Here is a 57,671-nt window from a genome sequence, read left to right on the forward strand (position 1 = left end):
CACATTAATGTTGTTTTCTTTTAATCTTCCAACAAAATGTTTATCTTTCTTAAGGTAAACCACAAAATCGTATTGCACTTCATTGGTAAAATTAATCCATTCATCGATTGTCGCTGATGATAAATTATAGGGCATTAATAAATGCAACCCCATAGCACTAGCCGCAGCTAAAAAGAAAATACCTAATTCATCATGTTCAAATATGACAATGACTTTACTACCTTTTTGAACACCTCGACTAAGTAAATCATCAATTAAATGGGAAACAGAAGATATTACCTCTTTTCTTGTATAGTGATAATCCTTAGTGATAATACAATCATGATGTAAGTTATCACGCCCTGAATGTAACAACATAGAGATTAGTTTCATTTCTGTTTCCCTTTAATTAGCAGTTAATTTTTATCGTTTAAACTTGATGAGACGAAATCAAGGACTGCTCTTCCTGTTTCCCAATGACTGAATTGACTTTTCGTCACGGAAATACCGAACTCTTTCTCAATCTCTTTTGCCAAGTCAGCTAATTCCGTAGAATCCATATCATAGGCATCAGCAAGGTTTGCATCCATATTGAAATCATCAATATTAATGTTAAGAAAAAGAGACAAAATCGTTTTTATTTTTACTTCTGGATGATTATTCATATATTTTTCCTCGCGTACTTACATATTTTAGAGATTAAATAGCTGAAAAACTCAACGCACACACATGACCTTGATTACTAAAGCGCTGAATGATTATTTGGTTAGTATTTGAAAACTCATTGATTTTTTTAGATTGTTGTTCCTCATCCCCATGACTTTCTGACAAGAATGATGACGCCAGGACTGAATCAATCACGCCACTGACTGAAAATTGATTATCCAAATAGGGCCTCAGATTTATAAATGATGTTTTTATCTCTTTATTTGAGAAAGCCTTACTCGTTATTTCTTTTTCATCATCATATATTCCATCCATAATAAATACAGCATTTTCATTATGGTTGAACAGTTCAGCGGTATATTCTAAGGTGTTATTTCTAGTATTTTTATCCGGTGCAAAATAATCAACAAAGCCGGTTAATTCACACAATATCGAAGCACCACGTTCTAAAGCATGTTGTCTCTCTTCCAGCACCAGAAATGCCGCGCCTTCGGAAAAGTCTCCTGGCTGTTTTTCGCCAAAAACCTCAGAGTGTTTCTGGCTTGACGTTTTCTCCAGTAAATTTTTAACTAATGGGCTGGAAAGATGTTCTGACGCACCACATAACATCACTTCCGCAACACCATTAGAAATTGCTTCCGCCGCATAGCCTATTGCTTGCATCCCTGCCACATCGGAGGTGGAAAACGTTTTAGATTGCGCACTAAAACCATAAAGCAGTGACAATTGCCCTTGAAGTGCCGCAGGGAACCATGCCGTGGCAACATAAGGCCCCATTCCCTTTATGCCTTCAATATGGAGCGCTTTAACTTCATCCTCAATATGTTGCCATCCACCAAAACAGTTTCCGACATATATGCCAACGCGATTAGGATCAAGCTTATCGACATCCAATCTACTCGCTTTTAATGCCATTTCAACGGCAACGATACCATAAACCGAAAATTCATCAATTTTACGTCTTAAGCGGTTATTGATATATTTCGCGCCATCGAAATCACTCAATGTCCTTATTATAGAACTTGCGGTGGTATTGTTTTTCGATTCTTGTCCCAATAACTTCTGAATGACTTTTGATTTTATGGCAGTGACATCATTGCCATCAGGATGTATTGCACCAACACCGGTAACGACAACTCTTTTACGCATTGTCTACTGCCCTCATAACAATAACACTGTGAATACCAGAAAAACCACTTGATAATTTTAACGCGGTCTTAATTGGATATGAGCAACCTTGATTAGGAATATAATCTAAATCGCAATCAGGATCCGGCGTTTGATAATTAATTGTTGGGTGAACATACTGCTTTTCTATTTCAAGACATAATGCTACAGACTCGATCGCATTAGCGGCGGCTAAAGCATGACCTGTCATTGACTTTAATGAGTTAATTGGAATACCAAATGCACTTTCACCCAAAACAAATTTAATCGCATTTGATTCGTTAATATCATTTTGCGCTGTAGAACTGCCATGAGCACTAATATAATTTACCGTTGATGGCGATATCTGGGCATCCTTCAATGCCATATCAATGCATCGTGCCATTGCCATGCCATCCGCGGGCAAGTCAGTCATATGATAAGCATTATTGACGGATGCGTACCCTGCTAATTCAGCATAGATATGTGCTCCACGCTGCTTAGCGTGTTCATAAGACTCTAAAATTAATATTCCACACCCTTCTGCAATCACAAATCCATCCCGCTCAAGGGAAAAAGGACAAGTTGCTGCTTGCTGATTTTCCAACTCTCTTGATGATAGCGCCCCTAAAGCTTCAAAAGAGCCGATAGAGAGTGGACAAAGTGGCGCTTCACTTGCACCAGCCAGCATAATATCCGCTCTGCCATAACGGATATGCTCCATCGCAATGCCTAATGCATCAAGCCCTGCCGCACATCCGGTTGATATGTTACTGACGGACATAGATGCACCATATTTTTTCGCAACAGAGGTTGCGGCAGAGCTGAAATCAAAGCTGTCGTAATCTTCTGATTTAATTAAATCAGGGTGAATATTCTCTTTGCCCCCTTTGGTGATTCTGAGTAAACACTCTTCCATTCCCGCAGCATCGGCAATCGCTGTCGCTATCGCAACACCAAAACGTCGACCATCAATGTCTGAGGGTCTTAAATTTGCATCTTGCATCGCCATCTCAGCGGCATCTAGCGCAAACTGGAGATATTTACGCTCACTTTTCAGAACAAACTCTTTGTTATTGCCATCACTACCGTAAACTTGTCCTATTGCTCCGCTTTTAAAGCCAAATCTTTCTCTTCCCCACTCATATTTACTCACTCCCGATTTCCCGTTATGAATATTGTTCCAAAATTCATTAACGCCAACACCTGTCGGTGCAACAACACCTAGCCCTGTCACCACAACTCTACGTGGTTGAGATTCATTTCTGTTATTTATTATCACAATAATTATCTCGATAGAAATAGAATAAACATTTACTCAGGCAAATTTTATTAATATAAAACTTACCCATTTTCATTTAAGAAAATCGTTATCTGCAAGTAGTGATATTAAACTACTTTATCTATAAAATTATATTTGTCATATATATTTGATTTTTATCTCCTAACCAAATTTCTTGAAAATAAGCACCAAACCATAATTCCACTTTAATATCCATTTGGTTATTTCACTGATTTTTCATCTATTTAAACTGCAAGAATAATATGAATGTTTCAGGTTAAACCAAACTAAGTTAACTCCCTTCGATCTACATATGGATAGAGTAACTAAGCGTTTTCTTAATGACTCAATTTACTCTTAAAAATCATCCAGAAAGGAGATGACAAATTTATTATTATAGAACTGATATATTCACTCACAGTACAATATAGCCAAACAACATAGCAAAGATAATATATCTTTTTCTAGCTTATACCCGTTATCCTTCAAGTTGCCTCTTTGTTAGCTGCACTCGCTCACCCCGGTCACATCGTTATCTATGCTCCCGGGGATTCACTCCCTTGCCGTCGCGATCCATCTTGAAATCCATTGGGTATATGAAATCTCTTTTCTGCTCATATTCTCCCCGTCTGACCCTATAATGACATATTATTATAATATTGCGACCACTCGACTCCATGAAGCATCTGCTTTCTCTAATTTTATTGGAAAACAGCACACTTTAAATCCATAAGGTTTAGGAATACTGGTTAAATTACAAAGCCGTTCTATCTGTAAATAAGGGTGATCCCGCCCGATAAAATGAGATGGCCATAAGCAATCTTTATTCCCCGTTTTTTTATAATCGTTAATCATCTCTATGAATGGCCGATCAAAGCTAAATGCATCTGTCCCAATAATCTTTACCCCTTGCTCTACTAACCATTGAACAGCACTGCTTTCAATCGCTTTATAGTGAGTAAAATAGGATTTTTCCCCCAGGAGTTTATCCGCTCCAGTATTGATCAGGACAATATCATTTTCTTTTATTTTATAATTAATTTTCTTTAATTGGTTTTCTACCGCCTGTTTATCAATTGATTGATTATCATGACTAAAATCAAGTAATACACCGTGGCTATAAAACCAATCCAAAGGAATATCAGTAATTGTTGCTGGCTGATCTTGCCCTTTATGCCACCCATAGTGATAGGGAGCATCAATATGCGTTCCAGTATGCGTGGTCAATCGATAATACATCAGTGATAATCCCATACCATCAGGAAAATCATTGTGATCAATGATCCACTTTTTGCGTTTAAACAGTTTTACAAAGGCTCTTTTCCACCATGAATTGGTATGGAAATATAAATAACTTTCACCTAATTTATTAGCGCCCTCTTTATGATCAACGACTCCTCTAGTTACTTTCTCAGGTTCCCAAAAATCACAATCTATAGGAACACTTAAGTCAATAATATTACTCATCTTTGTTCCTTATAATCTCGAAATAGTTTATTTCCTTGATATTTGGTGTAGAAATTACCTTCTTTTGAGATAATGCACAAACAAATTGCTGATGATGAATCAATAATGTGCTCGCCTCTAATTCTTTCATATCTTTAACAGAATCAGAGTTATTAGCCAATAATTTCTCATGTAAAGTCGAAGCAAATAATTTAATATATGCTTCAAGTCTAACCCAACAGTATAATGACATTAAGTGATAATAGTTTTTAAATCCGGGACTCACTCCTGATAGTTGTTTTAACATTATACCTTTTATATATTCCAACTCCTTATCCTTAATAAAACGTTCAATAATTTCAGAAAATTTTATCTTAGAAGGAGTGACTTCAATATCAACACCTATTTCTCTTGAGCTAAACCCGATGGCGCAATAGTTTCCTGATGCACTCAGAGAAAAATAATATTTGAAGTCTTGCTCCGTGGATATATAAGGTTTACCGTTATCATTCGTTATGATTTCATAATCAGATAAATATTGATTTAAAACATAACGTAACGCAGCCCGTCTAAATATAAATTTTTTTCTTCTATCCGCTAAACAAATTTGGTTATGGCGAACGATATCAGACCGGTGAATTAACTGTTCAATAGAAGATAAATCAATATCGTCGATTTTTATAATCCAAAGATCAGAAAAATCAGATGATAAAGAAATATCGTCCATGATTAGTAATTACCTAATCCACCACACACATTAAGTGCTTGAGCGGTTACAGCCCCGGCAAGAGGAGATGCAAGATAAGCAACCATTTCTGCCACTTCATTAGGTTCAACATATCTTCCAATAGGAACACGCTCTTCTACTCTTCTTTTCGCTTCTGCTATATCAGTGCCCCAAATTTTGGCGTAATGTTCTCTGACACGCTCCGCCATCTCACTCTCAACAAACCCTGGACAAACTGCGTTAACCGTAACACCTGAACCATTACGTGCTAATTCAAGCCCCAAGGATTTAGTCAGGCCAACAACACCATGCTTAGAAGCAGAATAAGGCGTACCATGAATAACACCTTGTTTCCCGCCGGTGGAGGCAATATTGATAATTCTGCCGCCAGATGACATTAATTTTCTTTTCAAAACTTCATATATAACAAAATAAGTGCCATTTAAATTAACGTTTATGACATTTTGCCAAGTTCGTGGGCTTATTTCAGCAGTAATACCGCCACCAGAAATGCCAGCGCAATTCACAAGCACCGCCAGCTTATTATCTTCAAGCTCTAGTTGGTCAAACGCTTTTTTAACATTTTCATGATTAGAAACATCACAAACTATTTTCTTTGCAAATTGACTACCATATTTATTGCGTAACTTGTCAATTGCGCTATCAAGACGCTCAGGAGTACGCGATAATAATATTGGTTCAAAGCCATCATCAGATAATCTTTCTGTAATTGCGAAACCAATATCTCCTGTCGCGCCGGTAATAAAGGCATATTTCATCTGAACTATTCCTATCGTTATTTATACCCGTCATCTTTCAAGTTGCCTCTTTGTTGGCCGCACTCGGTCACATCGTTATCTATGCTACCGGGGATTCACTCCCTTGCCGTCATGATACATCTTGAAATCTATAGGGTATATATTATTGCTATTCACGGAAAAACACGATTACCCCTAACAAGCATTATTCATAAATTAGTGACAGTTTTTGTCAGCATTTACGAAAAATATTAACCTTTTCACGTAAAGAACAATAATATATCGGTGTTACATTTACAATAACTTATAATACCAAAACACTTTATCATGTCACTATACAAATTCATACTTTCTGACTAATCAGAAAATAAAATAAAGGGTCAGCAATAATTTCTGCATTAAAAAATACTAAAAAAAACAATATGTTATGAATTAATCATTGGGTTATTTTTTCATGGAGTAACAATTGATAGATGAGACAAAATACAATATAGGAAAACCTGAAAGCTTCTATTACCTATTTCTTAAACAGGCTGATACGCCCAATTAACCCTATTGTTGGCATAGAGTGATGACGAGACATATTCCAAACACGTACTCTTACCTTCAGTAGGTCAGACCGTTTAAAACCGGCGATCTACCAACATTAATCACCGGCTGGCTTATGTGACAATTTAATGTATGCCTGATTTCCCTACAGAATATAACTTTTGGTTATATTAAATATAACCAAGAAATATATTCCAACAGCGTTATTAAAAGGAATTAAATATAAATATCATAATTTCTCAATATTCTTTATAATAATAGTTTAGATATTAATTTTATAACAAATAATTCGCTTGTTAATACAAGCCTTGCCTATACCCGTCATCTTTCAAGTTGCCTCTTTGTTGGCTGCACTCACTCACCCCGGTCACATCGTTCTCTATGCTCCCGGGGATTCGCTCCTTTGCTGTCGCGATGCATCTTGAAATCCATAAGGTATATAATGTTTACGCGATTTTTATTATTTTATCTACCGCGACGGTCACCATACCTTCCTGATAACTAAATTCGAAATTCCAACCGAGCCGATTTAGCATATTGAATAATTTATCAATCGTGTGGTTTTCCAGCTTCCCATTAATGATCTCGCTAATTCTTGCCTGAGTCGTTCCCAAAAGCTCCGCCGCTTTTACCTGACTTAAACCGCGCTCCTGAATCATCTTGCGGATGATCACCATTAATTGAGCGCGAATATGTTTATCATTTGCTTCGTTAGGATTATTGCTGGATGAAGCATAAGGGTTTTTCGTCACTGTGAATTCCATCATCTCTACCTTAAAATCAGTACCAAAACCGATAAGAAAACGATATCAAACAGGAATAATATATCAAATTTGATATATACGCAAGTTATTCTACGTTTTTTTACGATACTCTTCGAGCTGTTTATAACGTCCAGCAGCCGTTTTGTAATCCTTTCTAGCCACTCCCTCTGTCTTCTTCTTGAATGTATGCAATACATAAATCGCTTCTTCAAACTTAGTGACATAAATCATGCGGTATGAGTCAGTACTTTTAATTGTCAACTGCATAGCATAGCGACCAATCGTTTCTCTCATGGATTTCTTTTGAGCTGGAGGATACTCCATTTTTCGCTCTTTAAGTAAATCGCCATCAGATAAAACCTCATAAAAATCAAAATTATCGAAAGAATGAGGATAGTCACACTGTAAGGCTACGAGTTCAAAGTTAATTCGATCACGTACTGCATCAGGGTAATTATCTATTTCTTCCTGAACTTTAGCATTCCAATAAATTATATCTTTCATAACAACCACTCATTAATTAACATATAGTCATTCACCAAGTTTATTAAAAAACATCGAATCCACTTCTAATGAAAAAAATAATTCCAGATTTAAAAATAAAACAAATCACTACATCTTACTTATAGATCTTAAAAATACATTTCTCTCTATAAATTCATAAAAAACATCTTAATCCATTTATTTAAAACAATAAGTCATTCAATTGAATTAAACGTTCAAATTAATTACCCAATTCAAAAAATCCCCCACCGAACTGAATTGTATTTAATAATAGCATCCAACTTCCATCACGGACAACAACTGATATAAAAACCTATTCACTGGTCAGTAATTATCTGTCAAGTTAGAAAGATTGAAATGATCTCTATGCGTTAAACAAGTAAAAAACTATCATTTGATAAAACTCTTTATTCTAATAAGTTATTTACCAAATATTTATTAATTTATGAGATTTTTATTATTTGATTTACAACAACTACCACCAAGTTTATCCGATTTAAACCGTACTCTTGAATCATTTTATAGGTCACCATCTCTCCTTTGGAATATCCTCCCCCAACATAAAACGGGAAGGATATTTTCGATGACGCAATGAATCCCACGAATGCAGTCAGGCTTATCTGGGTTATACAGCACAATACTCGCATGACAAAACTGATGCATAGTCTGACGGCGAAATGCCTCGCGGGTATTCGGCGCATATTCTTTGTTATAGAACTCTCGCACCCAGTTCATGATGGGTGTGATGCCCAAAAGCGGGTTTTCCGCGGCGGACTCAAAATCAAAACCGCCGGTCACCCATCGATCAAGGAAAGCACACGATAATGTCCCCACCCCTGCGCCCGCATCTAACAGGCGGCAGGTACGCAGAGTACTAGGTGGAAAAAGGGATGTCATAAAACGGGCTACGTTAGCAGGGGTCATGAATTGACCGAACTCAGCCTTGCGTTTCTTAGTAATCCGGGGAGCAATCTTGCGGCGCACACGGTCTGCGGTGTCGAGTTGTTGGAGCATTATCGTATCTGGATAGTGAATTTCGTTCAGTGTAAATGATACGCCACTGAGCAACAACGAAATCTGATTTTACCTCATGTCCTCTGCACTGACTGTTTTAAACCTATAAAAATAGATAAAACACTCCCTCCCCTTCATGATCAGCATGTCAACCCGATTTTGTTAATTTCTTACTTTCCACAAAACTACTCTCCTACTTTCAGCAACAAATAATAGCGATTCAGCAATTGATTAAAACGGGTGTTAATTTGCATCAGTAATGCCAGCGATACGGTACCACTCTTTTTTTGTTCCGCCAGTTGACGCAGCAACTCCTCTAATGGCGGAGTATTCGCCAACGGCTGCCGAATGCCAAACACCATAGACTTCAATTCAGAACCGGTGAGATAACGACCGCGTTTTTCATCCAATGCATCAAGTCGTTCTGTCAGATGTTGCAGGCGTAATTGAGCTAGATGGTAATTTTCCAATGACTGCATCGGCAGTGCCGCCGCCTCACGCTGGTGTAACCATTGATTTTGCATATCCTGTACTGCTTGGCTGGCCGGCCACAATGTACGTAGCTGTTGTAATAACTGAGAACCATAACTCAAAGGCCAAAAGGCTGGCAAAGTGGTTAAATTTGTCAGTTGCGCACGACTCGCATCCAACGTTTTATCCTGTAACTGGCTCAGTAGCGTCGCATTGTCCGATTGGTGTAATTCGGCAAGTTGAGCCGGAAGCAGTGTCTGCGGTAATGGATAGGTCGTTGCCAACAAAGCCTCAGCTAATGGAGACGGTTGTCGCATCTTGTCCACCAGCCAACCGCCTGTCACCACCAACGCACAAAATACAATCCCCGCCACAAAACCTCGCCAAACTTTCCAGCGCGAAGTCGTCAAAACCTGAGCAACTTTGACTTGCGGTTGCACCGACGAGATTGTCTCCTGCACCACATAGATCAGTTGCGGCGGAGGGGGTTCTTCAGGCAGCAAAATAGCATTGCCCCCAACAGACTGCGCCGAAGCGAGAGATACCGGTACCGCGCCCTTTTCCTGCTCCAGACACTCTAATCGCCGGGCGCTGTTGTGAAGCTGTACACGTAGGCTGTCAAGTTTACTCACATGTTTCAGCTCCAGACGTTGAAGCACCTCGCACAGTTGCTCAAGCACCTTTTCCACCCGGTAAATGAGCGGCAAGTCAATATAAGAGAAGACGCAAGTACGCAATACCTGCTGTAAGCGTGCAACCAGCCAAGCGAAAATTTCAATCCGTGCATGCGTCGGCTGAGGCCAGAACTGCGCCCATTGATGGCTCACTAATCCATCAATCAATGCGAATCCTTCATCAATACCGGCTAATCCGGTGCGCTGAGCTCGGGCTAACGTGTACCAAGCGGCACTTTGTAGCTCTACGCCATTTAATCGAAACAACGACAGACAAAGTTGTTCAACTCTGGCCCAATTAACATCAGGTCGAGCCGGATGGTTCAATTTACCGATTTCTTCTTTCAGTGCACTGAATTCCGGCAGTGCACGTGGATCATCCCCGGTATGTATCGTGTTGCCGGATGATATTGTAGTCATAACAGTTATCCTTATCAGGCTATTTCAGAGTTAGCCTGATGAAACAGAGGGTTACTCTATATGGCCTTGTTGACGTAAATGGCGGATTAATACCTTCCCTTCCGGGATAAATTCCGTACTAAACCGCACTAATCCTATGTCTTTTAGCTCAGCGTTAATGTCATACCGCAGATGCCCCGGTTCAATTTGCGGTAGTAGCGTGATATAGACTCGTTTCAAACGCGGTTCATAGGTCAACAACGTGTGTTCGATTGTGGCAATCAGACTCTGTGACGACGCGGGCAGCCCTTGCAAAATGACGTTGAAATCGGGCAGACCATAATCCGGTAAATGAGCCAGCGAACCCGCTCGACTGCTCAGGATACGTTGCATATTATCCATCACGGATAAAATCACTTGATTTCGTTCATCGATCTGATTGAGATCCAGCCCACCGTTAAAGTTAAACATCAACATTTCGTAAAGCGAAGGTCTTAGCTGTTTCATTGATCACTCCTTCACCGCATTCAGTGTCAGTGTGCCACTACCCAACTCGATCGTGCGCGGTTTATCTGCATCCAACTCATCACGTCGGATCACTAACCGCCAACTATTATTGGTGGCATCCGGTGTATGAAACAGCCCCACAACCCCAACAAACCGTGCCGCTTTCTCCATCGGCATATCCAGCGACACACTCCCCTTCGGTGCCACTCTGATATCCCGCTGTGTCAGCCGATCCGCCTTCAGCGCTTCACTATCACCTTTCAACAGGTCCGCATAACTGGCACGCTTAAATGCTTTATTGTCTTTAAGCTGATAAACACGCACTACCGTGCTCAACGGGGTTTGCGCGTCGGTGGTGTTAAGCGCACTGCGGGCACTGAAATCCAAACGCAGCGTTTTCACCTGCTTATGGAAAATGGATTGCGTCACGGCTACCGTGCCGTCAGTTACGGTCTGCGTCAGACCACATCCGACTAATCCCTGCAACATCAGACAAACGATGCCGCCCATCATGACGGATTTAACATTGATAGCTGCCATTCTCGGCCTCCCTATATTGATAACTCGGTAAGAGCCCTTGATAGTGCCCCAGATTAATTTTCACCATGCCTGAAACCGTTTGTGAGCCCGGTTTCAATCCCAATATGCCTGTTCGACCTAACCGAACGCGTTGTTTCCCTAGTTGCGCCGATGGCAATACCCATTTGGGTAAAGTGAGCTGTAATCGCACGCTGCAACGCCAACCCAGATAAACGCGTAGCAACACCAACAGGTCGGTATGCAGTTCCCCCTGTGGTAACCACCCTTGAGCTTCATCAGTATCTTCGGTATAGAGATCCAGCACCATTTGGCTGTTAACATCCGTCCCGACTTTGCCCAGTACTGGACGTTGAGAAAGCTGAACCGGATGGTGACGAGTTAAGCGAGCCGGTTGGGTCAACCGTACTCGTCTGCAATCATGGGGAACCACCTGTACTTGCGTGAGAGGGGCCAATAGCTTAACCAGCGCCATCACCCCTTCGGCTATCCGGGTTGGCAGCCGCATGATACTGAGCAGCGCCAGAAAGCGAGAAGCCGGCGTAGCAATATGTTGCTGGCTACCGGCGATCCCCAAACCAATCAGCCCAAGCAGGCATTGCGAGGTTTGATCTTGACCACTCGGTTCATAAGTCGCGGGATAGGAATATTTACGCCAGATACGGTAATACTGGGTCATCATTCGATGGTTAAAAATATCCAGAAAGTCTGCTACGCCTTCATAGCCTTCACTCAGCTGAACGATATCATTCAGATAAGCCGTCGGCAGCGGTGAATCCACACCATACAAGCCGAGAAACGTCGTGCGTACTGTCGGTGGCTGTTCAGGCTGTTGCTCATCCCACTCCACATTTTTCAGTTCACCGGCAGGAAAACCCATACCGGGATCAGGCCGGAAACGGATCGGATCATCACCGGGCGACATCGTACTGCCCAACGGCGGGCACCCATCCCGCATACTCTCCAGCAACTGACAGAAGCGATAAAAGTTAAAATCGTAAATATTCGGTGCCAGTTGCTGCATTAACCGGGAATACGCTGATTGTGATTTTCTTGCCATCGCAAACATCTCCCAGAAGGTTGAAGGATCAGTGTCAATTGGTTAAACAGATGAATATCGGTATACAGCGAGAAGAAGCGGTTAAGCAGCTCACCGAACAGGAAAATATCGCCTTCGCCGGCAAAGCCATTGCTGTTCAGCGTAATCTCAATATCAACGCCCCGGAGTAGGAAGCCCTTTTCAAAACGTTCGATCAAAGCGTGTTTCACCCCAACAATGGCATCCAGACAGCGGCAGTTCATCTCATCATTTGTCCAGTTATAAAGCCCTAACGTGCCGCGCAGCACCTCCGGGTTATCCATCATGCTAAGAAAATTAGAACCGAGATGGCTTAATATCCGCCAGTGGAAACGGTCGTTCGCTGGGGGATAACAGGGCAACGTCGGCGAACAGAGATTGCTTACGCGCAGCGTGCCCGCGGCGGAGTGTAGTGTCTGTTCAAGTTGGGTATTACGTAATGCCTGACGAGGTAACTGGCCGTTGGTTCCGGTGATACGCAGTGAAAGGGTTTCATCATCAAGCTCTGGGTCAGTTTCAAACGATTCTCCACCGAGGATCAGCCAGGTATCGTGCAAACCCGAAGGACCTCGACAGACGCGCGTATGAAAATAACGCTCCGGTGCGGAACTACGCATGATGCCGCCCCGATGACGAAAGCTGCTAAACGGTACAAAACGCTGAGCATCACCTCGGCGGGAAGAGGAGACTTCATCCACCGAATAGATTTCGGTATGACCATCCTGAATGCGCATCGGGCGCAGTAGATACTCATTTTGCAGCCGCGAAATGTGCATCGGATCAGCTTCAACACGGAATAAATTGATTACCGGCACGCAATGCAATCGGATATTTTCCGCTGAAAACTTCAATTCATAGGGCCACAATTCACTGAGTACGATATCCAACTCAAACCAAGGCGTACCGGTAGGAATCTCTAACGAATCCAAGCCATTGAGCGCCACAAACATAAATTTTTCACGGAAAGTAAAATATTCCAGTAACAACTGATAACCACTGAACGCGCTCTCCTGTTTCGGCCACAGAACATCATCATTGTCGAACCCCATCGGGGAAAAACAGCCATTCTTAAGGCGAGAGCGCTCTTCCTGACTGGATAAGCGCGCGTAAATCTGTTGAGTCTGTCGGGTCAACGCCAGATGTAAGGCAGAACTCACCGGACGGCCCGCTTTGAGATACAGAGGCAGACGTGCCAAATCCACTTTATCCCACTCGGTCAACTGACCGCAGTCAAAACGCAAACGGATCACTGAACGGCCGTCGGCTTCATTTTGCAACGTCGCAGAGGTGATATGCAGCGGTGTAATCTGTATATCACGGGTAGTCCGGTAATAGCAGCGGGTCTGGCTTGGTCCTACGGGCTGAGATATCACTTCAAACCCTTTGGCGATCACTTCACTTTTTGGCAAGGTCTGATAATCAGGTGCCAATTCAACAATGGAGAGTGAAGGAATAGTGCGTAGATAATGCGGCCACAGCAAACTCACCAACCCTTCCGTCAGTTCCGGCAAATCATCATCAAGTTTCTGACGCATCCGCCCTATCAGGAAAGCGAAGCCTTCAAGCAATCGCTCCACATAAGGATCAAGATCCCGATCGTCACTCAGATTCAGCATAGCTGCCCGGTCCGGGTGCGCCTGCGCAAACTCTTTGCCAGCTTCACGCAGATATTGCATTTCCGCTTCGTAATAGCGGAGAATTAAATCATCCATAGCATCACTCTTAATGGTTAAAATAAAACAAGTTGAGAAGGCATACAGTTGCGCCTCCACCTGATTAAGCAGAGTCAATTAACCGCAAAGCACCGAAGCTCTGACCGGATCAATCGCCACCAATCCAGCCAGCAGCGTCTCCATCCGTTGCGCCATCCTCGCTTTATCATGTTCACTGCGTTGAGCTTTCATGCGCAGTAACTTAAGCAGACATGCTTTCACCTCAAACATCAGTTCCGGCTCCCATTCGCCAAGATTGAATTGCTCATCGGCATCAAGCTCAGTCAACAAATGCAACGCCATTTCATTTTTGCCGTATTGCTCAGCGACCCGCGCCATCAGCAAGCGCTGTAACCAGCGGTGACGGGCTCCATTAATACCGGGCAATTGCCCCAACCAACGCAACGCCGCATCAATGCCTTCGCTGTCCGCCAGTTGCAGCGCCTCCGCTTCCAGCGCCAAAACGTCATCATCATGTCGAGGTTGCGCCGGCAAATGCTCAAACTGCCAATCTGACTGATTGTCATGCACCTGTTGGGCTATCCAACTGGTTGTCACCTCATCAGCAAAGGGCGTCCCATCGTTATAGGCCATACTCTCCAGCCCCGGCAGCCGCTCAAGCAGTATTCTCAGATCGTGTTTCATGATGTCCGCCCAACCTTCGTAAGGGCAGCCCAATCGGCTTAATGCCTGACAGAGGTACCATTGCAAATCCAGCCAAAAATGATTCACCCCTTCGGCAAACATGCGCTCGGCCTGTTCCAATAACTCATGCCAGTTCTGTTGCCGGTAGAGCCGCTTTAACTGAGCGCGAGATTCAGTGCGGGGAGGCACCAGACGGGTACGCTCATCAGCATCCTGTGGTGGTAGTTGATGGACGGTATCCCAACGGATACTACGTATCAGCCGGGCGGAAGAGAGCCAGCCCTGAGGTTGATCACGCAGATAACGCACCAGTTCACGCGCCTGATCCAGCAGATCACGCCCAGATTGCACCTGACGCCATACCGGTGACTTACCCGATGCTGATGCCTTGCTCTGTCCCGCCGATGGCAGTACCGGAGCGGCAGTTTGTGGCACTACCGCACTCACGCCACCGGACTGAGCTAATCGGTTCTCCAGTGTTCTTGCCAGCCCGACCAAGCTTGGACGAGATTCTTCATCCCAAGAGGAAAATGACTGTTCCAGTAACACCAACGCGGCCAGAATGTGGTCAAAATCGGTCCGATTTACCTCTGGATAGCGTGATAAACTGTCCCGCATTTTTGCACCTGTCAGCCACTCCAGCGCCGCTTTCCGGCTGCTAGCCCGACTGGGTAACAGGGCTTCACCAAACCGATCCGCCAATCCGGCTAATAGCGCCAACCCTTCTGCCAGACCATGTTCCCCCTCACAATGCAGACGGGCCCACACATAGTAGGTCGCCACGCGGACATCTTTGCATTTGGTGGTCAACAACTTCTCCGCCAGTTGACAAATCAGGGAAGTATCAACACCACTGATTTTATTAACCTCCTCCCGCATACACTGAAAATCGTCTTCATAGACCGGATCATTACCTGTAGGCGCATCGGTACTAATGGGTAACAACCAGTTTTCCCACCGCGCCGCGTTCTGCCGTGCTTCCGCAAGGACATCACGTTCAACAAAACAACTCTCAATTAGCTGTTGCAGCATCTTTATATTCTCCTTTGACGCTGAATATCTCTGTCAGCCACTGGAATTCTGCTCATTAATAAAGAGACAGAAATAGCTTCACCATCGCTATTGAGCTGATTGCTCAAGCGAATGACACCTTGAAACATTATGATCCCTATATTATTAAGAATAAATTTTTCACATTTAGAACGTGATAATATTATGCTTCGGATTATTCAATGCTGCCTGTGAAAGCCGCTTGATGACTTGTATCAGATCGCCTCTTTCAACAAATTTCTTTGAAAATACAATGTTGATTTTTTTATTTAAATTAACAGCAAGCAGCACACTCTCTTCACGCTCCTCCACTCTATTAATACAGCAATAAGGCAAGAAAATAGTTTTACTCAACGCGGTTGGCGTTAATAAAAAGCCTCCTTCTGTCTCGGCAAAGAAATAACGACCTTCTGTTTTCCGATATGAGAGACAATGCATAGCCGTCATCATCATACAAATATTACTCGTACCCTTAAATGACATAACCAGCGTTATGCAACCAAAAATACACATCCTTTTCCAATACCTATCCCGGACAAAATAAACCGCGGAATTTGGAACCGTATCATCATCCTGATATTCAGCGAAGGGAGATAATGCAACTCGTTGAATTGACAATAAACACCCGATGAAATAAACCGCGCCAAATGGAAAAAGACAAGATGCAATAAACGAACTGATTTTCGCATACTTTGGCGCGTTGAGAATAACAAACAGATTAACCACCTCCAGCAAAATAAAAATCAACATCAAAGCATTGAATATTGGTAATTTAGCAACAAAATATTGCTCTTGATAAGAAAGAGCAAAATAACCAGCACTAGCTACCTTTATAGCAGCCAGTGAGACAAAGTAGGTTAATACATTAATAGCCAAACCTACCCAAACCATTTTATAGATCTTATTCACAAAAAAACCTTAATTTACACAAAATTACATATCAATCGCATAAAAATAGATAAAACTTTACATTGGATAATTCGTTACTGAATTTTCCGAAGACAAGCAATCTCTTAATATCTCGATAACTCTTTATAGATAATCTTAAGAACTCCCCATATACGCTCTCTTTAATTTCCCTCTTCTGCTTTGTTACTTGAATTAGTAATAGTAGTAATAACTTATAAAACAATCTTTATCGGGTAAAACTCTTTCACTCTCTTTACCTGATTGCCCGTCAGGGGAATTAACCTTGATCTCCTTCAACCTCTTTTTTGTGAATTTCTCAAGATTAATTTCCGTAGGATTAGGGAAACCCAATACCGTGAAAATCTCCTCAGCCAACCTAAATGTCGGTTTAGGTTTTCTCATACAGGAAAAATAGATTAACGGTGAAAGGACAATTGCCATCAAACCCAAAAATGAAGAGATACATTTCATATAATCAATAATATCTTCTCTAACTTTCCCATCAAAAATTCCCCCTATCATGAAAACAAAGAAAAGCACTAAAGAACCATACCAAGTGCCACGTATCTGATATTTGGCATTTGAATGAATACCCTGCTTACAACGCGGCGTCATAGAAACAATCCTTAATCCGGGATGGGCAATGGCATAAACCACATAATGCCCTTCTTTTTCTGTTACCGCTAATTCAACATAATCACCCGCTTTGGCTACAGTAAACCCTAACCAGCCGTAGAATGGGATACCATTGATTTTCCCCCGCACAAAATCACAGACATCACGCTTCCGAACGTTAGTTGACGCATTAGACCCCGAAGTATTTCCCGCCAACGACATTAATAGCCTGCCATACAACTCCAGTTCTTCCTGACGAGCAAAGGCAACCGGATCATATTCACGATCAGTAAAATAACCAATCACACACAGGGTTTCGAACTCTTCCAATACGCCGCTCACTTTGATTAATGGCTTACCCGGCGGTAATTCCGGTGGCGGCGGCTTTTTTGCTAATATCGCATCCAGTTCGGAGATTTTGGCTTGAAGCTCCTCTATCGCTTTTTCTACCTCCTCTCTATCTTCAGGACGACGTTGAATTCTTTCTTGCTTCACCTCGATCCATGTATCAAGACTACTTCTCTGGCTTTTTATTTCATCAAAATCAATAGCCTCTTTATAAGAGCGATAAGTACTCATATGCCGTCCTTAATTGCTTCAACAAAACTTTTACTTTGTTTTTCATACAGTTGATTCCTATTTTTAATTACTTGAATCAGTAATAGTAATAATGGCTTGCGAAACATCCACTATCTGGCAAAACTCTTTCACTCTCTTTACCGACTTCCTCATCTAATGAATTGGCCTTTATTTCTTTCAGTCTCTTTCTTGTGAATTGGCGAATATTGAGATTCGTAGGATCAGGGAAACCTAATACCGTAAAAATCTCCTCGGCCAATTTAACTGTAGGTCTGGGCTTTTTTAGGCGGCGATAATATGTGCTGGGGGCAAATATCGCTATCAGCAAAGCAAAAAATGGCAGCATATCTTCCAGAAACGCCAAAGCATCTGTCCAAACAGAAACAGTAAAAATAAGCAGGAATCCCCCAAAAATACAGAAAGTACCGAATATCTGCTCTTTGGCATCTGCATGAATGCCCTGATCACAACCTGTCTTTCCTACACAAATATTTTAACCCGCCCCCGCGTTATTGAACTTTTCCCTCATAGATTGATCTCAATAAAAAACACGACTTGAGGTAATCTTTATGTTTTCAACCAGCGCCGAACAATGGGCAAATGACACGTTTCAACATGCGGAATTAGGTGATAAACGCCGTACCAACCGCCTGGTGAAAGTGGCCTGTTCGTTGGCTAACCATATAGGACAATCGCTCGTGCAATCTCTTGACTCTCCTGCCGATGTTGAAGCGGCCTACCGACTGACCCGAAATTCCGCCATTGCGCCTCAGGCCATCGCCGAAGCCGGATTTACCGCCACCGTCGCTCACGCTCAACGTTATCATTGCCTGTTAGCGCTGGAAGACACGACAACCCTGTCATTTTCCCATGCGTCGGTCGCCGATGAACTCGGCTATACCACCTCAAAGGAAAAATCCCGGGGCATGCAGGCACACTCGGTGTTGTTATTTGCGCCTGAAGAACAACAGGTCGTGGGGTTGATAGAGCAACAGCGCTGGTGTCGAGATGTCAGTGATTATGGCAAAAGCCGACAACGCGATACACGCCCTTATGAAGGGAAAGAGAGTTATAAGTGGGAACGGGCCTCACAAGCCGTCGACAGCCGGTTAGGGGAGCAGATGGCCAACGTGATTTCTGTCTGTGACCGTGAAGCCGATATCATCGAATATCTGCGTTATAAAACGAGCCAAAAACAACGTTTCGTCATCCGTTCGATGCAAAACCGGCGTATAGAGGAAAGTCAGGATAAACTTTATGACTTTATTAGCCGGTTACAGAGTGCTGGAGAACGATTAGTTCAGGTCAGACAGAAAGGCGGGCGTCAGGCGCGTGTCGCGCATTGTGATATCAGTTATGCCGAAGTGACGTTGAAAATCCCCGAAGGAAAAAGCGGTGAGGCGGTGCGGATATTTTATGTCGGTTGCTACGAAAAAGGTCCGGAGGATGGGCTTTGCTGGCATCTTCTGACCTCCGAACCCGTCAACAGTCAGGAAGACGCCCATAAAATATTCAGTTATTACGAGCGCCGCTGGCTGATAGAAGAATTTCACAAAGCGTGGAAAACGGGCGGCACGCAGGTAGAAGCGCTGCGTATGCAAAGCAAAGATAATCTGGAGCGCATGATAGTGCTGCTGGCCTTTATTGCGGTACGAATACACCAGCTGCGTTTTATGGGTCTGAACAAAGAAGAGGCAGAGAAAGAGAGCTGTGAGACAGTATTAAGCCCCCTGGCGTGGAAATTACTGTGGTCAAAACAAGAAAAACGCCGTGTGCCGAAAAAAGCCCCGAGTTTGCATTGGGCCTTCATCAATCTGGGAAAACTGGCCGGCTGGTACGATTCCAAACGCACGGGTCGAGTCGGATGGGAACGACTTTGGGAAGGCTGGTTTCGGCTGCAAACCCTGATAGACGGCTATTTGCTGGCTAAATCAGTTGATTTGGAGATCTGATCAAGAGACAGGATCACAACGCGGCGTCATAGAAACCACCCTTAATTCAGGATGCGCAATCGCATAAACCACATAATTCCCTTCCTGCTCAATTGCCGCTAATTCAACATAATCACCTACCTTTGCGGAAGTAAACCCAAACCAACCGTGGAAGGGAACGCCATTGATTTTCCCCCGCACAAAATCACAAACATCACCCCACCGAACATTGGTTTGCGAATTAGATCCAGACGTATTTCCTGCTAACGACATTAACAACCCGCCATACAATTCCCGTTCTTCCTGACGGGCAAAGGCAACCGGATCATATTCACGCTCGGTAAAATAACCTTTAACACACAGAGTTTCGAACTCCTCCAATACACCGCTCACTTTGATTAATGGTTTACCCGGCGGTAATTCTGGCGGTGGTGGTTCTTTTGCTAATATGGCATCCAGTTCGGGGATTTTTTCTTTTGTTTTCTCAATCTCTTTTTCTGACTCTTCTTTACTTTCTGGGTGGCTTATTATCCAATCAAGATTAACCTCAATCCATGTATCAAGGCTGCTCCTCTGCCTTTTGATTTCATCAAAATCAATAGCCTCTTTAAAAGAACGACAGGTACTCATATGCCGCCCTTAATTGCATTAGCAAAACTGTTACGTTGTTCTTCGCACAGCTTATTTCGTTGCGATTCGGGGTCAATCCATTGCGTGGATTGCAAATTTTTCACTGGCTCCAAACCAAAAACACAACCCCGGCACCATTTTTGTAAATCATTATCAGAAAAATAGGTTACTAACGCTTCAACCACAAAAATTAACAGCATCGCCTCCCAAGTGCACAACCAAGCAAGAGTTTCCCACGCTAAAAGCTTTGCTACCCCCTCAACGAATAAATTTTTAGAATAAAGTAATGCTCTATCAATTAAAACTTCTAATAAACCATTTAATGCTTTTACTACTTGCATAAAATCATAAGCACTTTTAAGACCGTAAAGGCCAATAAACTGCCAGCGCCCTCTGCCACGCCATTCAGAAGAAAGGTCACCGATATCTACTCCCAGATTTAATGCAGAAGAAGCCACACCAGCATTCGTCCCAATAAACTTAATGGTGTTGGCAGCAATCACATTTTCCATTCCGTGTTTAACTATTGGCTCCACAATCTCCATCGCTGTACTCAGCGTACTTAAAAACGCTGAGGTCACCTGCGCTTGACTCTTAGCATCCCCTTTACTCTCTTGTAGCTGATTGGAAAATTCCAAAACATTGGAAGCCAAAACTAACCATTTAATCCGGGATTTCTTTAATACCGGCTCTCCTTCAGCACTGTCAGCAAATTTTTTAAAATCAGACTGATATTTATTACTTTTTTTCAACCGCGCCTCAGAACCCGGCTTCTTAAGCTGCTCCAACACCTGCTGTCGAAACGCATTACCGTCCTTAAGTTGTGATACCGACAGTTCAACCATCTGATCAAGCGGCACACCTGAAATCACCGATAACAGCGTTTTACTCAGCATTTCATTCATGCTATTCAGCACTTTCCCTAAGCGAGTAAAATTCAAGAACCGATCCCCTAGCGTGACCAGTCGCCGGTCGCAATGCAGCATGGCACGAGCAAAAGTACTGTTGGATTTTGGCGGCTTTTCCAGCGCTTCATTCGCTTTATCGTAGGCTTCAATCAGTTTCCCACTCAGATCTGACACCGCTTTCATAAAATCCGAGGGAGCCGCCGGTTGATGGTTATCCTTATTCAGCTTCATCTTCTGTAAAAACCCGTCCATCTCTTTCATCACTTCCGGGTTATTCAGCAATAACGAGCGCCAGACAATATTTTCCGGCGACAACGCGGAATATTCGTCAATTAAAGCATCTAAATAGGCACAACCGGTTTCGGTCACATTAAGCGAAGCGATGGCATAATCCACTGCCTCACGATAATTGAGATTGTCCTCCAGTCGGGTGGAATGAAAATCCTGACAACAGGTGATAAACCCACTCTGTTTCAGCCAACTCACCCTCAACTGAGCCAGTTGTTCCAGCGCTTTCGCCACGTCGGTGCAAAGATCGGCATAACATTGGTTAAATGCCTGTCGTTTAGCCAGATTCAGCTCCGCAGTATATTTCTTCCAATCACGGGCAACAGCTTTCTTACCCGCTGCCGCCATGTCACGAGTAACATACTCTTTGAGCTTAGCCTTATCCTGATCGGAAAAAACCCCATACTCCTTCTGCTTAGTGACTTCGAGCGCTTTATCAACCTGCCCTTGCACATCCGCGGCTTTCAATTTATGCAGTTGATTTTCCACCCCATTCAATGAACTGTCGGTCATAAATTCGATCGACAACTCATCCAAAAAGGTTTTATGCACCCCGGCAATATCATCACCCCAGCCCGCTAATTCATGCGCTATCCCTATCGGATCATGCAACGCGATTAACACCGGCGATACCGGCGTGCCATCTGCGGCCAAGCCCCGCTTTTGCATCGCCCTGACCGTAATGTCCGCACATCCCGCTCGCTTGCTACTCCACGGATACAAGGTGCTCTTCGGTCTCAACGCACCGTGATAAACTTCGTAGTAGGGTGCCTCTTCTAATGTCCGGCTGATACGCGACACTTTCCGGTTGCAAGGCAGAACATATTTGCCGGAATCATTGTCACCCAGACCGTAATCGATGACGATATTCAGGTTCTCTATCGTCGCCTGAGCAATCCCCACCCCTTCCGGCACCCCGCGCCACTGCCACGGTTTCACGCACTGCATCCGCCTTTCCCGTGCTTCGCGGTTGTTGTGATAATACTCGATGGTCTCCTGGCTCCACATTGAGGGAGAGAAAGCCAGCCAGGTCTCCTGACGCAAGGCAATATCCCTTAGCGTAATAAATTCCATATTAGCGCTCTGATGGGTCGGCGCATGACAATCTGCGGTTTTCTTGGGGAAGATACCAAAAGGGGCATTCAGATTTCTCCACAGTGCGCCATCCTCGCTGACGCTCCAGGTATCCCAGCTCTCCCGTTCACCTAATCCGGCATTAACGTAATAGACATATAAAAATCCCTGCCGTAAGGCACGCAGCGCATAATGATAGCCCGGCGCAGAAGGTTCTGGCGTTTCCACCCACGCCGGCAAGGTTTCCGAAACATTATCCGGCACCACGGTATAACGCACCGGCAGCAACGCCGGTCCAGTGGACTCACACATCCAACATAATGATCGATTCATCACAACATCTCCTGTTCTTCCGAGGGAAGACAGGCACCGCAATCATACCGATGCCTGTTAGATTCAAAGTGGCTGGTATAACCGCCAGCCCGTCAACCCATTACGCCTGACTGCGCTCATTCCACGCATCAGAGTGAATGATGTTGCCGTCTTTGTACGTCCAAGTGATTTTTTCGTAACGAAGTTCGACACGTTCCAGATGGTTGTGCTTCTCTTTAGTCGGATCTTTGATGTCATGCATCAACGGTGCCACTTTCACCACCTTCACGTTGTTCAGATGAGTGATGAAATAGACCTTCTCCTGACCAGCATCATCAATTTGGTACCATTTGAATTCCGCCGATTTCAGGGTCTGACCCGTTGTCACCGCTTTATACAGATACGGGCTAGACGCATCGACCTCTTTAGTAAACACCAGCGGCGCATGCACACGGGTGCCGGTCAGCTTGCCGGTATTGTTATCCGTCGGGATATGTAGCGCATGTTCCAGCGCCACCACCTCAATACTGCCTTCCCGGTTGTGTACATCCACCGAACCTTTAATGTCGGCACCGCCGTCATCTTTCAACCATAAATACGCAGGGATTGCCATACCCATGACTCCTCTATTATTGAATGGGTAATATCACCAATATCGGTGACGTGATTAAAACCCCAACCGAATACATTCTCGGTTTTCATCCCTGGTAAATCCGGGGAACAGTCAATCGATGCCGGTATTTCCTGACTCAGCAGTTAACCGGGAGAAGAATAATCATATAGCCTGACACATGCGTTCGAATTAATCGATTCATTAACTGCATACACGGTTACTGAATAATTCAATCCTCCCTGCGGGTGCATATTAAAATCAAGTATTTTTTTGTCAAACAGCACAAAATGTTTAATGTCAACGGCAAAGTTCATCATATTTAAACCAAACATAAACAGAATACCATTTGTTTATATAAAAAGATCGCATTGATTTAAATAATATGATAGCAACTCATCATACTGATATTTACATTTCTCACAACCATAACAATAAAATATACTTTTACTTTATTTTCAATATGTTACCAAATATACAAATACGTCAAGGCATTATTATGCCATCCACACCATGATTAATATTCATTATCATCAATATGTTACAGACACGTAAAAAAGAATGATTCTCAGTTATATTATGCGAATGAGAACAGATTGCATTATTTAAAATAATATCATCGATAATAGCCTCACCCTGATTCAGGGCAGCTATTATTCTGCCTCAGAATAAAGCATTACAGAAAAATAGGAATATCATGATGATATACTTATAAAATATCAAAAATGAATGAACAGCAGAATTCAGTTACCTATTCTGGCGATATTCTTCTTCGTCGTCATTGTTATTTATCCCCGATTCAACAAGGTTATTTCCCGTATTCTCCTCAAAAATCGTTTTCGGCAGGGTAAAACCCCGCAGTTTCAATAACACCAGCGGCCCTTTCCCGACTTCGGTCCGTAATATCCAGGTCAGCGCTAACCCCTCCGGCGTGGCAAAGTTCAGCCGGTAACGGCTTTCATCCACCATCTGCACTTGTGCCGCCTCCAGCCAGCGAATGAATCCCCACGCCCCCGGATAGTCGCCATACAGCCGCGCACCGCTATTCACCCCGGTCCAGGTCAGCGCCACCCCGGGATTATCCCCGTCCCCCGGCCAGCGTAAACGCTGCCAGCGCTCCATCTGGTTAAAGTAACGCAACTGCTGACTATCTATCGTCAGGTCCGTTTCCGCCACATCACCCACCGGTTTCGCCCGCAATTCAAACCGTATCCCCTCGCTGCCGTTAGCAAACAGCACATCCGCGACCTGACTCAGTTGATTTATCGCGGTTAAAAAGGCCGGGTTAACATGCAGTCCCTGACTGTTCACCTTATCCACCACCCAATACTTGCCCTCTTTATGCAGCACGCCGCCTAACTGATTGTGCAGAAACTGCTCTATCCGCCCGCTGTCGGCCCGAATAAACTGCCCCAGCATCGGCAGAGAGACCTCATTTTGCGCCGCCACGAATGGATAACGGCCGTCAAAGTCGGTCTGCCAGTCCGCCACTACCGCCGACTGCCATTGCGCATTCAGACTGGCCGCCGCCGGCTGTAACACCGTCTGCCACGCCTCGGTTAACGGTTGCACAAACACCGCCTGACCAAACCCGTTCCATTCCGCTCCCAGACTCGCCGCTATCAGGCTGCCATAGGTCCGCGTGTCCGTCAGTTCCACGCTTTTCCCCTGAAATACACTCTGTGCCAGCGCTTCCATCACCGCCGGGGGGTCATCGGTATTCGCCAGTTGTTGCAGCGCCAGACGCACCCGTGTCACCCGCGTCAGGAAGGTTTGCAGACTCAGTGACGGGTCCGCCGTCAGCCCGTTTTCCTCTGTGCTTTTGCCCATCAGCGCCAATAACGGGCCAAACGCGTTATCCAGTGGCCCCGGTGGAAGGCGGGTCGGGTCAATCACTGACGGTTTATTGTTCTGGAACAGGTTTTGTGCCGATTTCACCAGCGAATCCGCCAACGCCGTGCCCGGTTGCCCGGCTTCTCCCTGATAAGCCAGCGTATCCATCAGGGCAATCAACGGGGACTGGCGTACATCCGCCATCAGGGTTAACTGGTCGATGGTGTCGGACAGGTTATGGGTTTTATGCCAGCGCAGGCTATTAAGGAAGTTCAGCCATGCCCCGGCAAAGTCGGTAAAATAACGCGCTGTCAGCCGGGCTTTCAGCTCCGCCGGTGAAGCCGCCTTCGATATTGGCTGACGACCGTCACTGAGTACCCAGTCAATTTCTTCCTGTCGGGACGCCACCACCTGCGCTATCGCTTTTTGCACCTGACCTTCCCACGCCTGACGGGTAAACATCCCCGGCACCACCTGACGGCTGCTAAACAAGCGACTCGCCTCCGTAGCCCCGGTCATCTGCGCCAGGGTTAAATCCCGGTAACTGTGGGCCACCTGTTGCAGCATTTTCTGGTACAGCATCGTTTCCCCATGACGCTGCCCGAGCTGATTGAGCAATATCTGACGCACTTCACTGACCAGTTCGTTATCCACGCTGATTTTCCACTCCGGGTGGCGCGGTAAATTCTCAGCATAAAAAGTCAGTAATGCCTCGCCGCTGTTTTGCCACAGACCGTCCGTCACCCCGGCACGGTGCGGCCAGTCCGCCATCAATACCCGGCTCATCACCGCCGCATCCGCTTTCTCCGGCCGCGCCATCATCAGATACACTTTCAACTGGTTATACGCCGGTGTGATACGCTGATGACGCTGTGCACTGCCCGCCGGCAGGTTCACCAGTTCGGTCAGGCGCTGATGGAGCAACCGGGCAGCGGCATCACGTATCAGTTCGGCATTGTTGCGCTGATACACCGGCCACATCGCTTTCAACAAGGCTTCATTCTGATTGAACCCAAAACGGCTGTACCAGGGCGTGCCACGCGCTGACTGAGACTGCAACCGGTCAATCTCCCGTTGCAGCCCATGCTGACTCAGCAAACGGGCCGATACATCTCCCTGACGGTCACCGGCCGCGCTGAGGCGTTCACGGCTGACCGCTATCTGATGACGGTTAACCCCAAACGAGGTCACACTGCCAATTCCCCACAACGCTGCCAGCGCTATCACACCCCACTGCGCACTTTTCTCCCACGGAAAACCCACCGCCTGTCCCCGGCTATCACGCACCTGTTCCAGCACCCCATTCCAGCTGGCATCCACCAGCCAGCCATGCTCCACCATGCCTGACGGCACCGGCAGCGGTAAACTGAACGTCACGCCCGACAGCCTTATCGGCGGCCGCTCTAACAACGGCGTCAACTGCCCGACCAGACGTGTTACCCCCTTATCCCGCAAAGACTGCGCCAGTCGCAACAGAAAATCGTGACGGTTTTCCGCTATCGCCTGTTCCATGCCCCGGTTCGCCAGCGTGGGTATCAGGCTGTGCAGGCTCTGCGCCAGACTCTCAGGCGTACACTCTTCTGACAGAAAACAGCCCACGGTCTGGGTTGGCCGGTCGCGCTGGTCCCAGTTGCTGTGACGCACATTCCACACATACACCGGGGCCTGCCAGCCAAGCTGTTGTCCCTGTTTCTCCAGCATGCGCAACGCGGTCTCTATCTGCGTTCGCTGGCCGAGTTGCTCTTCGGTCATCACCCACACCACGCCATCCAGCGGACGACGGCGACGCAATTGGCGCAACGCCTGTAACTGCGCTTTATCCGGCTGTACCTGCAAACCGCCGCCCCACAGCAACAGGTGGTGCTCGCCTTCTTGCCAGTGCTGGGCGGTTAACCCGGGGGCAATGGCTTCTACTTGTTCCCGTTGTCCCATCACCAACAAAATACATACCCGCCGACGCCAAAGGGGGCCATAACGCCGACGAAGCTGATATTGCAACCGTTGAAAATAAAATGGCGCTTCTGAAAGTACAGCTTGCTCTACAGGCGGTTTAACCGCTACTTCCTGTACAGGCAGACGCTGTTTGTAATCACGAAAAAGATTCAACAGCCATATCACCCCCACCATGCTGATAATCCAGACAATTATTTTAATAGCCTGAGTAGATAACCCGAATCGATCGCCCCAGAAAGATAACAATCCGCCCAACACCAGTGCGATCAAACTGGTGACCAGACCCACCCCAAGATTGCGGGTAATAAAAGCTTTAAACATGGAAGTCCCCTGATGAAGTGACATTGTTTAGCGGGGAGACAGTCCCCAGTTGTAACGTGGCATGGTGCGCTAGCAGAAAAAGCTGTGGTGCCTGCTGGTACTCGGCCATTTTCATGGCGAGTGTTAATGCAAACCAATCCGCATATGGCCCTGATTTCCCAAGCCAATGGGGGACGAACTGCTGATCCTGTGTTGCCGACGCGCTCTGCTGTGCCGATGATGGCAAGGCTTTCAATCTCTGATTTAACCCAATTAACAGCCTATCTTTCTCCGGTGAGTCATCATCGTTGTACCACAGAGTCCCGGCAGTGATGGCAGGACGTTGATAACGCAGAAACTGGGCCATACTCTGCTCAGCCTCCGCGGCTACCGTCACCATTGGCCGATGCAGACAGCATTTTGCCGACAATTGAGAAGAGGACGGTGCCAGTAGCCAAACCACCGCGCCCTCACTGGTTGCCGCCGGCGTTTTATTGCCTTCCCAACACCATGTGATGACCAACAGCAATCCTTTGGTTTCCGTGGTCAACCAGTCGCTTATTTGATGGGTATAATCGGCTTTGAGTTTTACCGGGCCTTGTAGCTGAGACAAAGGCAGCCCCAGTTTTTTCCAAACCTGACAAAATTGCTCCCATACGACCGCTTCGGGACTGTCTAATGAAAAATAGACATTCACTTTATGATTAACCCCATGTGCTGCCAAACTACTGCGCACCGCTCCCAGTAAATTTTCAAACAAATTGAGATAATTGGAAAAAGGGGGCAATGCCAGTGCGCTATCGCCATTGACCAATACCGCCTTATCCGCCGGTGATGGCACTTCCGGTGGAAAAAACGCGCCATAATCCACAACCCGTATCGCCTGCGAAGCCCACGCTTGCCAGCGAGCCTCCTGCCAGGCGTTCTCTTGTATCAGCACTTCCGCCTGCTCCAATTCGACGCCGTAACGAAACAGTCGCCAACCGGCAATCACCCCGAACAGTGCGGTTATTCCGGCTAAAGCGACCAACGCATAAAGCAAGCTGGCGGGATCTTTAACCAGATACCAGAAACTGCCGACAGCAACCACGACAGCGAAACAAGCCAGACTGAACAGACGCCACCAAAGCGACCAGACTGGCGGTTCTGGCCGGTGTACGGAATAAGACTCCGGAATATCCCAAGCCATTATTATGATTCCCCTATTCCGGCTTTCGTCGTACTGGAAATGACATAACAACCGCATTGGCAAAGCGCTTTATCAAATGCGACCGGTTTACCATCAGAAATACATTGAGAATTAGCTTTAACAATACGATTAATACCATGCCCTTTCAGCGGACAACTGACTAAATCATTTAATAATGCGACTCTTTTACCTTCAATTTCGATAGAAGAGGAGGCGGAAATCACTTCACCGCCGCTACTGAGCTTATCGCCCAGGCGAATAACACCTTCAAACATCATGAACCCTATATCATTAACAATAAATTTTCACATTTTCAGCGCCATAATATTGTCGCCCTGATTATTCAACGCCGTTTGTAAAAGCGTTTTTATGACTTTTTTGCGATCATCGCTATCAATAAATTTCTTTGAGCATACGATGTCGATTTTCTTATTTAAATCGACCGTTATCAGCACACTATTTTCACGTTCCTCAACTCTTTTAACGCATTCATAAGGCAGAAAAATAGTTTTACTCAACGGGGTCAGCGTTAACAAAAAGCCCCCAGGTTTCTCTGCAAAGAAATAACGATCTTTTGTCTTACGATAAGAGAGATAACGTTCAGCAGCCATCATGATGCAAATACCACTCGCTCCCCTAATCAGCAATAAAATAGCGCCAAAACTCCAAATCCACGCGCTGTCCCGATACCTTTCCCGGATAAAATAGACCGCGGAATTTAATGGAAAGAAACAGGATGTAATAAAAGAGCTGATTTTCGCATATCTTGGCATTTTGAGAATAACCAACAGATTAGCCACTTCCAGAAAAATAAAGATCAGCATAAATATTAATATCTTATCGAGAAAACTCCGCTCTCGATAAGAGAGCCCAAGATAATTGAAATCAAATCCTGTTATAACAACCAACAAAAGCAAACATGTCGAGAGATTAATAACAAAACCTATCCAAACCATTTTATAGATCTGTGTCACGAAAACTCCTTGATTTACACAAAATTACAAACAAAACAAACTGCATAAAAATAGACAAAACTTCACCTTGGATAATTCATGACTGAATTTTCCAAAGACCGGTAATCTTTTAATATCTCTACGACTCAGCATAGATAATTCTGAAGACTATCTCATAAATTTTTATCTCCACTCGATTACTTAAATCAGTAATAGTAATAATTGCTTATAAAACAGTATTTATCCGGCAAGACTTCTTCACTGTTTCCAGGTGATGGATTAGCCCCTATTTCCTTAAGCCTTTTCTTGGTTAGTTTCTCAAGACTAATATCTTGCGGACTAGGAAAGCCCAATACTGAGAAAATATCCTGAGCCAATTTAATTGACTGCCACGGTTTTTTGATGCTCACAACGTATGAATAGACAGAAAATACCGCTGTAAAAAACATAAGCCATAAGGTAAAAATATCTGCTCCATCCCAAAAATTGCTGCCATCTGGAAAAAGAATAGTTCCCAAACAAATAGCAGCGATAAGAAAAAATATGCAGCAAGTATAAAAGACTTCATCCCATGCTTTTGATCGTATCCCTTTATTACACCAAGGAATAATAGAAATAGTTCTCAGTTCAGGCTTTGTCAGCGCATAAACAGCATAATGCTCTTCCTGTTCCATCACAACTAACTCGACATAATCACCTCTTTTTACTGTGGTCAACCCTAACCAACCATGAAAAGGGATGCCATTGATTTTCCCTTGCACAAAATGATAATCGCTAGACAACCTTATTTTAGTCTGTGAATTCACCGCAGACCAAGAGGTATTCCCCATCATCGCAAGCAATAGAGCGCCAAACTGTTCATTCTCCTCCTTACGAGCAAATTCCTCAGGAGCATATTCGCGTTCAGTAAAATAGCCTTTAACACAGAGCGTCTCGAATTCCTCCAATACACCACTCACTTTGATTAATGGTTTACGCGGGGGCAATTCTGGTAATGGTGGCTCTTTTGCTAATATTGCATCCAACTCAGGGATTTTTTCTTTTGTTTTTGCAATCTCCTTTTCTGCTTCTTCTCTGTCTTCTGGATGGCTTACTATCCAGTCAAGGTTTACTTCAATCCATGTATCAAGACTGCTTCTTTGACTTTTTATTTCTTCAAAGTCAATAGCACCTCTTAACATCTGACAAGTATTCATGAGATATCCTTAATTGCATCAGCAAAACTTTTACTTTGTTCTTCATAAAACCGATATCCTCTGCTCAATTACTTGAATCAGTAATAATAGTAATAGCTGGAGTAACAGCTCTTATCCGGCAAAACTCTTTCACTCTCTTTACCAGATTTCCCTGCCGGAGAATTAGCCTTCATTTCCTTCAACTTTTTCATCGTAAATTGATAAAGATTAATTTCCGTAGGATTAGGGAAATCCAATACCGTGAAAATCTCCTCAGCCAACCTAAATGTCGGTTTAGGTTTTCTCATACAGGAAAAATAGATTAACGGTGAAAAAACAATTGCCATCAAACCACAAAATAAAGAGGTATATTTTATATACAAAATAATATTTTCTCTGGTTTGCTCACTAAAAATTCCCCCTACCATGAAAGCAAAGAAAAGCACTAAAGAACCATACCAAGTGCCACGTATCTGATATTTAGCATTTGAGTGAATACCCTGTTTACAACGCGGGGTCATCGATATCACCCTTAATTCGGGATGGGCAATGGCATAAACCACATAGTGTCCCTCCTGCTCGGTTACTGCTAATTCAACGTAATCACCCGCTTTTGCTATAGTAAAACCTAACCAACCGTGAAATGGCACTCCATTAATTTTACCCCGGACAAAATCACAAACATCCCTTACCCTCACTTTGGTTTGCAAACTAACTGCCGCCGCTGAAGTATTTCCTGCCACTGCCATCAATAACCCTCCAAACAACTCTCGTTCTTCCTGACGGGCAAAAGCGGCCGGATCATATTCACGATCAGTAAAATAACCCATAACACAGAGTGTTTCGAGTTCTTCTAATACACCACTCACTTTGATTAACGGCTTACCCGGCGGCAATTCCGGTGGCGGTGGTTCTTTTGCTAATATCGCATCCAGTTCGGGGATTTTAGCTTGAAGTTCCTCAATCGCTTTTTCTTCCTCCTTTCTATCCTCAGGATAGCGCGGAATTATTATTTCTCGCTTAACCTTTACCGATATATCAATATCTTTTCTCTGACGTTTTATTTCATCAAAGTCAATAGCTTCTTTATAAGGACGATAAGTACTCATAAGCCGTCCTTAATTGCTTCAAAAAAACTTTTACGTTGTTCCTCACACAACTTATCTTTCTGTGATTCAGGGTAAATCCATTGCGTGGATTGCAAATTTTTCGCTGGCTCCAAACCAAAAACACAACTTCTGCACCATTTTTGTAAGTCATTATCAGAAAAATATATCACTAATACTTCAACCACAAAAATAACGAGCATCACTCGCCAATTACATAGCAAAACAAAATATTCCCACACCAAAAGCCTTGATACTCCTCTAACTAGTAAACTTTCAGTTGAAATTAATGCCCTATTAATTAAGATTTCTAATAAACCATTTAATGCTGCTGTGAGTTGCGCAAAATCATAAGCCACTTTAAGACCGTAAAGACCAATAAACTGCCAGCGTCGTCCATTCCACAATTCAGATCCCAACTCACTGATATCTACTCCAAAATTTAATGCAGCAGAAACCGTCCCTGCATTCGTCCCAATAAACTTAATCGTGTTGGCAGCAGCTATATTTTCTATGCCGTGCTTAACCATCGGCTCCACAATCTCCATTGCCGTACTCAATGTACTTAAAAACGCGGCGGTCACCTGGGCCTGGCCCTTGACACCCCCTTTACTCTCTTTTAACTGATTGGCATATTCCAACCCATTAAAAAATAGTGCCAATAACTTAATCCGGGATTTTTTTAAAACTGGTTCACCTTCGGCACTTTGGGCGAATTCTTTAAACCTATCGTTATAACCATTTTTCGTTTCAAGACGAGCTTTTGCTCCTGATTCCTTAAGTTGCTTCAACACCTGACGCCGGAATAGATCACCCTCTTGAAGCTGCGATACCGATAGTTTCACCGCCCTGCCAAAAGACACACCTGAAATCACCGAGAATAGACTTTTACTCAACATTTCATTGGTGCTATTTAGCACTTTCCCTAAGCGGGTAAAATTAAAGAACCGGTCACCCAGCGTGACCAGCCGCCGGTCACTGTGTAACATCGCCCGGGCAAAGGTACTGTCGGATTTGGGCGGCTTTTCCAGTGCTTCATTCGCTTTATCGTAGGCTTCAACCAGTTTTCCACTCAGTGTCGTTACCGTCTTCATAAACACTGAAATGTCCGCCGGTTTTTCATTCCCCTTATTCAACTGCATCTTCTGTAAAAACCCGTCCATCTCTTTCATCACTTCCGGGTTATTCAGCAATAACGAGCGCCAGACAATATTTTCTGGTGACAGCGCAGAATATTCGTCAATTAAAGCATCTAAATAGGCACAACCGGTTTCGGTCACGTTAAGCGAAGCGATGGCATAATCCACGGCCTCACGATAATTGAGATTGTCCTCCAGTCGGGTGGTATGAAAATCCTGACAACAGGTGATAAACCCACTCTGTTTCAGCCAACTCACCCTCAACTGGGCCAGTTGCTCCAGTTCCTTCGCCACGTCGGTGCAAAGATCGGCATAACATTGATTAAATGCCTGTCGTTTAGCCAGATTCAGCTCTGCGGTATATTTTTTCCAATCGTGGGCAAAGGTTTTCTTATCCGATTCGATGGCGTGACGAATTGAATCCTCTCTGCGTTTTTCCCACTCCTGAATTGACAAACCCGTAGAGGCCGCCAAAATGGCATCCTTTTCTTTATCCGGCTTTTTGAAATGTGTGGTGTGCATTTGACGCAACTGATTCTCCGCCCCATTCAGTGAACTGTCGGTCATAAACTCAATCGACAATTCATCCAAAAAGGTTTTATGCGCCCCGGCGATATCATCACCCCAGCCCGCTAATTCATGCGCTATTCCTATCGGATCATGCAACGCGATTAACACCGGCGATACCGGCGTGCCATCTTTTGCCAGCCCCCGCTTTTGCATCGCTCTGACCGTAATGTCCGCACATCCCGCTCGCTTGCTACTCCACGGATATAAGGTGCTCTTCGGTCTCAACGCACCGTGATAAACTTCGTAGTAGGGCGCTTCTTCTAATGTCCGGCTGATACGCGACACTTTCCGGTTACAAGGCAGAACATATTTGCCGGAATCATTGTCACCCAGACCGTAATCGATGACGGTATTCAGGTTTTCTACCGTCGCCTGAGCAATCCCCACCCCTTCCGGTACCCCGCGCCATTGCCACGGTTTCACGCACTGCATCCGCTTTTCCCGCGCTGCGCGGTTGTTGTGATAATACTCGATGGTCTCCCAGCTCCACGCCGAAGGTGTAAAAGCCAGCCAGGTCTCCTGGCGCAAGGCAATATCCCTTAGCGCAATAAATTCCATATTGGCATTCAAATGATTCGGCGCACGGCAATCTGAGGTTTTCTGAGGAGAGACACCAAAAGGCGCACTAAACTGTTGCCACAGCGCACCATCTTCGCTAACGCTCCAGGCATCCCAACTCTCCGGCTCATCTAATCCGGCATTAGTATAATAGACATACAAAAACCCCTGCCGTAAGGCACGCAGCGCATAATGATAGCCCGGAGCCGCCGATTCTAGCGTTTCTGCCCACGTCGGCAAGGTTTCCGAAACATTATCAGGCACCACGGTATAGCGCACTGGCAGCAGTGCCGGCCCGATGGACTCACATGTCCAACATAATGATTCATTCATCACAATATCTCCTGGTTCTTTGAGGGAATAATGGCAGGATTGGCATAACAGCAGTCACGAGCCAATGCTGACCATGCTTCTACTGTCAGTCTGACGGTGCGCTCGGCATAACCTTCATCGCTATCACCGCCTTCATTGGATAACAACGACTGTATTCGGGGGTGTAGATCTATCTCCGGGTGGTAAAGCAGACCATGCAATGCACAGGATTCCAGATCTTGTGCCATATCAAAGGCGTAGCGTGCTGTCACCCGACGCAGCAAGGCCAGCATAATATGCAGGGATTCCCGTTCTGTTCGACGTAACTGCTCGCGATGTGCCTGACGATATCGGCGCAGTGCCCGATTCATCGGCCCTGACCAGGCCATTTCTTCTACCTGTTCCGCTGTCAATGACAGTGAAAAGATGTACAGTTCCTGAGCAGACTCGGCATTGTCCCGGTGCAGTAACTGACCGTCGCCGTCAATCAGATACCAGTCTGTCAATGGCCCCAACAAACGCGAGCGTTGCCAGCTATCCAGTACCGGCCAAAAGGCATTATTGACCGCCGGATCATAAAAGCGCAGCATGACCTGCGGTTGAAATGAGACGGACTGCACCGCCATCATCCCGATATGGTGTGCAATCGTGGAGACCGGGCTGGCACTGAACAGCCAGCCACACACCATTCGCCCACGCCCGGCTATCAACTCCGCCGGATCAGCTTCCTGCAACGCCTGCGTGACGCTCAGCGCCAGCAGTTCAGCATCCTCAGAACGATTGATATCCAATGGCACCAGCCAGGGCGAATAGCGGGATTCGAAATGATGATGCTTTATCTGCGTCGGTATGGCCGCCGGCTGATGATTCAGGATTGCCGCCGGTAATCGCTCTTCCTGTCGGTTTTTGAGAAAAACCGCCGGGTCAACCAGTAAAAAACCGTGGCCGTCATGCTGAGTCAATGCCATACGCAAGTCAGCCAACAAACCGGTTTGCCGTCTGGTTTCAGCCTCGGGAGAAAAATCGTAATCTACTGTCAGTGGAATAGTTGTTTCTATCATTGTCTACACCTCATTTTTTCGTTACACCATCTTGATTACCCATCATCCGCTCTGCCGTTGACGCACAACGCTCAGGTAACGTCAGGTCTGAACTCTGACTCACCGGGCCGTTTTTCTGCAAAATGTCACACTGGAAGCGGGCATTTTTAGGGCCGGCAAAGGAAATATGCCCGTCTTTCAGCGAGATATAAGCCCCGCCACACTCCAGACGCAGTTCCGTTTTCGCCGAGACGGTCACGCGATCCTGCTGACTTGCCAGTGTCAGCGCCTGTTGAGCCAGCACCTCTATCGCGTCAGTCTGTGCCTGAATCTCTACCTTGCCGGAAGCCGCCAGCAGCTTTAGGCCCAAAGTTCGGGTGAACAAACTCAGGCCATTCCCCACCGCCAGCCGGAATTTCTTCATGATGCTCATATCCGCATCACAACCGACGGTGGTTATCAGGTTCTCCCCGGCGGAGAACTGCAAATTGCCCGGGGTCACCTGAGCAATACCTGAGGGCGCAGAAAGTAAGAGTGCTCGCTGTTGCAACGCTTTAAGGGTTTCATTCATAAAAGCGGCCTGCGTTTCAATATCAGCCAGTTCCGCTTTCGCCGCCTCAGCGGCATGACGCAACCCCGCTGCGGTCTGAAACGCCGCATCCAGTTCAGCCAGCGCCCGCTGCATATCTAATTGCTCGCCCGAGGCTTTAATCTGCTGATCGGCGCTGATAAACAGCCCTTTCCCGGCCCGGATCGTCCCCCAGTCGTCGGTACGTAACTCAAACCCTTCGCCGCGCTTATTGGGATGGGGCCGCTGTCCATCCACCAGATGGCCGAGATTGAGCTGGCTTTTCCCGCCATATTCGGTGCTCAGTTTGATGTGCTCTTTGCCGCGCTCGTCATCCATGCGCAGTTTGTTGTTGGCCGGTGTGCGCAGCACGTTGCGTTTGTAGTTGTAGAGAGTCACATGATCTTCATGCCGGGAATCATGCAACGCATAGGCGATGTAGGGCCGATCCGGATCCCCCTGCTCAAACGCGATCGCCACTTCGGTTCCCTGAATCAGCGGCCAGTGAAAACCGTGAGTTTTACCGGCATACGGGCGGGCTAAACGTACCCACAGGCTTTCTCCCCCCAACGGCCATTCATCCAGGTCAAAATCAAATTTGACGCGGTAACGACCCGTGGTGTCGATATGGCTGTAGGTGCCGTTCGACCAGTTGCTGGTCACCCGCGCCGGAACTGTGCCGGCAATCACCGGCCGTTCCCGCAGCGCCGGTCGGTAACTCAACACTTCGCTGTACGGAACACCGCTAAAACTGACCAGATAGTTGCTGTCACGCCGGGCGCTGCTGTGCATGGCGACAATCAACACCCCCGCTTTTCCTACCCCTGCCGGTCGCTCTCCGTCGAGCTCCAGCACTAAGCCGGGGACCAGCATCGGGGAGGAACTTTTGCCGCTGATCCGGTGCTGCTGGTACAGGTTGCGCTCGTGATGTAAACGGGCATAAAATCCTGCGGTTTCCGGTACCGGTTGGATCTGTTCTCCCTTTTCAAGAAAGTTATCACCATAGCGGTATACTTCACCGACCACGGTGCTATCCCGATCTCGTGCCACCTGATATTGCAGGTCATTGCCTGCTTCCCGGTAGTTGTAGTCCCGCACCTTCACACCTTGCGTCACTACCTGATGTTCCACGTGCAAATCCCACACCGAATCACGATCGTTGTGATTCATGCCCGCCGGGTCACGTAACGGTAAACGCACGTCGTACTGATAGTTGCGCTGGTTATCCCCGAACCGCACCACTTCAATCCCCAGACGACTGTCCATCTCGAAGCAATACCAGATCCCCACGGCCGCCAGAATGCGCTGGATAAAGTCCAGATCGCTCTCCTGCCACTGCACCACCAGTTCCCGCTTCGGGTAATCCCGCACCAGCGTGAACAGAAAATCCTGCCCGCGAAATTCGTGTCGTTCACGCAGGATCTTTTCCACAATCTCCGGCACTGACTGGTGCTGGTAAATCCCACAGCGCCGGGTGTGGCGCAGTAACGCCAGATAGGGCTCCAGACAGACCTGATAGCGCGTTTCATCCGCCGAGGTGGTAAGCCGGTTAAAACGGGTGATGACGCCGTGTACTTTACGCACCTGCTCCGGGTTTTCCGGTGCCTGCAAGATAAATGTGGCGGATTTGTTCAACATCACCGCCGGGTCGATATCCCGGGTCGGGCTGGTGAAATCAATGGTATAGCAATAAGGGGCGCACAGGCGCTCTTCGCCGGTGAAGCTGAATACGTCCAGTTCAGCATGGCAGCGCCGGACTTCAAGCCGGTAGCGGGCATGGCCCGGCAGCACAGCTTGACTCGCCTTAAGCTGACGGGCGCGCAGCATTTTTCTATCCATCATGGGTTTTCCTCGCTATCCAATGAAGCGACCGGTTCAGCATCGGTAAAAGCAAGGGTGATACCCTCTTCTTCGTCGAAGCCCAACGTCACGCCAGCAGGTTTATTGTGATGGGCCAGACGTTCCAGCAGTGCCTGTGATAACACCGGTAAAATTTGCTGGTTAAGCAGGCTGTCGATATTGCGTGCTCCACTGTCCGGCAACAGACAAGCATTCACTAAGATGTCGCACAGGCTGCTTTCCACCGTGCAAGTCAGGCCATAATGGCTATGAAGACGCCGAGTCACTTGTTCCAGTTTGATTTCAACAATGCGTCTGAGTGCACCAGCCTGTAACGGGCGGTAAATCACGGTCTGAAAGCGAGCCAACAGAGCTGGCTGGAAGTGATCACGAAGCATCGGATGTAACAGCTCATGCAATACGGCGTTCGGGGCATCAGGTTGTTGTGCCAATAACGCCATCAGTTGATCACTGCCCAGATTAGAGGTCATTAAGATTACGGTATGACGAAAATCGATCTCGCGCCCTTCGCCGTCGCGCATAAAGCCGCGATCAAATACCTGATAGAACAGGTTAATGACGTCACGATGGGCTTTTTCCACTTCATCCAACAGCACCACACTATACGGGCGTTTACGTACCGCTTCCGTTAAGATCCCCCCCTGACCATATCCGACATAACCGGGCGGTGAACCTTTAAGCTGAGATACCGTATGCGGTTCCTGATATTCCGATAGGTTGATAGTGATCAGCGAACGCGCTCCACCAAACAGGTTATCCGCCAATGCCAGCGCGGTTTCGGTTTTCCCTACGCCACTCGGCCCAACCAACAGGAATACGCCCAATGGCCCCTGTTCCGGCGTCAATCCTGTTTTAGCAGCACGTAAACGTTGGGCGATTTCCCGTAGCGCCGCCTCCTGACCAACAACCCGTTCCCCTAAATGCTGTTCTAAATGCAGCAAACCGGTCTGTTCGTCTTTCAACAAGCTACTCAGTGGAACACCGGTCCAATCAGCAATCACCGTTGCTACAGAACGCACATCAACATCCGACGAGAGTAACGGCTGCCCTTGCTGTCGTGTCGCCAGTTGCTGTTGCAACCGGGCTATATCACCCTGCCGACTGATATCCTGCCGGGCATCGAGCAACTGTTGCGTGAGCTGTTTTTCCTGTTGATACTGTTTATCCCGCTGTTGTTGTTGCCGATACAGTTCATGACGTTGCATTTCAATTTGTGTCAAACGGTCTGAGTGATGGCATTGCCCCAGTGCAATATCTTCCAGTATCGCCTGTTGCTCTATCTCAAGTGCGGTCAATTGGGACTGGAGTTGCGTCAACGCCTCCGGTACCGTATCCAGGCTCATCCTGACTCGCGCACTGGCGGTATCCAACAGGTCTACCGCTTTATCTGGAAGCTGTCGGCCAGTCAGGTAACGACGAGATAAAGTGACAGCGGCTTTCACCGCATCTTCCTGAATATGTACACCGTGATAACGGGCGTAACGCGCTTTCAGTCCACGCAGCATCAGGCAAGCTGTCTCATCATCCGGTTCATCGACTTTGATCGTCTGGAAGCGTCGCTCCAGTGCCGCATCCCGCTCAAAATACTGTTTGTATTCCGACCAAGTAGTAGCGGCAATCGTGCGTAATTCTCCCCGTGCCAGCGCAGGTTTTAGCAAGTTAGCCGCATCAGCGCCCCCTGCCTGATTACCGGTGCCAATCAGTGTGTGCGCTTCATCAATAAATAGCAGAATGGGGGCAGGTGACTGTTGCACCGCTTCAATGACGTTTTTCAATCGCTGCTCAAATTCGCCTTTTACCCCCGCGCCTGCCTGCAACAAGCCGAGATCCAGCATCCGCACGCTGACGGTTTTTAGGCTGTCAGGAACATTGCCCTCAATAATACGCAGTGCCAATCCTTCCACCAGCGCGGTTTTCCCTACCCCCGGTTCCCCCACCAGAATTGGGTTGTTTTTACGCCGACGCGATAGGATGTCGATCATCTGGCGGATTTCGCGGTCACGACCAAATACCGGATCAATGCCACCCTCAGCGGCTCTGGCTGTGATATCCAGCGTGAATTTGTCCAATACGTTCTGCAAAGCCGATGATAATGGTTGGGGATTAAGCGCATATTTATCTGGGTCGCTACCCGCAATTTCAGCGATTGATCCATCCGCCGTCAGACACGCCGCTATCTGTATCTCCGGGCGCTCATCCGATTGTTGATCCAGCAACGGGCGCAAACATTGTAGTTGCGTCACACTCAAGTTGAGTAACGGCCAGCTATGATGAATACGCAACCAAGCCGGTTGGCCGCGCAACACCTGCAAAAGATGCACCGAACGGATAGATTCGTTACCCTCTTCCAGAGAAGCAATACACCAAGCAACCTGTAACAAACTACACAGATCGCTTGATAACCGCGGGCGTTGGTTGATGCTATGTGGTAAACGGTTAATTGTAGTCAGCAACGACTGCCATAACGCATCCATATCCCACGCATAACGTCGAGCAATCACCGTAATATCGCCTTCACCACCCTCAAGCAGCTTGAGCAACCAGTGTTCCACCGTGATTTCAGCATGTGCCCGTGTCTGGCAAAATGCAGCAGCAGCTTCCAATGCCCGTGCGCAATAAGAATTTAAGCGGCACAATAGTGCGGTACATACGGTATCCATATTAAAGTCCCAGTTGTCATTGAGAGGTTAGGCGGCATTCAACAAATGCCCCCATTCTCAGGTAAAAATTTATCTGTCTGGCGAGGTTTTCCCAGCCAGTTCTATGTTTAACCAACACTTCATCCGCTGAATTAAAAGAGTTGTTTAAAAGAGTTGCCATACCCGCGTATGGCAGTCTGTTAGCGTGTTAGGTCTGATTGCGCTCATGCCAAACATCAGAGTGCATGGTGTTGACGTCCTCATCAGCCCTAGTGATTTTCTGGTCGTTGGCAGGCGATCACGCTCGGCGGCATCAGACTGATTTCAACCCTACGATTAACAGCACGCCCCACTGCGGTTGTATTGGTGGCAATCGGCTGCGTTGCTCCTTCACCTTTTACGACAAAGCAAGTCGGCGATACATCACTGGTTTGTAATATCCAATCTCGTACTGCTTTTGCCCGCGCTAGTGATAGCTCGCGGTTTTTTACGGCATCACCGGTTGAATCAGTATGACCCGTTATCACCACCATCCACTCCGGTTTAGCTTTAATCTCGATCAATGCGTTCACCAACACTTTGGCTGCTTCTGGCTTAAGACGTGACTGTCCAACGTCAAACAGTGACATGCTGCTCAGGTTCAATGTCTGTGGCAACGGCTTGCCACTCTTCAGTACAGGAGGCGAAGATACCGGTAACACCGCATGGTTGATCACAGTCATCAGTGGCGTATAAAGGCGATCACCTAAATAGAGCCCTAACCCTAAACGCACCGGTTCGCCATCACGTTGATATTTTTCCAGCAACGTCGCATCACGCTTAAGTTGATGGTAAGCCTGAACTTTTGCACCACTATCTTTCACGCCAACGACCTGATAATGCTGTAAATCACTGCGTATCTGGCGGAACAGACGCAAGTTGTTCCAGGCACAGGAGGCCAACGCCAGACAGGTAAATCCGCTCAGTAGGCCGATGCCCCAGATGACCGCTCGTCGGTGCGGTGTATGACCAACATGATGTGGCAACAGGCGTAACATGGCATCGGGAAATGGCGATACGTTCACCGCCTCAGCAATGCTGTGGCTAATGCGGGGTAAAGTGGTACGATCGACCAGCCATTTTGTCCATAAGCTGTCTGCCTGTGGCGTTTGTGGCAAAAACGTCAGTGCCATTGCTATCGGGTAACAAGGCCGACTGACCAGCTCCTGGGATCGGCATTCGTTCAAGATATTTTCTACCATCCAGCGTTGCCATGCCGCCGCCACAATCGTTTGTTGTAAACGTGCGACGCGTTGCTGTGCATCTCCTTCGGTCAACCAGATATTCATCCCAACAGCGGCGTGTTTTTCTCCCCATACCGTCATTGTCGCGCTATCTGCCTGTAGCTCGAACCACGGGCTGATATCGCCATCAAGATAGCTGGCGATCAATACCGGTGTATGACAAGCGGTCAGTTGAGCAACACGATCAACCTGATAGCGAAATTCCCTGATCTTTGCCGCCATCACCGCGTGATCCCATTGCTGTTCAGGAAAGAGTGTTAATAACACGCTGATCTGCCTACACCAATCAGGTCTGGCGGCAATAATCGCTTCTACCAGCGTACTCATCTCACTTTGTTTCGGCACACAGATAAAACAGCCCTGTGGCGTGAAGCGTACAAGTTCTCCCGCAAACAGGGTTGCCACGCTATCTCCGCAGGTTAGCACCACAGGCTGGTGCCACGAAGCAGCGGGCAATGCCGCCAGCAAACGGTAAACACTGGCCTGATGGGATATTTCAAGTGTGGTACGCCTCACCCACCACCAAGCCATCACCGCTACCATCGAGATCACAGCCAACCACAATGCAACTGACACATTCCCTAACGGGAAGAAAAACAGACACAACAGCGCCGCCAGAACACCCGCTAAAAGCCACAACGCTCGTTTTAATACGCAACTCAATGTGTCCTCCTTAGCCTTACCTAACAGACAAATATTGCTGAAGGTAGAGACGCAGACCGCACCACACCAAAGTTATTCCGGCTACCGCCAAGCATCCCCAAAACCACGGAGAGCGTGCACGCCAATATTGGCCCTGATGACGGTCTGCATTGACGCGTATCATCTGATGGGGCTGCACCGCCATTACCCCGGCACGATCAGTCAGGACATCCAGTAATGACTGGCGTTCCTGAGAAATCTTTTCCAAGTCACCGCCCTGAAAGCCCAATGCCAATACGCGCTGGAAACCCGCTAATACCAGCAGAGAGGGTTGTGGTTGATCCAGCACGTGACGTATACGTTCAAACAGCCGTTCTCCTGCATGGTTGCTATTGCAAAATCGTGTCTGCAACGGCGTTTTCGACCAAGTTTCATAGCCATGATCCCGCTCAGGGCGTCTGAGTACGGTTTCATCCAGCAATGCACACAAGGCATAGATGATGTGAGCCATGTTCTCTTCGCTGATGCCACTTGCACTTAATTGCTGCCGTGCCGCATCTATCAATTCAACCCCTTTTTGATATAACGCCTCACCGTACATCGATTTATCACCGCTTTTTAGCGCAATCACTAGCATCCCAATGTCGAGCATCAGGTCATCAATTGAAATCTCTTTGTTCATAGATCCTCCTCAAGGAAACCCGCGACTTTAGTCACGGGTTATTTACGAACGTAACACCGCAAACAGTTCTAACTGAACGCCCGACAAGGTACCGGGCACATAGAAGGCGCAACTTCCCGCCTCCAACATGGCTTTAGCGACTGGATTATTTAGATCAAAAGCAAAATATTGGTTTTCCAACCGCAACGGGATCGCCGCCGGTACATGGCTAAGCGGATGTAAAGGAATGCCGCTCAGTGACAAGTTAATCAGCCGCTCAACATCATCAGGTGCCCCGACTTTGCACAGTTGCGGAAACTGGGTTTGTAGCAGGTGCGCTGGCATCGACGATCGCACTGAGAGATAGAAATCGGCCTCTTCGCACAATCGTCTATCATGAAGTGATGCTCTCCACTGATTTTCACGCACCACTTCCAGTTCAATCGAAATGACTCTTGATGGCAGACTCGCCTCAAGTAATGTACTAATAAGCCGGATCAGTGGCGGGAAAACGTCACTTAACTGGTCGTGTTGATAATCAGGGATCGCATCGAGATCGCTCTCCAGAGAGAACGTTAGTAACGCCCCCGCTAACTTCACCAGTTCACGGTAGATAATTTCCGGGTGCAGTGCAGGGGCAGCGTTAAAATTATTCAACACCGGTTCATAACTGTTAAGCGCATTCAACAACCAGAACAGCGATACATCCGCAACAGCAAAGTCTGCCATGCGTTGATGACTTTCACGGCGCATTCCCATCAGGCGGGTACGCTTAGCACGTAGCTGAGTCAGCAACAGATCAAGCTGCTCTAGCAGTGGCGGATGGGCAGCAAAAGAGAGCAATGGCGGAACAAAACGGTCATCCAGCATCCAACCGCTTTGTCCGTCACGCACCAGACGCGCCAATGGACATGTCAGATAAGCCTCATTCTGATCATGTTGAAAGCGTAGGGAAATGGCATGGCGTTCAACCGCAATGGATTCACGTCCATTGCCATATCTATCCTGAATTTCGACCCATTCCTGCTGATAACGTAGCGGCGGTTGTCCCGGCCCCACACTTTCACTACTCTGACGGCAATTGCCACCATTGGCGTGCTCCAGCGGTAGCGCCAGTAATACCTCAACAGCACGCATATCCGCCGACGCCACCTGCTGTAAATCGCAGACCGCAGGCAGATTGTCAGCATGATCAGTATCAATCAGCGTCCCATCCGGTAAACGGGCTTTGAGGTGCTGAACTTTCAGGCGGTTTAAGCGCAGTGCCTCCTGATCAAACCGAATATCAAGCACTCCCCAGGGGTGAATCAGCCCCAGATGCGCAATACAGTTGTTGGTCAATGCCTCCCAACGCGCTTGTTGCTGAAATTGTTGAGGGGCTAAAAAGGCGTCTTCAATCCAGAGAGGACGTAGAATTTTCATCATAACTCCCAATAAATAATTACGATTTCGCTTTCGGCATCTGAGAAACCAGAGATAAATTGACGTCAATCCCTTCCACCTGAAAATGCGGCACCGCATACAGTTTGATTCGGAAGAATCCCGGATTGTCATCAATATCCTCAACTACCACATATGCTTCACGCAGCGGATGAGATGCCTGCATGTCGTCAGTCGGATCATTCATCTCCGTTACCAGTGTGTTGAGCCAGTTATTCAGTTCAATTTCAAGCAGACGCCGATCTTTAGTGGTGCCAATGTTCTCCCGCTGGATCAGCTTTAAGTAATGAGCAATGCGCGATAACAGGAAGATGTAGGGCAGACGCGCATTGATGCGACTGTTGGCCGTGGCTTCACCGGTGTCATACACTGCGGGCTTCTGCGTGGAGTGAGCCGAAAAGAAGCAGGCATAATCGCGATTTTTATAGTAAGAGAGCGGAATAAAACCCAAATTGGCAAATTCAAATTCACGGGTTTCCGGGATCAGCACTTCTGATGGGATCTTAGCCCGATAACCGGTACTCAGATCGTAGAGGTGGATCGGCAAATCAGTGATAGCACCACCGGCTTGCGGACCACGGATCTGCACACACCAGCCATTTTTGACAAAACTCCTGACCATATTGGCGGCAAAAGCAAAAGCGGCATTGGTCCACAAATATTTACTGCTATCCGGCCCTCTTGCTTCTTCGACATAATTAAACGTTCGCACCGGCACACTCTTCGGGCCATATGGCAGACGTCCCAACACTCTTGGCAAGGTGAGGCCAATATAACGGGCATCTTCACTGTCGCGGAAAGATCTCCACTGGGTGTATTCGGCGCGTTCAAAATAGTGACCCATATCTTTCATCACCACCACTTCATCCATGCTCTTTTTGCCAAAAAAAGTTGGAGCGACAGCAGTAATAAATGGCATGTGCGCCGCTGCCGCAACTTTGGCTACGTTGCGCAATAAGGCAATATCCTGCGATCCGGCACTAAATTCATAGTCGGCAATCACTGCGCCAATCGGTTCGCTACCCGGTATGTCATATTCCTGAATGTAAGCGTGACGATAGAAACCGCTCTGAACAATTTCCGGTGCATCGTCAAAATCTTGCCGCAAATCATCCTTGGCCACATCCAACACTTCAATTTTGACGTTCTGACCGAGATCTGTCCGATCAACCAAAAATTTTAAACCTCGCCAGGCAGATTCTATTTGCTGAAATCCCGGCTGATGTATCACCACATCCAGTTGGCGGCCGATTTTGCGATCCAATTTGCCGATCTCAAAATCCAGCAATGCTTTATCCAACTGTTCCACTTTTTGCGCGGAGGCTTTCAGCAGATCGAGAAGAACGCTAACCGCCGCGGTCACCCGTTCATCTTCCGTCACCCCAGCCAATCCATCACTGTCATGAAAACATGCAATATCACTTAATCGTTCTACCGGACGTAAATTAATTTTCTCAAACAAAGACGAGTAAACCCCACCGGTATGATGGTTAGCCGTCGCCACAGAAGATGTAGCCTGCTCTTGTATAGTCATTCAAATACCTTTACTACTTAAATCTCGTGAAAATAATGTGACAATTACCCTTCTTGCGGCGTCAGTGCTGCCAATTCAGCTCGCAGTTCATCGCTCAACATTTCATCCTGAGGAATACGCTCCAGTTCCTGACGAAAGTCAGGACGAAAGCCAGATAGTTATTAATCCGATAATTAGACAAACAGCAAATATGAGGGAATGAATAATGGCATCTCAATTGACGAATGGCTTAATAACACAACCGATGCAAAAAAATAGCCTCAAACTATACTCACGCTAACGAAAGAATTACCGTAGAAAACATCCAACAAAGAAAAATTAATCTTATATAGATAATAAGAGGTACAACTTCAACATAAGTTAAACAAGACATAATTAAATAAAAATAAATAAAATTCAGGAAATTCTTAATGATATTTCGTAACTAATTATAATTATTGCCATTTTTAATTCTTAATTTGTTACAAATTGTAACAATCTGTAATAAACAGTAAAAATATTCAATAAATATCGGATAATTGTTATTATTATTTCACGACTTTATTTTATCTTCTTTGCTCAAATGATATTGATTATTAATTACATTATTAATTATATCTCCATCAACCCGCGTATTCACCTATACGCAGTACAACTCACTTCATTAAGTGGATTTGTTCTTTATAACAATAAACGGTAAGCGAAATAGTTTAATAAGATAGGTATTAAAGAGATAAACGATTTCTACGCGTATCAGCATTTCAATAATTTCATTATCAGCTCAAATAAAAACTTGCCTAATAGTCAACCATATAAACTATCCACAAAGAAATCAAAAATACTGAACAACACGCGGAGAAATGCTTTCATTTCAACGAATGTCTATTGGTACAGCACATTATCCGATATATTCAATATCTCATAACGCTATATCATTTCCAGATCAATATTATTATCATTAAAATTCAACGTCAGTATCTTATTTCCTCCACCTCGATTATTACCAGGGATCTCTAATGCATTATCGTAAGTGAATTCCCTATTTATAGAATACTTAACCGCATTTTCATTCGGTGGATTCCAATAATCCTGAAATATCCAAATATTAAATTCAAATTCAGATTTAAATCCCCTTTCGGTATAGATATGAATGGCTTTATTAGGTTCATATTTATCACCTATCCAGGGAGCCCATAAATCGCCATGCCATTCAGACATTTTATCCACAGAGAATCTTTTTCTGGCAACATATCCATGTTCAACGACAACTTTACACGGCACTTTATTATAAATAGATTTAATATTTGTTACTCCCGCGATAATATTAATAGCTGGTTTATTCCGAGTGTTACTTAATTTTCTTTCCATTTTATTCACCTATATCAATTAGTAAGTCAAATAATAATTATGATAGGATTTATAATAACTTCATCCTTTCGCACACTGCCATCCAGCATTGACCTAAATTATCCTTGCAACATTAATTTCCTCCTGTGACATTACACTTAAAATAACATTCAATCCTTATTAATCACGCCTATTTTCTTATATCAATGATTAGCCTTAAATTAAAATATAGCGCAAAATCTATATTTTATCATTAAGGCTAGCTCACATATCTACATTTATTTTCCCTTAATTATTACGCTAAACATTACTCATTAAATTTTTCGTCCCTCTTTTCATCACCTGAGCTAATTTCATTACATATATAGGTAATATCAGGGCGCTAACCATAGTCAGTATGAAAATAGGCCGCACGTTCTCAGCAATAATCTCCTTACCGTCTAAGAAAATGGACGAGAAGAAGAACACCACGCCAGCACCCAAATTGGAAAATGCCATCTGGAGGGCACCAAAACCTGCCCGATTTTCAGGCGTCGAGGCATAGGAAGCGAGCACGTTTGCCGCCATCACCTGTACATAAGTCGCGAACATAAAAAGTGAGAAGAAAACGTATCCATTTATTTTTCCCGTTAATCCCAGAAAAATATTAACAATAAATAACGTCGCCGCGGCGATGGTAATTCTCTGAGGCGGGTATCTATCGCAAAGTTTCCCGGTTAAATAAGTTCCCAACCAAGACGCGATACCACCGTAAAAGAATACCAGTGAAACCTGATTTTCCGGGATATAAAATACATTCATTAATAGCGGAGCAAGTATCGGAATAAGCATGAAGGGGCTAAAGTTACTGACGCCACTTGCCATTCCAGCTAATGCTATTTTTTTGGTTAGCACAATTTTTTTCTGGCTATTTTTTACTTTCTCTGTTCCTGGGATAAAGAAGAGGATCAGAGGCAAACTTACTATGCATAAAATAACGATAAATAGAAAAGAGACTTGCCAGTTAAAACTCTCTGCCAAATATAAACATAACGGTATACCTAAAATACTTACAAATGAAAAAGATGAAAACGCAATTCCCAATACCCTTCCTCGCATACTTTCCGGGGAGTTATTCAGTAAGATCCCAATACCTACCCCCAACGTCACACCACCAAACAGACCGGCAATGATACGTAGCAGAATAAGTTGGTATGGTTCTGAGGCGAAAATCGTTAAGAACGTAATCAGGCCGAGAAACAGGGTGTTTAAAATGAGAACCTTTCTTTTATTAAAACGATCAATAAAGAAAAAGGATGTCAGGCCAGAAAATACCGAGGAGAAAACATAAGCACCCGCAATAACCCCCGCCATCGTAACCGGCATGTGAAAATCTTTCGACATATAAACAAAAAGCGGAGTTACCATCATGTACTCTAACGCATTAATAAATTGAACTAATGCGACAACCATCGCAATAACAACTATATTATTAGTTCCAACTACCTGATTATTTCCAATTAACTTCGACATTATAAATCTCAATTCCTGTTGGCTTAAATTTCATCGACGTGATAAGCAATTTACATCACATGCCGAGCAAAAAAAAGCACCGTGTATCATCCAGTAAATGAACAACGTAATCAGGCTTGAGATGAAGCTGATGATGGTAAAGTAGAATAATCAAGCAACAACAATTTCAGCAGACTCATTCATTGTTAGAAGTAAGTAACAAAGGCACTACCTTTACCGAATAATCATTAGAGCTGATACTCAATCAGCAGGCGTTTATCGCGACGGCTATCCCGATTAAGAACCACAAAAGTGCAGCCCCTATTTATCACAATGGTTCAATTTAAAAGGTTATTGAGCGGTAATAGATGAGTTCATAACAGTTACAAGGGACATATCAACGATTAGAAACAGATAACAAACTTTCTGGAGAAATTATGGCGAATATACTTAAATATGGCGATACCGTAAAAATATTAAATAGTTTCAGAAACTGGGATGGTGGGTATCTTAGTGTATATGGAACGAGTGGTATTTCAGATGGCAAACATACGGTGATAACCACCACTGAGGCAGGAACATTCTGGCGAATTGAATCAGGAACAGGTAAACCTATCGGCAGTGAAGTTATTAACAACGATACCATTTTACTCCACAATCTTTATCAATGTGATGGCGGCTATTTAGCACATTATGCATTATCAAGTCAACAGGTTCCAGAAGGCGAAATATACCCGATACACACATCAGATAAAAATATCCGTCCAGAAACATTAGAGTGGATTATTTATTCTGACATGCCATCGATTGATGGAAAAATCAAAGAAGATGAAAGTATTACGCTATATAACCGATGGGGAACCCGAGGCTTTCTTGATACTAATGGTTGGGTTGGAGTCCCTAACACAGTATGCCATGTATACACTGCTGCTAATAACCTTCGTAAACCCTATACCGGCCTGTGGAAAATGACACAAGTTAAAGATCCTTGTCTCCCGGTTACCAAACCCTCCAATTGCGCTGGAGAATGCGGCACTAGTGATGGCGGTAAATATTGTTTCCAATTACCTCAAAGTATTCGATTTGGCCTGATAGCTTATACTAATACAGCTATCCATCAACAAACAGTAAAAGTCTATATTGATGATCTTCTGGTAGATACATTCACTGGCAAAGGAATCGATACTAAAGCTTATACATCCGGTACAGGCAAAGTCTGTATTGAGATTATCGGGGATGGCAAACCTTGTAAACTCCGTTACTCCTATAATACCCTTGACGGAAAACCGGGAACAGTCACTATTGGTGCCGAAAATGACGCCAACAATAATTACAATGACAGCGTTGTGGTATTGAATTGGCCACTGGTGAATTAGTTTAAAATACCCTATTAATTTCACCACAAAAAATCATTAATAAATTAAAGCGGTATTATGCCGCTTTTTATATGCAAGCATTATCAATCTAATATATTTTCAATCTGTTATTATTAAAACATAGAAACAAATCAAAAATAAATATAAAATAGTGTCTTATACCTTCACTGCATAATATAAACCTTATCTCTTAGTATATATTTATATTTTTGCAGAAAAACAACATCATTAAATCAATAAATAATTTGTTAATATATAACATTGCCACGCCCCATCTTTTATATTAATTTTCACAGTATAAATTTTTCTGTTTCGCCAAATAGTTTTAATATTATTATTGATATGTTTCATCTGTAAACAGGGAATTTAACAAATGAGAAATCAATGACAAACTTAAAAACCATGAAAGGTATATATCAATGAACTCACATGTTTATTTATTTCTTAACGCAGATAACGCTAGATATAATGAAATATCAAAAAAATCAGATATTGCCTATCCTCAACCTATCAGTAACGATTGGCCTGATCTCCCTATCGAGTTTCAAAGGCATATTGATGATGTGATTAATTTAAATGGTTATTTATATTTTTTTAAAGGTTCGCAATACGTTAAATTCGATATCGCAAAAGCTAAGGTGATTGATGGACCGAAATTTATTGCAGATGGATGGCCCGGACTGAAAGGAACCGAATTTGAAAATGGAATAGATGCAGCCACAGAATTTACAACAAATATTGTTTGTTTCTTCAAAGGTAGTGATTGTATCGATTATGCCGTAAACTCACACACAATTAAGCGAAAATCTATCTCCGACAGATGGGAAATAACAAAGAAACACACAGAATTTAGTAAAAACCTAGATGCTGTTACATGGAGAATAAACTCTGCGATTGCTCTCTTCAAAGACAATCATTATATCGCATTTAATCCTCAATCGAATACTATTGTAATTGGACCTGCACCTGTTACTAATTATACCAATGGGGCCTTCAAAACAGCTCAAGCAGCAGTATTGATTGACACCGATTTATTAGGCAGTGACCGAGGAAATAACGGAGGCTGTAGCGGAACATGTGGCACCAATGACACGGGTAAACACTGTTTTCAATTACCTCAAAGTATTCGATTTGGCCTGATAGCTTATACTAATACAACTACCCATAAACAAACAGTAAACGTCTATATTGACGATCTTCTGGTAGATACATTCACCGGCAAAGGAACCGATACTAAAGCTTATACATCAGGGGCAGGCAACGTCTGTATCGAGATTATAGGAGATGGCAAACCTTGTAAACTCCGTTACTCCTATAATACCCTTGACGGAAAACCGGGAACAGTGACTATTGGTGCCGAAAATGATGCTAACAATAATTACAACGACAGTGTGGTGGTATTAAACTGGCCCCTAACATGAAAATGATTAGCAGGGCTCAGTCAGCAATCAGTAAAAATTAAAATCCCTTGAACAACTTCACATTTTTAAAATAATTCAGAGAATATCCTCTTCTCTGGATTATTTTATCGAATTAACCGAAAAATCTCCCCATGAATGACTAGGATCTAAACTTTAAAAAGATATTCAATCAATATACCCTATGGATTTCAAGATGCATCGCGACGGCAAGGGAGTGAATCCTCGGGAGCATCGATAACTATGTGACCGGGGTGAGCGAGCGCAGGCAGAAATGCTTGAGCAAACTTTTGGTGGTATTTGTTTCGTCTATAACGACTTAAACACGGTGCCCAATATTCATATTAAAGGGTGAAAATATTCTCAGACTAATTATTTAATTGTGGTGGTAGGGAATATTGACACGTTAAACGTTTGTAATGAGCAACGTAAGACTAAAACAATTTCATATTGATATGCTACTGTCAATGACGACAAGAATCACATTGCTTTAGCTAGATGAGTTTCAACTCATCAAAAAATGACCTTGTAGGAGAGATACAGTGAATAACCATTATGATGTTTTGATTATTGGCGCGGGTATTGCAGGCATTGGTACAGCATGTCATTTAACAAGGAAATGTCCTGATAAGAAGTTTATTATCTTAGAACGTCGCCAAACGATAGGTGGTACTTGGGATTTATTTCGCTATCCCGGCATTCGCTCAGATTCAGATATGATGAGCTATGGCTATACATTCCGCCCCTGGACAGACACCAGTGTTTTTGCAGATGGGCCTTCAATTCAAAGTTATATCCATGCAACGGCAAAAGAGTATGACATTGATAAGAAAATAGAGTTTGGGCTAAAAATTACTCATACTGACTGGTCAAATGCGACTCGCCAGTGGACCGTTACCGCGATTGACGAAATAAGTGGGGAAACCCGGCAATTTACTTGTTGTTTTCTCATCGCTGCAACAGGTTATTATAACTATGATGAACCTCATTTACCTAAATTCCCCGGCATTGAAGATTTCAAAGGCCCGGTAATTCACCCTCAACTCTGGCCTGAAGGGTTGGATTACAAAGGAAAGCAAGTTGTTGTCATTGGTAGTGGTGCAACAGCAGTGACTTTATTGCCTGCAATGGCAAATGATACTAAACATATCACGATGTTACAGCGCTCCCCCAGTTATATCTTTTCAATGCCTGAAAGGGATAAGATAGCAGAGTTTTGCAAAGGCATTATTCCACAGCGCTGGATTTACACATTGAGCAGAAAGCGCAATCTTTTTCTGTTTCGCTTAATTTATAAAATAAGTCGACATTTACCTACATTATTGAAATCGTTTTTACTGGCATTGGCTCGCAGGCGTGTCGGCCCAGATTTTGACATGAAGCACTTGACGCCAAAATATATGCCGTGGGATGAACGGCTCTGTCTTATTCCCAGCAATAACCTATTCAAGGTACTAAAAGAAGGTAAAGCCTCTATCGTTACTGACCATATTGAACGTATAACTGAAAACAATATTTTATTAAAATCCGGCAAAGAATTACCCGCAGATATTATTATTACCGCCACTGGGCTGAAATTACATTTTATTGGTGGAATTGAACTCTCTATTGATGGACAAAAGCAACAAAGTCATGATCGCATGCTTTATAAGGGAACGTTGATACAGAATATCCCTAATTTTGCCTGTCTGTTTGGTTATATCAATAACGCCTGGACGTTGAAAGTTGATCTATCTGCGGATTATATCTGCCGTTTGTTGAATGAAATGGAACGTCGCGATGCTACCGTTGTAACACCACATGCTCAGCCGGGTGAGATGCAGGAGGACGAACATATTTTTGGCGCTTTGCGATCTGGTTATGTGAAACGTGCACAGGACTTGCTTCCTCGTCAGGGATATAGTCCAAATTGGCAGATTCCACATGATTACAAAAAAGATAAACAAGTTTTGGGACAGCCTGTAGATGATGCCGCGTTGAAATGGACATAATCGCCCGAAATTAATAATTATCTGAAATGGGGATAATCTACTTATCCCCAATACCATAAAACTAATGGCTCGTTATTACCCATCTCTTCGATAACCAAGAAAAAACCAGCCCAGATATCGCGCCAAAAATATGGCCTTCCGTTGAAATATTCGTTTGCCACGGTAACAAGCCAAACACAATCCCACCATAATATACAAACACGAGAATCGCAAAGAAGAAATCTTTTACTCTTCTCAGGAAAAAAGCGTTAGCCAGCAGCAATCCCCATAAACCAAAAATCCATCCGCTGGCACCAATATGAATAGCCGAACGTCCAAATAACCAAACTAATGTTCCGCCCACAAAGATAATAAACAAGCTGGCTATCACATAATAACGAATGGAGTGGGCCATCAATAACGCACTCAATACTAATAACGCGGGGAGATTGCTGAACAAATGCCCCCAGCTACCATGTAAGAATGGAGATAATGGAATACCAATTAACCCTTGAGCGTATCGGGGAATGATGCCGAAATGACTTAGTGCGCCACCGGTTAAAGTATCAAATAATTGGATTATGATCAGTATTGCTGCTAATCCTATTAGCATATGAAAGCGTTGTTTTAGCCCTGTTTTCACCGTGTTGTTGCCTTATGATTTATTGGAAATCAAAATGAACTTTGTCTCAATAAAGGTGTTATGGTCAAAGTTGACACTACGACAACCACTATATCCCGAAAGTTTGGAATTTAACAGTTTTGATGTAAAAACTAAATTCTATTTTGACACAACCAATTCGGTTTGGTGATAAAAAACAATCATAAATAACTTATATGGACACCCACTCTTTTTATTCTCTGCTATTCATGTAGGGGGATGAATTTAAAAACGTTTTCACTTTCTCAAGCAACTGCCACATATACTGACAGCCATGATTTCGTGTCACCGTTTCATGCAAGGATTGCCACAGACGCTCAATTTTATTCAGCCGGGGAGAATAAACAGGTAAAAACAATAGGTTAAATTTAGGATGACGGGCCAACCTCACTGACCTATCGGCTTTTATGGATACAGTAATTATCCAAAATCAATGTGAGAGTTTCAGCATGAAAATAATGTTTTTAGTTTTTCCTAGTATCACTATAGTTTCTGTTGCCCTTTTAAATACCCGTCAGCGCTGCCCTTTGCCACACGATACCCATTTATACCCGTTATCTTTCAAGTTGCCTCTTTGTTGGCTGCACTCGCTCCCTATAAATAAGAACAAAAATGCCGATCTTGAATATCGGCATTTTGCTGTAAAAGAGAAGATGAATTTAATGCTTTAACATTTCAATTTTATCCCGACTCAGTCCGGTACTGGTGACAATAATGTCCAAACTCACGCCATGCCGTAATAAGGCACGAGCCGTTTCCAGTTTACCTTCCTCTCGGCCTTCTTCTCGACCTAGCTCAATACCTTGCTTGATACCTCGCTCAAGCCCTTTTTGTTCAAGCTGTTCTGCAATAGTCATCAGCATCGTTTCATGCTCCGGAGATTGTTACTTCAGTTTGACCGGTTTCAGCTTCGCCGGGAAAACGTAAAAGTCCCTTGTATAGCCATCATCCTGAATAAGAACAAAAATGCCGATCTTAAATATCGGCATTTTACTGTGAAAGAGAAGATTAATTTAATGCTTTAACATTTCAATTTTATCCCGGCTCAGTCCGGTACTGGTGACAATAATGTCCAAACTCACGCCATGCCGTAATAAGGCACGAGCCGTTTCCAGTTTACCTTCCTCTCGGCCTTCTTCTCGACCTAGCTCAATACCTTGCTTGATACCTCGCTCAAGCCCTTTTTGTTCAAGCTGTTCTGCAATAGTCATCAGCATCGTTTCATGCTCCGGAGATTGTTACTTCAGTCTGACCGGTTTCAGCTTCGCCGGGCAAACGTAAAAGTCCCTTGTATAGCCATCATCCTGAATAAGAACAAAAATGCCGATCTTAAATATCGGCATTTTACTGTGAAAGAGAAGATTAATTTAATGCTTTAACATTTCAATTTTATCCCGGCTCAGTCCGGTACTGGTGACAATAATGTCCAAACTCACGCCATGCCGTAATAAGGCACGAGCCGTTTCCAGTTTACCTTCCTCTCGACCTTCCTCTCGACCTTCCTCTCGACCTTCCTCTCGACCTTCTTCTCGACCTTCTTCTCGACCTTCTTCTCGACCTTCTTCTCGGCCTTCTTCTCGACCTAGCTCAATACCTTGCTTGATACCTCGCTCAAGCCCTTTTTGTTCAAGCTGTTCTGCAATAGTCATCAGCATCGTTTCATGCTCCGGAGATTGTTCAATCAGTTGATGGACAAAGTGTGAGAGATCCAGCGTATGTCCATTCAGTAAAATATAGCGTAACACCACATTGAGCTGCTCGGTTGTATTATACCCTGCATTCAAGAGTTCCACCAATTGGAGGAGCCATTCCTGCATATCCCGGCAGCGAATATGTTTTTGCACCAGTTCCATCAGGGCTACCCCTTTATGTGTCAGGATCTCTTCATCGCTGAGCACACTGACGTCCACCAACGGAAACGCCTGACGGTATAAGCGAGCCGCCTGTTCGGGGAGCGTGAAACAATCCAGCCACCGGTTTGAGTAAGGATACGGCCGAATCTCACCATGATAAAACAGCAGAGGTGCCACCAACGGGAGTTCAGTATGGCCTTTTTTCAGGTGAGCCTCCATGGCTAACATGGCATAATGCATCAGCCGCCAGGCCATCAACGGGTCAGGAGTGGACTGATGCTCAATCAGACAATAGATATAGCCTTGTCCCCGAGCCGTTTCAACCGAGTACAGCACATCACTGTGCAGTTGACGTAAATGCCAGTCCACAAAACTGCCGGGTTCCAGTTTCAATGTGGCTAAGTCACACAACGACTGGATTTCTTCGGGCAGATAAAGGGATAGAAACTCTCTGGCCGTTTCAGGCTGCGTTAAAAAATATTTGAATAATCCGTCATGGTGAGGCCGTTTTTCTTTCTTTGCCACAATCTGTTTCTCTGTCTTATTAGTTAGTCATTACCATTTATAGTATTTCTACCAAGCTACAAAAAACATCTTCCCATATTTCCTCAGGCAAATCTTTACCGAATGCATTAATAGAAGAGCCTAAAGAATCAAATACCAGAAAAGAAAAAAAGAGAAAACATTATATTTACAACAATTACTTTATGAAAGCCATTCATTTCAATCAGTTTTTAACCTGCATTCGCATAATGATAATTCCTTTATCAAAATATCGATTATTTATATTTCCGTTAATCTTGGATGTTCAGATCGCAAAAATTGGACTGAGTTCCATCCAGATAATCTATTAGGTATAAATGTTATTTATATCAAAGTATCAATTTATTAGAGTTGTATCCTTCGTGTCAATAAAAATTAAGTTTTTATTTTTCTATCGTTATTAAATCAAGCGGTATAATGTGATTTCTCCACAGTTCAAGATAGAAATATAGTAAATTAAATGAAAGTAATTTTAGTGATATATTCATTGTCAGAAGCAAGAAACAAATCCTCT

Annotated in this window: 45 protein-coding genes and 4 pseudogenes (1 of these 49 cut by a window edge); 4 read left to right on the plus strand and 45 right to left on the minus strand. The window is 44.9% G+C overall.

What is annotated here, in order from left to right:
• From PluTT01m_RS21485 to PluTT01m_RS21575, 20 genes are all read right to left on the minus strand, one after another.
• Positions 1–372, minus strand: the 5' end (the start) of a protein-coding gene (locus PluTT01m_RS21485) for a class I adenylate-forming enzyme family protein (protein WP_011148292.1). It extends 1,176 nt beyond the left edge of the window; the window shows 372 of its 1,548 coding nt (coding positions 1–372); the start codon lies at positions 370–372; its stop codon lies off the left edge, out of view.
• A gap of 23 nt (positions 373–395) precedes the next feature.
• Complete coding sequence (locus PluTT01m_RS21490) at positions 396–644, minus strand: acyl carrier protein (protein ID WP_011148293.1); 249 nt, start codon at positions 642–644, stop codon at positions 396–398.
• Between the two features lie 34 nt (positions 645–678).
• Positions 679–1,794, minus strand: a complete 1,116-nt coding sequence (locus PluTT01m_RS21495; RefSeq protein ID WP_011148294.1) for a beta-ketoacyl synthase N-terminal-like domain-containing protein — start codon at positions 1,792–1,794, stop codon at positions 679–681.
• The gene (locus PluTT01m_RS21500) at positions 1,787–3,073 is read right to left on the minus strand and encodes a beta-ketoacyl-[acyl-carrier-protein] synthase family protein (protein ID WP_011148295.1); all 1,287 of its coding nucleotides are present in this window, start codon (positions 3,071–3,073) and stop codon (positions 1,787–1,789) included. The genes PluTT01m_RS21495 and PluTT01m_RS21500 overlap by 8 nt, the downstream gene beginning before the upstream one ends.
• Positions 3,074–3,724: 651 nt before the next feature.
• On the minus strand, positions 3,725–4,540 hold the full coding sequence (locus PluTT01m_RS21505) for a cyclase family protein (RefSeq protein WP_011148296.1): 816 nt from the start codon (positions 4,538–4,540) through the stop codon (positions 3,725–3,727).
• Complete coding sequence (locus PluTT01m_RS21510; RefSeq protein ID WP_011148297.1) at positions 4,533–5,246, minus strand: 4'-phosphopantetheinyl transferase family protein; 714 nt, start codon at positions 5,244–5,246, stop codon at positions 4,533–4,535. The genes PluTT01m_RS21505 and PluTT01m_RS21510 overlap by 8 nt, the downstream gene beginning before the upstream one ends.
• 2 nt (positions 5,247–5,248) lie before the next feature.
• Complete coding sequence (locus PluTT01m_RS21515; protein WP_011148298.1) at positions 5,249–6,025, minus strand: SDR family oxidoreductase; 777 nt, start codon at positions 6,023–6,025, stop codon at positions 5,249–5,251.
• 974 nt (positions 6,026–6,999) lie between these two features.
• Complete coding sequence (locus tag PluTT01m_RS21520; protein WP_011148299.1) at positions 7,000–7,317, minus strand: helix-turn-helix domain-containing protein; 318 nt, start codon at positions 7,315–7,317, stop codon at positions 7,000–7,002.
• 90 nt (positions 7,318–7,407) lie between these two features.
• Entirely contained in the window at positions 7,408–7,821 is a 414-nt protein-coding gene (locus PluTT01m_RS21525; protein ID WP_011148300.1) for a type II toxin-antitoxin system RelE/ParE family toxin, read from the minus strand.
• A gap of 519 nt (positions 7,822–8,340) precedes the next feature.
• Positions 8,341–8,835: a hypothetical protein gene (locus PluTT01m_RS21530; RefSeq protein ID WP_011148301.1), complete on the minus strand. Its 495-nt coding sequence runs from the start codon at positions 8,833–8,835 to the stop codon at positions 8,341–8,343.
• Between the two features lie 185 nt (positions 8,836–9,020).
• Positions 9,021–10,400 carry a VasL domain-containing protein gene (locus tag PluTT01m_RS21535; protein ID WP_011148302.1) on the minus strand — a complete coding sequence of 460 codons (1,380 nt, stop codon included), beginning with the start codon at positions 10,398–10,400 and terminating at the stop codon, positions 9,021–9,023.
• A gap of 51 nt (positions 10,401–10,451) precedes the next feature.
• Positions 10,452–10,886: a type VI secretion system baseplate subunit TssE gene (tssE, locus tag PluTT01m_RS21540; RefSeq protein ID WP_011148303.1), complete on the minus strand. Its 435-nt coding sequence runs from the start codon at positions 10,884–10,886 to the stop codon at positions 10,452–10,454.
• Between the two features lie 3 nt (positions 10,887–10,889).
• Complete coding sequence (gene tssJ, locus PluTT01m_RS21545) at positions 10,890–11,399, minus strand: type VI secretion system lipoprotein TssJ (protein ID WP_228956842.1); 510 nt, start codon at positions 11,397–11,399, stop codon at positions 10,890–10,892.
• 7 nt (positions 11,400–11,406) lie between these two features.
• A complete protein-coding gene (gene tssG, locus PluTT01m_RS21550; protein WP_041380379.1) occupies positions 11,407–12,483 on the minus strand; it encodes a type VI secretion system baseplate subunit TssG in 1,077 nt (358 codons plus the stop codon).
• Positions 12,447–14,213 carry a type VI secretion system baseplate subunit TssF gene (tssF, locus tag PluTT01m_RS21555; protein WP_011148306.1) on the minus strand — a complete coding sequence of 589 codons (1,767 nt, stop codon included), beginning with the start codon at positions 14,211–14,213 and terminating at the stop codon, positions 12,447–12,449. The genes tssG and tssF overlap by 37 nt, the downstream gene beginning before the upstream one ends.
• 78 nt (positions 14,214–14,291) lie before the next feature.
• Positions 14,292–15,890 (minus strand): type VI secretion system protein TssA, encoded by a 1,599-nt coding sequence (gene tssA / locus PluTT01m_RS21560; protein WP_011148307.1) that lies wholly within the window; start codon positions 15,888–15,890, stop codon positions 14,292–14,294.
• A gap of 2 nt (positions 15,891–15,892) precedes the next feature.
• The gene (locus PluTT01m_RS27980) at positions 15,893–16,018 is read right to left on the minus strand and encodes a hypothetical protein (RefSeq protein ID WP_011148308.1); all 126 of its coding nucleotides are present in this window, start codon (positions 16,016–16,018) and stop codon (positions 15,893–15,895) included.
• 37 nt (positions 16,019–16,055) lie between these two features.
• Complete coding sequence (locus PluTT01m_RS21565; RefSeq protein ID WP_041380381.1) at positions 16,056–16,817, minus strand: hypothetical protein; 762 nt, start codon at positions 16,815–16,817, stop codon at positions 16,056–16,058.
• 192 nt (positions 16,818–17,009) lie between these two features.
• On the minus strand, positions 17,010–18,011 hold the full coding sequence (locus tag PluTT01m_RS21570; RefSeq protein ID WP_011148310.1) for a putative type VI secretion system effector: 1,002 nt from the start codon (positions 18,009–18,011) through the stop codon (positions 17,010–17,012).
• A gap of 76 nt (positions 18,012–18,087) precedes the next feature.
• Entirely contained in the window at positions 18,088–18,375 is a 288-nt protein-coding gene (locus PluTT01m_RS21575) for a hypothetical protein (protein WP_125043791.1), read from the minus strand.
• A gap of 205 nt (positions 18,376–18,580) precedes the next feature.
• On the opposite strand from PluTT01m_RS21575, the gene PluTT01m_RS21580 reads away from it, so the two are divergent.
• The gene (locus PluTT01m_RS21580; protein ID WP_011144727.1) at positions 18,581–19,963 is read left to right on the plus strand and encodes an IS4-like element ISPlu9 family transposase; all 1,383 of its coding nucleotides are present in this window, start codon (positions 18,581–18,583) and stop codon (positions 19,961–19,963) included.
• On the opposite strand, the gene PluTT01m_RS21585 is transcribed toward PluTT01m_RS21580, so the two are convergent.
• The 20 genes and pseudogenes from PluTT01m_RS21585 to PluTT01m_RS21685 form a co-directional block, all read right to left on the minus strand.
• On the minus strand, positions 19,964–20,572 hold the full coding sequence (locus tag PluTT01m_RS21585; RefSeq protein ID WP_232507883.1) for a putative type VI secretion system effector: 609 nt from the start codon (positions 20,570–20,572) through the stop codon (positions 19,964–19,966). It abuts the gene before it with no gap.
• Entirely contained in the window at positions 20,569–23,175 is a 2,607-nt protein-coding gene (locus PluTT01m_RS21590) for a T6SS effector BTH_I2691 family protein (RefSeq protein ID WP_011148311.1), read from the minus strand. The genes PluTT01m_RS21585 and PluTT01m_RS21590 overlap by 4 nt, the downstream gene beginning before the upstream one ends.
• Positions 23,176–23,275: 100 nt before the next feature.
• Positions 23,276–23,767 carry an Hcp family type VI secretion system effector gene (locus tag PluTT01m_RS21595; protein WP_011148312.1) on the minus strand — a complete coding sequence of 164 codons (492 nt, stop codon included), beginning with the start codon at positions 23,765–23,767 and terminating at the stop codon, positions 23,276–23,278.
• 744 nt (positions 23,768–24,511) lie between these two features.
• Positions 24,512–27,871, minus strand: coding sequence for an ImcF-related family protein (locus tag PluTT01m_RS21605; protein WP_011148315.1), 3,360 nt, complete (start codon positions 27,869–27,871; stop codon positions 24,512–24,514).
• Positions 27,864–29,039 carry a hypothetical protein gene (locus PluTT01m_RS21610; protein WP_011148316.1) on the minus strand — a complete coding sequence of 392 codons (1,176 nt, stop codon included), beginning with the start codon at positions 29,037–29,039 and terminating at the stop codon, positions 27,864–27,866. Before PluTT01m_RS21610 ends, PluTT01m_RS21605 begins: the two co-directional genes overlap by 8 nt.
• 2 nt (positions 29,040–29,041) lie before the next feature.
• On the minus strand, positions 29,042–29,317 hold the full coding sequence (locus PluTT01m_RS21615; protein ID WP_011148317.1) for a PAAR domain-containing protein: 276 nt from the start codon (positions 29,315–29,317) through the stop codon (positions 29,042–29,044).
• A 27-nt stretch (positions 29,318–29,344) separates the two neighbouring features.
• Positions 29,345–30,013 (minus strand): hypothetical protein, encoded by a 669-nt coding sequence (locus PluTT01m_RS21620; protein ID WP_011148318.1) that lies wholly within the window; start codon positions 30,011–30,013, stop codon positions 29,345–29,347.
• Positions 30,014–30,198: 185 nt separating this feature from the next.
• On the minus strand, positions 30,199–31,188 hold the full coding sequence (locus PluTT01m_RS21625; RefSeq protein ID WP_011148319.1) for a putative type VI secretion system effector: 990 nt from the start codon (positions 31,186–31,188) through the stop codon (positions 30,199–30,201).
• Positions 31,189–31,265: 77 nt separating this feature from the next.
• Entirely contained in the window at positions 31,266–32,276 is a 1,011-nt protein-coding gene (locus tag PluTT01m_RS21630; protein WP_011148320.1) for a putative type VI secretion system effector, read from the minus strand.
• A complete protein-coding gene (locus PluTT01m_RS21635; RefSeq protein WP_011148321.1) occupies positions 32,273–34,873 on the minus strand; it encodes a T6SS effector BTH_I2691 family protein in 2,601 nt (866 codons plus the stop codon). Before PluTT01m_RS21635 ends, PluTT01m_RS21630 begins: the two co-directional genes overlap by 4 nt.
• Entirely contained in the window at positions 34,873–35,913 is a 1,041-nt protein-coding gene (locus PluTT01m_RS21640) for a DUF4123 domain-containing protein (protein ID WP_011148322.1), read from the minus strand. The genes PluTT01m_RS21635 and PluTT01m_RS21640 overlap by 1 nt, the downstream gene beginning before the upstream one ends.
• A gap of 10 nt (positions 35,914–35,923) precedes the next feature.
• Positions 35,924–38,302, minus strand: coding sequence for a type VI secretion system Vgr family protein (locus PluTT01m_RS21645; RefSeq protein ID WP_011148323.1), 2,379 nt, complete (start codon positions 38,300–38,302; stop codon positions 35,924–35,926).
• Positions 38,299–40,980: a type VI secretion system ATPase TssH gene (gene tssH, locus PluTT01m_RS21650; RefSeq protein WP_011148324.1), complete on the minus strand. Its 2,682-nt coding sequence runs from the start codon at positions 40,978–40,980 to the stop codon at positions 38,299–38,301. Before tssH ends, PluTT01m_RS21645 begins: the two co-directional genes overlap by 4 nt.
• 248 nt (positions 40,981–41,228) lie before the next feature.
• Positions 41,229–42,905 carry an OmpA family protein gene (locus PluTT01m_RS21655; protein ID WP_011148325.1) on the minus strand — a complete coding sequence of 559 codons (1,677 nt, stop codon included), beginning with the start codon at positions 42,903–42,905 and terminating at the stop codon, positions 41,229–41,231.
• Between the two features lie 16 nt (positions 42,906–42,921).
• Positions 42,922–43,566: a type VI secretion system protein TssL, short form gene (gene tssL / locus PluTT01m_RS21660; protein WP_011148326.1), complete on the minus strand. Its 645-nt coding sequence runs from the start codon at positions 43,564–43,566 to the stop codon at positions 42,922–42,924.
• A 42-nt stretch (positions 43,567–43,608) separates the two neighbouring features.
• Positions 43,609–44,967, minus strand: coding sequence for a type VI secretion system baseplate subunit TssK (gene tssK, locus PluTT01m_RS21665; RefSeq protein WP_041380387.1), 1,359 nt, complete (start codon positions 44,965–44,967; stop codon positions 43,609–43,611).
• A gap of 19 nt (positions 44,968–44,986) precedes the next feature.
• Positions 44,987–46,519, minus strand: a complete 1,533-nt coding sequence (tssC, locus tag PluTT01m_RS21670) for a type VI secretion system contractile sheath large subunit (protein WP_011148328.1) — start codon at positions 46,517–46,519, stop codon at positions 44,987–44,989.
• 44 nt (positions 46,520–46,563) lie between these two features.
• Positions 46,564–46,656: pseudogene (locus PluTT01m_RS27745) on the minus strand (type VI secretion system contractile sheath small subunit); the annotation flags it as partial.
• A gap of 769 nt (positions 46,657–47,425) precedes the next feature.
• On the minus strand, positions 47,426–47,866 hold the full coding sequence (locus PluTT01m_RS21680; RefSeq protein ID WP_011148329.1) for a hypothetical protein: 441 nt from the start codon (positions 47,864–47,866) through the stop codon (positions 47,426–47,428).
• Positions 47,867–48,145: 279 nt separating this feature from the next.
• Positions 48,146–49,357 carry an MFS transporter gene (locus tag PluTT01m_RS21685; protein WP_011148330.1) on the minus strand — a complete coding sequence of 404 codons (1,212 nt, stop codon included), beginning with the start codon at positions 49,355–49,357 and terminating at the stop codon, positions 48,146–48,148.
• A 416-nt stretch (positions 49,358–49,773) separates the two neighbouring features.
• On the opposite strand from PluTT01m_RS21685, the gene PluTT01m_RS21690 reads away from it, so the two are divergent.
• The 3 genes from PluTT01m_RS21690 (at position 49,774) to PluTT01m_RS21700 (ending at position 54,121) form a co-directional block, all read left to right on the plus strand.
• Positions 49,774–50,712 (plus strand): fucose-binding lectin II, encoded by a 939-nt coding sequence (locus PluTT01m_RS21690; protein WP_011148331.1) that lies wholly within the window; start codon positions 49,774–49,776, stop codon positions 50,710–50,712.
• Positions 50,713–51,131: 419 nt separating this feature from the next.
• Entirely contained in the window at positions 51,132–52,133 is a 1,002-nt protein-coding gene (locus tag PluTT01m_RS21695) for a fucose-binding lectin II (RefSeq protein ID WP_011148332.1), read from the plus strand.
• 539 nt (positions 52,134–52,672) lie between these two features.
• Complete coding sequence (locus PluTT01m_RS21700) at positions 52,673–54,121, plus strand: flavin-containing monooxygenase (protein ID WP_011148333.1); 1,449 nt, start codon at positions 52,673–52,675, stop codon at positions 54,119–54,121.
• 61 nt (positions 54,122–54,182) lie between these two features.
• Here the strand turns inward: PluTT01m_RS21700 and PluTT01m_RS21705 are convergent, their stop codons facing one another.
• The 5 genes and pseudogenes from PluTT01m_RS21705 to PluTT01m_RS21725 all read right to left on the minus strand — a co-directional run bounded on the left by PluTT01m_RS21705 (position 54,183) and on the right by PluTT01m_RS21725 (position 57,139).
• The gene (locus tag PluTT01m_RS21705) at positions 54,183–54,743 is read right to left on the minus strand and encodes a rhomboid family intramembrane serine protease (RefSeq protein ID WP_011148334.1); all 561 of its coding nucleotides are present in this window, start codon (positions 54,741–54,743) and stop codon (positions 54,183–54,185) included.
• Positions 54,744–54,954: 211 nt separating this feature from the next.
• Positions 54,955–55,225, minus strand: a pseudogene (locus PluTT01m_RS21710) (transposase); the annotation flags it as partial.
• Positions 55,226–55,420: 195 nt separating this feature from the next.
• A pseudogene (locus PluTT01m_RS21715) lies at positions 55,421–55,645 on the minus strand (ISNCY family transposase); the annotation flags it as partial.
• 129 nt (positions 55,646–55,774) lie between these two features.
• Positions 55,775–55,999: pseudogene (locus PluTT01m_RS21720) on the minus strand (ISNCY family transposase); the annotation flags it as partial.
• Positions 56,000–56,128: 129 nt separating this feature from the next.
• On the minus strand, positions 56,129–57,139 hold the full coding sequence (locus tag PluTT01m_RS21725) for an Rpn family recombination-promoting nuclease/putative transposase (protein ID WP_011148335.1): 1,011 nt from the start codon (positions 57,137–57,139) through the stop codon (positions 56,129–56,131).
• Positions 57,140–57,671 lie beyond the last annotated feature (532 nt).

The organism is Photorhabdus laumondii subsp. laumondii (genome assembly GCF_003343245.1).
Classification (GTDB): domain Bacteria; phylum Pseudomonadota; class Gammaproteobacteria; order Enterobacterales; family Enterobacteriaceae; genus Photorhabdus; species Photorhabdus laumondii.

Coding starts and splice junctions, on each gene's coding strand:
- PluTT01m_RS21490 (WP_011148293.1), bottom strand. CDS start 644: ATGAATAATCATCCAGAAGTAAAAATAAAAACGATTTTGTCTCTTTTT.
- PluTT01m_RS21495 (WP_011148294.1), bottom strand. CDS start 1,794: ATGCGTAAAAGAGTTGTCGTTACCGGTGTTGGTGCAATACATCCTGAT.
- PluTT01m_RS21505 (WP_011148296.1), bottom strand. CDS start 4,540: ATGAGTAATATTATTGACTTAAGTGTTCCTATAGATTGTGATTTTTGG.
- PluTT01m_RS21510 (WP_011148297.1), bottom strand. CDS start 5,246: ATGGACGATATTTCTTTATCATCTGATTTTTCTGATCTTTGGATTATA.
- PluTT01m_RS21515 (WP_011148298.1), bottom strand. CDS start 6,025: ATGAAATATGCCTTTATTACCGGCGCGACAGGAGATATTGGTTTCGCA.
- PluTT01m_RS21520 (WP_011148299.1), bottom strand. CDS start 7,317: ATGGAATTCACAGTGACGAAAAACCCTTATGCTTCATCCAGCAATAAT.
- PluTT01m_RS21525 (WP_011148300.1), bottom strand. CDS start 7,821: ATGAAAGATATAATTTATTGGAATGCTAAAGTTCAGGAAGAAATAGAT.
- PluTT01m_RS21530 (WP_011148301.1), bottom strand. CDS start 8,835: ATGCTCCAACAACTCGACACCGCAGACCGTGTGCGCCGCAAGATTGCT.
- PluTT01m_RS21535 (WP_011148302.1), bottom strand. CDS start 10,400: ATGACTACAATATCATCCGGCAACACGATACATACCGGGGATGATCCA.
- tssE (WP_011148303.1), bottom strand. CDS start 10,886: ATGAAACAGCTAAGACCTTCGCTTTACGAAATGTTGATGTTTAACTTT.
- tssJ (WP_228956842.1), bottom strand. CDS start 11,399: ATGATGGGCGGCATCGTTTGTCTGATGTTGCAGGGATTAGTCGGATGT.
- tssG (WP_041380379.1), bottom strand. CDS start 12,483: ATGGCAAGAAAATCACAATCAGCGTATTCCCGGTTAATGCAGCAACTG.
- tssF (WP_011148306.1), bottom strand. CDS start 14,213: ATGGATGATTTAATTCTCCGCTATTACGAAGCGGAAATGCAATATCTG.
- tssA (WP_011148307.1), bottom strand. CDS start 15,890: ATGCTGCAACAGCTAATTGAGAGTTGTTTTGTTGAACGTGATGTCCTT.
- PluTT01m_RS27980 (WP_011148308.1), bottom strand. CDS start 16,018: ATGTTTCAAGGTGTCATTCGCTTGAGCAATCAGCTCAATAGCGATGGT.
- PluTT01m_RS21570 (WP_011148310.1), bottom strand. CDS start 18,011: ATGAGTACTTATCGCTCTTATAAAGAGGCTATTGATTTTGATGAAATA.
- PluTT01m_RS21580 (WP_011144727.1), top strand. CDS start 18,581: ATGTTTTCAACCAGCGCCGAACAATGGGCAAATGACACGTTTCAACAT.
- PluTT01m_RS21585 (WP_232507883.1), bottom strand. CDS start 20,572: ATGAGTACCTGTCGTTCTTTTAAAGAGGCTATTGATTTTGATGAAATC.
- PluTT01m_RS21590 (WP_011148311.1), bottom strand. CDS start 23,175: ATGAATCGATCATTATGTTGGATGTGTGAGTCCACTGGACCGGCGTTG.
- PluTT01m_RS21595 (WP_011148312.1), bottom strand. CDS start 23,767: ATGGCAATCCCTGCGTATTTATGGTTGAAAGATGACGGCGGTGCCGAC.
- PluTT01m_RS21605 (WP_011148315.1), bottom strand. CDS start 27,871: ATGTTTAAAGCTTTTATTACCCGCAATCTTGGGGTGGGTCTGGTCACC.
- PluTT01m_RS21610 (WP_011148316.1), bottom strand. CDS start 29,039: ATGGCTTGGGATATTCCGGAGTCTTATTCCGTACACCGGCCAGAACCG.
- PluTT01m_RS21615 (WP_011148317.1), bottom strand. CDS start 29,317: ATGATGTTTGAAGGTGTTATTCGCCTGGGCGATAAGCTCAGTAGCGGC.
- PluTT01m_RS21625 (WP_011148319.1), bottom strand. CDS start 31,188: ATGAATACTTGTCAGATGTTAAGAGGTGCTATTGACTTTGAAGAAATA.
- PluTT01m_RS21630 (WP_011148320.1), bottom strand. CDS start 32,276: ATGAGTACTTATCGTCCTTATAAAGAAGCTATTGACTTTGATGAAATA.
- PluTT01m_RS21635 (WP_011148321.1), bottom strand. CDS start 34,873: ATGAATGAATCATTATGTTGGACATGTGAGTCCATCGGGCCGGCACTG.
- PluTT01m_RS21640 (WP_011148322.1), bottom strand. CDS start 35,913: ATGATAGAAACAACTATTCCACTGACAGTAGATTACGATTTTTCTCCC.
- PluTT01m_RS21645 (WP_011148323.1), bottom strand. CDS start 38,302: ATGATGGATAGAAAAATGCTGCGCGCCCGTCAGCTTAAGGCGAGTCAA.
- tssH (WP_011148324.1), bottom strand. CDS start 40,980: ATGGATACCGTATGTACCGCACTATTGTGCCGCTTAAATTCTTATTGC.
- tssL (WP_011148326.1), bottom strand. CDS start 43,566: ATGAACAAAGAGATTTCAATTGATGACCTGATGCTCGACATTGGGATG.
- tssK (WP_041380387.1), bottom strand. CDS start 44,967: ATGAAAATTCTACGTCCTCTCTGGATTGAAGACGCCTTTTTAGCCCCT.
- tssC (WP_011148328.1), bottom strand. CDS start 46,519: ATGACTATACAAGAGCAGGCTACATCTTCTGTGGCGACGGCTAACCAT.
- PluTT01m_RS21680 (WP_011148329.1), bottom strand. CDS start 47,866: ATGGAAAGAAAATTAAGTAACACTCGGAATAAACCAGCTATTAATATT.
- PluTT01m_RS21685 (WP_011148330.1), bottom strand. CDS start 49,357: ATGTCGAAGTTAATTGGAAATAATCAGGTAGTTGGAACTAATAATATA.
- PluTT01m_RS21690 (WP_011148331.1), top strand. CDS start 49,774: ATGGCGAATATACTTAAATATGGCGATACCGTAAAAATATTAAATAGT.
- PluTT01m_RS21695 (WP_011148332.1), top strand. CDS start 51,132: ATGAACTCACATGTTTATTTATTTCTTAACGCAGATAACGCTAGATAT.